Below are 53,669 nucleotides of genomic sequence, written 5' to 3'. Positions count from 1 at the left end.
CGCGTCGAGGTTGGTCCCATGGGGCAGGACACCCGCTACGTCGTCACCAATCTCGAGGGCGGTCGCGGCAAGCATCTTTACGAGAAGCTCTATTCCGCTCGCGGCCAGGCCGAGAACCACATCAAGGCGTGGAAGGCCCACCTCGCAGCAGACCGGACGTCGTGCTCGAAGGCGAACGCCAACCAGATGCGCCTGATGCTGCACGGCTGCGCCTACTGGACTTGGTGGAAGCTCCGCGCGGCTTGCCCAAAACGTTCACCATGGCGCCGCGCCCAGTTCGACACGCTGCGGCTGCATCTCGTCAAGCTGGCCGCCACCATCGTCGAAAAGAAGACCCGGATCATCGTGACCCTGCCGGCATCGTGTCCCCGAAAGGGACTTCTCCTCCTTCTCTTCGACGCCCTCGCCCCACCGAAAACAGCCTGACGCATGCGCCCCGACAAACCCAGAAACATCAACCCGTATCGCCCAAGACCCAAGTCACCGGCCGGCATGCCAACCGGACGCAAACACCGGGTGCGCGCAAGAAAACCGAGACCGGGGAAACCATCCCACGGAGCACAAGTCCGCAGCTTCATGAATTATGCGGGTTAAGTCTTTGATCTAGAATGAAATGGCGGAGAGACAGGGATTCGAACCCTGGGACCCCGTGAAGGGTCAACGGTTTTCGAAACCGTCCCGTTCGACCACTCCGGCACCTCTCCGCACAGGATCGTCGTGGCGGCTCCTTATGCAAATGTTCATGGTGCCGCAAGAGGACGCCGCGGATTTTTGCCGAGTTCGCCGCCAGGTCACCGAGACTCCGTAATATAAAGTAAAGCTTAAAGATCCTCCAGCCGTGGTGGCGAGCGATCAATGTCGGGTTCAAATTCTCTATGACTGCAGGCCGATCACGTTGACAGCGGGCGTGAGTTTGCTCTCATCGCCCTAGGTCCGTCAACGCGCGATGGAGAGTGATCTATCCGAGTGTCTGAGGTTCCAGTGTCTTTTCAAAGGCCGCGCTTGCCAAGCAGGTGGCTGGGAAGCTGCTTGTGATGTTGCCGGTGAGGAGAATGCGCTGCAAGAAGCGATTCTCAACCGTACACGCGTTCACTGGCAGATACGCACACGCTGCTTCAGGTGGATGACTTTCACGGGGATCCCGTTGTGACCAGGAAGGCGTCGGCCGGCGCGACACGGTGACGTCGATAATGAGTCGGGATGAGGTCCCTTTATCTCGTCAGAGCCGACTTGCTACAACTGACGCCTCCATCGTGAACATAAGCCTGTCGCAGGTTGACGCCGCTTGCTCCGCGTGGAATAGCAAACCAAGGCTGCAGGGAGACTTGCGGCCTAATTATTTTTTGGCATGCCCGAAGGGGCCGCAGTCCGAGGTTTCGCTCCATGTGGGGGCGGCGCGAACACCCCGAAAGGGGGGCCGTAGGGCGCGACAGATAGGAGGGGACGGAATGTTTGCCGTTCTGAAGACCGGTGGGAAGCAGTACCGGGTCGCCGAAGGCGATGTGCTTCGCGTTGAGAAGCTCGCCGCCGAAGCCGGTGAAAAGGTTCAGTTCAATGAAGTTCTGATGATCGGGGGCGACGAAGTCACCGTCGGCACGCCGACGATCGACGGCGCGGCCGTTCAGGCGGATGTGATCGACCAGATCAAGGGCGAGAAGCTTATTCACTACGTCAAGCGTCGTCGGAAGCACTCGTCGCAGCGCACGAAAGGGCACCGTCAGCAACTTACGCTGCTGCGTGTGACCGACATCATGCCGTCGGGCGGCACATCCACCGGTGTCAAGGTCGCGGTCGGCGCTGCCGCCGTTGCCGCGGCCGTCGGTGCTGTTGCAGCGGGTGCCGCCGCGGTCGCTGGATCGCGTGCGAAGCGTGATAACGACGCAGCTTCGAAACCGGCAAAGGACGCCGTCTCCGAGACCGCATCGAAGGAAGAGAAGATCGAGGACGCAGCGCTGGCCGGCACGAAGCCGTCCAACCTGCTCGACAGCGCGCGCAATGGCCAGCCCGACGACCTGAAGAAGATCTCCGGCGTTGGCCCCAAGCTCGAAGGGCTGTTGCACGAGAACGGCGTGTTCCACTTCGATCAGATCTCGGAATGGGGACCGGAGGAAGTCGCTTACATGGACGACCGGCTTTCCTTCAAGGGCCGTATCGAACGTGACGGCTGGATCGATCAGGCGAAGACTTTCGCCGCAGAACAGGAGTAATACGACATGGCACATAAAAAAGCCGGTGGTTCCTCCCGCAACGGCCGCGACTCAGCGGGCCGCCGCTTGGGCGTAAAGTTGTTCGGTGGCCAGCAGGCCGCTCCGGGCAACATCATCGTGCGGCAGCGCGGCACCAAGTGGTGGCCGGGTGAAGGCGTTGGCATGGGGCGTGATCACACGATCTTTGCCACCTCCGAAGGCGCCGTCACGTTCCGCAAGGGACTGAAGGGGCGGACCTTCATCAGCGTTCTGCCTGTGGCGGAAGCCGCAGAGTAAGCTGAACCTCGCATTGCAAATCGAAGGGGGATCGGCGATTGTTGGTCCCCCTTCGTGCTTTTGCGAATTATCCCGCGCCGACAGGATCCCGGATAAAGAGAACCCGGCGAGGGACACCAATCTCCGTAGGGGGGAGGCCCTATGACACCTCAACGCGCACCTATCCGGCTGGACATCGTTCAGACGGTTGACCAGCCCGTTATCGAGACGGATCGCCTTACGCTGCGCCCATTGCGGCGGTCCGACATGGGATTGATCGAACTCTACGCCGGCGACCGTCGCGTCGCAGAACAGACGCCCTCGATTCCGCATCCCCTGCCACCCGGCGCGATCGACGCCTTTGTGACGCGCGTGCTGGCGGGGCAGGGCGACGACCGGATTTGGGCGCTCGACGCGACAAAGTCGGGTATGGACGAACTTGTTGGCGCGGTCAGCCTCAAGGCACTTGATCGCGGCCAAGCGGAAGTGTCGTACTGGGTCGCGCCGTTCACCTGGAATACCGGCCTCGCGTCAGAAGCGGTGACGGAGTTGGTGACGGGAAATCCGCTGAAGTCCACTCAGGTCTTCGGCTCCATCTTTCAGGACAATCCCGCTTCGGCGCGGGTGCTGACCAATGCGGGCTTCGATTACATCGGCGACGCCGAATCCTTCTGCGTCGCCCGCGGTGCTGTCGTGCCCACCTGGACGTATATCAGGCAAATGAACCAGAGCGCCGCTTGAGCCGGCGTTCGATGCAAGCTATCGCGACGCCCTGACACTCCGGGAGATCATCCGATGAAGTTCCTCGACCTCGCCAAGGTCTACATACGCTCTGGCGGCGGCGGGTCGGGTGCGGTCAGCTTCCGACGCGAGAAATATATCGAGTTCGGCGGCCCTGACGGCGGCAATGGTGGCCGGGGCGGGGACGTCATCGCCGAAGCGGTCGATGGGCTGAATACGCTCATCGACTTCCGCTACCAGCAGCACTTCTTCGCCAAGTCGGGGCAGGGTGGCATGGGCCGTCAACGCACCGGTCGCGACGGGGACGACATCATCCTGCGCGTCCCGGTCGGGACCGAGATCCTCGATGAAGAGCAGGAAACCGTCATTGCCGACATGACCGAACCGGGTCAGCGGATCATCTTGGCCCAAGGCGGCAACGGCGGCTTCGGTAACCAACATTTCAAGTCGTCGACCAATCAGGCGCCGCGTCGGGCCAATCCGGGACAGCCGGGCGTGGAGCGGACGATCTGGCTTCGCCTGAAATTGATCGCCGATGTCGGGCTCCTGGGGCTTCCCAATGCAGGAAAGTCGACCTTTCTCGCGGCGACGTCCAATGCGCGTCCGAAAATCGCGGATTATCCGTTCACCACGTTGGTCCCCAATCTCGGCGTGGTGGGAGTGGACGGGACGGAATTCGTCGTCGCGGACATCCCCGGCCTGATCGAGGGGGCGCATGAAGGACGCGGGATTGGCGACAGGTTTCTCGGCCATGTGGAGCGGTCGGGTGCGTTGCTGCATCTGGTCGACGGCACGGCCGCGGACGTAGTTGCGGATTGGCAGACTATCGTCACCGAACTCGAAATGTATGACAAAACGCTTGCGGAGAAGCCGCGCCTGACGGTCCTCAACAAGATCGACGCCATTCCCGATGATGAACTGACGAAGAAGCGCACTGACCTCTCGGAGGCCGTTGGCGCCGAGGTGATGGCCATGTCCGGCGTCTCCGGCACCGGCGTGACGGAAGTGCTGCGGCGTCTGCGCGAAATGGTCGATCGCAAGGAGCCGGGTGAGTCCGGGCCAGCGGAGGAGGATGAGGGGGCGCCGTGGTCGCCGATCTGACGGCCGCGCGTCGGATCGTTATCAAGATCGGCTCGGCTCTTCTTGTGGATCCAAGCACCGGGCTTCGCTCTGAATGGCTGGCCGGCTTGGCCGCGGATGTGGCCGATTTGCGGAAGCAGGACCGCGAGGTCATCCTCGTCTCGTCCGGATCGATCGCGCTCGGCCGCGCAGCGCTCGGTCTGGTGCCCCCGCTATCGCTGGAGCAATCTCAGGCCGCTGCGGCTGTGGGGCAGATACGCTTGGCGGGTGCCTATGACGATGCACTGGCGCCGCTCGGTGTCACCTCGGCGCAGGTTCTCCTGACCCTCGACGATAGCGAGGACCGACGTCGATATCTCAACATGCGTGCTACGTTCGAGACGCTTCTGGGTCTCGGTTGCGTGCCTATCGTCAACGAGAATGATACCATAGCAACGGATGAAATCCGTTATGGCGATAACGACCGGCTGGCCGCGCAGGTCGCCGCGATGGCAGGGGCGGAAGTCTGCGTGCTGCTGTCCGATGTGGATGGCCTTTACACTGCCAATCCCGGCCTCGATCCGGCGGCCATACATTTGCCGGTCGTGGACGAGATTACGCCGGAAATTACCGCGATGGCGGGTGAGGGCATTTCTGGTCTGTCCAAGGGCGGCATGGTGACCAAGCTGATGGCGGCGCATATTGCGACGGAGTCCGGCTGCGCGCTGATCATTTCGCGCGGCGTCGACCGGCCGCTCAAGTCCTTGGCCGAGGGCGGGCGCGCCACGACCTTTACCGCCAAGGGCGACCCCCGAACGGCACGCAAGCGCTGGATCGCGTCGATGAAGCCGCGCGGCACGGTGGCGGTCGATCCGGGCGCGGCGAGTGCGCTGGCGCAGGGCAAGTCGCTGCTGCCCGCTGGCGTGACTTTTGTCGGCGGTGCATTTGGCCGAGGCGATCCTGTCACGATCGAGGGGCCGGATGGACGCGCCATGGGGCAGGGGCTCATCCGCTACGATGCCGAAGAAGCGCGTGCTATCCGCGGCTTGCGCTCGGGGGACATCGCCGCGCGGCTTGGCTATCCCGGACGCGCCGCCCTGATCCACCGCGACGACATGGCGATCCAGCGGGTCTGATGCTGAAGGATCCGTCACGTCTCCTGTACAACATGCAGGTTCGGGTGGGACCGGTGCGAAGCCGAAGCAAAGCACTTTTAAGGGATCTCGAAAGGCTTCCAGCCTTCGCTGGCGTGCCCGACCAAGGCGTCTCCGGGAACGCCCGATCCCAGTATCGACGCGAACGCACGGAGCCCCCTCAAACAGTTCTCCGACCTTTCTCCCAATATGGAATCCGCGGTTTCCGACAAAAGATCGAGCCGTCCTGCCGACGCAAAAACACCGCAGGTTGTGCAATGGTTGCAGCTTCGGCTACCCGACTTGGATACGCTCTCAAGTTGGCGTCAAGCAATACCGATATTATGATCAGCCTCAGACGGGCGAACGCGCGACCCGGACGAAAACAGCAGTTTACAGGACTTCCTTCATGACTTACCGCCCCAACCTCGTGCGCCGCACGCCATTTCCCGATAGCGTCAGCCGCGCCGTCGTGACGCCGTTACAGCCCTCGGTCGTCTATTCGTCGCCCGACCCGGATGCGCTCGACGATCAGTACGAGGGCCGGGCGAAAGGCTACACCTACGGACGCGAGGGCCATCCAAACGCGGACGTATTGGCGCAGATGATTGACCGTCTGGAGGGCGGGGAGGGCGGTATTGTCACCGGCTCGGGCATGTCGGCTGTGACGGCAACGCTGCTGGGCCTTCTGTCCGCGGGCGATCATATCGTCGGCGGCAACCAACTCTACGGCCGCAGCCTGCGGATGCTGACGCGCGACCTGCCCCGGTGGGGCATCACCGCCACACTTGCCGATCCGACCGATGTAGCCGCGATGGAGGCCGCAATCACTCCCGATACCAGGCTTCTTCTGGTGGAGGTCGTGTCGAACCCGACCCTCCGCATCGCCGATATGGCGGGGATCGAGCGGCTTGCGCGGGAGCGGGGCCTCATCCTCGTGGTCGATAACACGTTCACGACGCCCTACGGCTATCCCGCGTTCGTAAAAGGCGCGGACGTCGTCATTCATTCCGTCACCAAACTGCTGGCCGGCCATTCCGACGTCACGCTGGGCTACATTCTTGCGCGCGACCCGGCGCAGCGGACGGCAATCTACGACACGTTCGTCACTCTCGGCCTGACACCGTCGCCGTGGGATTGCTGGATGGCGGAGCGGGGGCTCTACAGCTTCGACATGCGTTTCGAGCGGGCGCAGACGAATGCGGCGGCGCTTGCCGAGGCTGTGGCGGACCACCCGGCAATTGCGGCGGTGATCTATCCCGGCCGGGCAGACCATCCGGATCATGCGCGGGCCCGGACGCTGCTCGGCGGACAATTCGGCAACATGCTCAGCTTTCGGCTGCATGGCGGGCGAGAGGCGGCGAATGCCCTGACCCGGGCCGCCCCGCAAATCGCCTTCGCGCCGACGCTGGGGGATATCGGTACGACCCTGTCGCACCCGGCATCGAGCAGTCACCGTGGGCTGACGGAGGAGGGGCGTGCGGAACTCGGGATCACCGAAGGCTTCTTCCGCGTTTCTGTCGGATGCGAACCGATCGACTTGCTCCGGAGCGACATCATCCGAGCGCTCGACGCGGTGGCGAAAGGCTAGCTGGCTGCGAGGTAGGGGCCGCGGCCCGTCTCGATGATTTCGAAGGCGAGATCCGGCGCTGCCTCGCGCACTTCCTGCCGGACAAGCTCGCGGTCGGGCAGGGTGGGCGCGTATGCAACGTAGTGGCCGGTAAATCCGAGAAGAGCCAACCGCTGCGCCACATCCACCGCGTCGAAGGCTGCCGACACGACGGGCGAGACAACAGCGATGACATCGCTCAGGCGGACGTTTTCTAAATCCTCGAACGGCGCGGTGACAATCTCCGCGCCGAGCGCTCCGAAAAGGCGCGAGGTCACGGAGCCTGCCTGCTCCGGTGTCATTCCGACGGCGAGGATGGCCGCACCTTTCGGACGCGCGTTTTCGCGTTCCGCCCCTTTCGAACGGGGCAGGTGCGACGATGCGGGTCGTCGACTGGTCATGAGCGCGTCCCTGTGGCTAGTGTCCCGTTCTAAACCGGGAAACTTGGCCCCCGGACGACTGCGTGATTGGAGATTTCCGATGACAAAACTCCGCCGGGGGGGCGCTTTGTTCCGAGGCACGACGAGTTTATCCCGGTCGCTATGCAAGGAGAGGATCTTCCCCGGATGATCTGCTCCGACCGATGATTCCCGGGATTCTGGACGCGTTGCTGGAGCCTGCCTTGCTGCTCGATCCTGCGGGGCGGGTGGCGATGGCGAATACCGCGGCGCGGGATCGGCTCGGGGTGTGGATGATGGGGCGTTCCTACATCAGTGTCCTGCGGCAGCCGGCTCTTCTGGCGCCGGTGGAGGATGCATACGCCCACGGAACGGAAGGCACCGCGCGCTTCACCCAGTCCTCGGGCGAGGTCGACACGCTCTACTCCGTCCGCGTCTCACCGATCCGTGCAGAGGGGGAGAGGCAGCGCCACGTCCTGCTGGTTTTCCGCGACGTGTCGGAACTGAATGCCGCGCCGACGATGCGGCGCGATTTTGTCGCCAATGTCAGCCATGAGCTCAAGACGCCCCTTACCGCTGTCATGGGGTTCGTGGAGACGCTTCAGGGTCCAGCGCGGGAGGATCCGAAAGGCCGCGACCGTTTTCTGGCCCTCATGGCGCAGGAGTTGAGCCGGATGAACAGGCTCGTCTCCGACCTTTTGTCGCTGAGCCGATTGGAAGGCCAGTCGCGGCGGCGCCCGACGGGGCGGGTCGACCTGGCGGAGCTGATCACCGACCTGATCGCCGCTTTGGAGCCCGGCGCGGCGGATAACGATGTGGATATCGAGTTCGACAGCCCGCCCACGGCAATGGCGCCGGGAGATCGCGATCAACTCACGCAGGTCGTCACGAATCTGGTCGAGAATGCGGTGAAATACGGCGCGCGTCCCGGCATCGTTACCGTCACGCTCCGTCGCGTGACGCGCGAGCCGGTCATCCGGGGTCCGGCCTGGCGCATTGCGGTCACCGATCGCGGCGCCGGCATTCCGCCAGAGCATATTCCGCGCCTGACGGAGCGGTTCTACCGCGTCGATACCGGCCGCTCGCGTGAGCAGGGCGGCACCGGGCTTGGCCTCGCAATCGTCAAACACATTATCAATCGCCATCGCGGACGCCTGCAGATCACCAGCGAATTGGGTAAAGGGACGACGGTCACCGTCACGCTGCCTGCGGAGGTGAATGCCTGACGTGAGGTCTCCGTGAGTGTTACAAAACGGTTACCAAACTGTCACAGAACACCAACACGGAATCCCTATTCAGCGCTTAAACCGGGGCCAAGGCGCATCCGGCCAAGCTTGTTCATGGACTAGGAGTGATCGTTGGCCTTCAATACAGGTATCGCCCCGACCACCGCTTCCTTACGAGGCGGCTTCTTCGCGGAAGCGCTCGATCATTCTATAGTCGCAGTACGTCACAATTCCCCGAACCCGATGCGAGCAAAATCCGCCGTCCGCCACCTCGCGCATGGCGGCATAGGGTCGTGATCGACTGGACGCCGAGGGCCGACCCTGTTTTTGTATCGCAGGCCTCCGGGGCGGTTATCGTCCCATGAATGTTCCTGCTTGTGACGCATCGTGCGGTGCAACTTCTGCGCCGCCTGATCGAACGCCGCTGGTAAGGAGGGTGGGGCCATGAATGATATGAGACTGACGGAGAGAGCGGTGGAAAGCCAGACGACCAAGATCACGGCGCGCGGCGTACAGGTCTATTATGCCGATACGCACGCCATCAAGGATGTTGACGTCGACATCTTGGACAAGACCGTCACGGCCTTCATCGGGCCCTCGGGCTGCGGCAAATCCACGTTTTTGCGCTGCATCAATCGGATGAACGACTCGATTCCGATTGCGCGGGTCGAGGGGGACATCCTGATCGACGGGCAAGACATCTACGATCGCCGTGTCGATCCGGTGCAGCTTCGCGCAAAGGTCGGCATGGTGTTCCAGAAGCCCAATCCGTTCCCGAAATCGATCTACGACAACGTGGCCTACGGGCCGAAGATTCACGGGCTTGCGCAGGACAAGGCGGACCTCGACGGCATCGTGGAGAACGCCCTGCGCCGCGCTGCTTTGTGGGAGGAGGCGAAGGATCGGCTGCAATCGCCGGGGACCGGATTGTCCGGCGGTCAGCAGCAGCGTCTTTGCATCGCACGCGCCGTCGCCACTTCGCCGGAGGTTCTCCTGATGGACGAGCCTTGCTCCGCGCTCGACCCGATCGCCACCGCCCAAGTGGAGGAACTGATCGACGATCTGCGCCAGAACTACTCCGTCGTGATCGTCACCCACTCGATGCAGCAGGCCGCACGTGTGAGCCAGAAGACGGCCTTCTTCCACCTCGGAAATCTCGTGGAATATGGCGAGACGGGCAAGATCTTCACATCGCCCGAGGACCCGCGCACCGAAAGCTATATCTCCGGCCGGATCGGCTGAGGAGGGGACAGATGATCAACAGCACGCATATCGCAAGCGCCTTCGACCGCGACCTCGAAGCCATTCAGGCGATGATCATGAAAATGGGCGGAATGGTCGAAGAGGCCATCGAAAACGCCACAGAGGCCCTGACCGAAGGAGATACTGAACTCGCGGCGTCGACGCGGCTGGCGGATAAGGAAATTGACGCTCTCGAAGAGAAGGTGAACGAGGAGGCTGCCCGCGTCATCGCCCTGCGGCAACCAATCGCCACAGATCTGCGTACCGTCCTGACCATCTTCCGCATCGCGGCGGCGCTGGAGCGCGTTGGAGATTACGCGAAGAACATCGCGAAACGCACGGAAATCATTTACGATCTCAGTCCGATCGAGGGCGCCACGCTGTCGCTTAAGCGAATGTCGCGCGCGGTTCAGATCATGCTGAAGGACGTACTCGACGCCTATATCCAGCGGGATGCGGATCTTGCGCTCGATGTCCGTGCGCGGGACGCCGAAGTGGACCAGATGTACAACGCGCTCTTCCGCGAGTTCCTGACCCACATGATGGAAGACCCGCGCAACATAACCGCCTGCATGCACCTGCATTTCATGGCAAAGAACATCGAACGGATGGGCGATCTCGTGACCGGCATCTCGGAGCAGGTGATCTATCTCGTGACCGGCGAGATGCCCGACGAGGACCGTAAGAAGGCGGATTACACGAGCACGGCCAGAGGCGGAGTGGTATCTTAAGATGTCCGTGCAACCCTCTGTTCTCGTTGTAGAAGACGAAGCTCCGCAGCGAGAGGTTCTGGTCTACAACCTGGAGGCCGAGGGCTACGGTGTCCTCCAGGCCGATAGCGGCGACGCGGCCATGTCGCTGGTGCGCGAGGATCATCCTGACCTCATCCTCCTCGACTGGATGCTGCCCGAGGTGTCCGGGATCGAGGTTTGCCGTCGCCTGAAGACCGCGTCGGAAACGCGCGGAATTCCGGTCATCATGATCTCGGCCCGGTCCGAGGAAGTCGACCGCGTGCGCGGCTTGGAAACAGGGGCCGACGACTACATCGTCAAGCCTTATTCCGTGGTCGAACTCATGGCGCGCATTCGAACGCAGCTTCGTCGTGTGCGTCCGTCCAGCGTCGGCGAGCGGCTGGAATACGATGACGTCGCCGTAGACACGGCCCAACATCGCGTGTTTCGCGCGGGAAACGAACTGCATCTCGGTCCGACGGAATTCCGACTGCTGACAACATTCATGGAGCGGCCGGGCCGTGTATGGTCGCGCGACCAACTTCTCGACCGGGTCTGGGGACGCGACATCTATGTCGACAGCCGAACGGTTGATGTCCATGTCGGACGGCTTCGTAAAGCATTACGCGGCGCCACCGGTACGGCGGACCCAATTCGCACGGTGCGGGGTGCGGGCTACGCACTCGGATGATCGAATCCAAAAGCGTGATAATTGGAATTATGTAATTTATAGATCGCTCTGGTCGTGCTTCAGCGCGCCATAAGTCGAAATATCTTCCGTGCTGTCGCAGCGTATGGCGGTGCCAGCATCTTGAGCCACGGCCCCTGTGACGGCGTGAATATCGCGCGTTCGTGGCTGAACTCTCTGAAACCTCGCTGCCCGTGATACGCGCCGTACCCGCTTTCTCCGATGCCACCGAACGGCAGATCGTGTGCCGCGAGGTGCAGAACGGTTCCGTTGACCATTCCGCCACCTGACCGGAAGCGCTTCAGAAATGCCAAGGCTGCGGCGCTGTCGCGATCGAAAACATAGGCTGCCAGCGGCGACCGTCCGCGCTCCGCCGCGATGACCTCGCTCGGGTCGCCATATGTCAGGATCGGCAGGATCGGCGCGAAAATCTCCTCCTCAAGAAGCACGCTTCCCGGCGGCGGATCGATTACCACCCTTGGCGCGTGTGCGACATCTGCCTTGGCGGGCAAGACGCGAGTGCGAGCGGTTGCCTCATCGAGCATCGCGGTCATTCGGTCGGACGCACGGCTATCTATCATGCCACTGTAGTCATTCGGGAAGAATCCCTTCGCATGAGATAGAAGCGCATCCGCCCAAGCGTCTTCCGTCCCTTTTTTCACCCAAAGATGGTTCGGCGCGACACAAGTCTGACCGGCGTTGAGCCACGCGCCCCACGCGATCATGCGCGCGTGATGCTTCGGCGACGCACCCGGCAGCGCAACCGCAGGCGAACGGCCGCCGAGCTCCAGCGTCACAGGCGTCAGAGTCTCCGCCGCCGCAAGGGCCACGCGTCGGCCGGTCGCCGTCGATCCCGTGAAGAAGAGATGCCCAAGCGCCAAACGCGTCACCGCCTCGGCAACGTCAGGCCCGCCGGTCAGGACAGCCACCTCGTCACCGGGAAACACGCCGCCGATGAGGTTGACGAGCGCTTCGGCGCTGTGCGGCGACCGCTCCGACGGTTTCAGCAGGACGCGGTTTCCCGCCGCGACGGCCGCGATCAGCGGCACCAGCGCCAGTTGCAACGGATAGTTCCACGGCGAGAGAACCCCGACGACGCCCTTGGGCTCAACCCAGACTTCCGTCCGTCCAGGCACCGGACGCAGAACACGCTTCCGCCGCGGCCGCGCCCATTTCGGCAAGTTGCGGATCGTGTGCCGGATCGTCTCCTGCGTGAACGCGAGTTCGGCGGTTAGCGTCTCCGCCTCCGCGCGCGGGTTGAAGTCCGCGGAAACCGCCGCGACCAGCTCCTCCTGTTTCTCCCCGATCGCCCGCGACAACGCCTTAAGGCGGTCGATCCGCGCCACCACCGAGGGAACGGCATCCAGCGAAAACGCCTCCGACAGACGCTCATACGCGGCGCGAACGTCTTCTACGCCGCTCAATTGACGTCATAGGTGCGGCCACGCCATTCGGCGCGCTGCCCCTTCCTTGCACCGATCAGAGCGGCCCACTGGATCCAAAGTGTGACGGCGACCCCGACGGGATGGAGAATGACCGACAGCGGATGCTGCCGGACCTTCACCGCAAGCAGCGTCCGCGCGAGGAAGACGAGCCCTGTGGCCCAAAGCGCCGCGCGCGCCGCATCCGGTGCCCCCAAAAGCAGCGCGACAAGCGCAACAACCGGCGGCAGGATATGCCCACCGAACAGAAGGACCGTCCAGACCGGCAGTGCGACAGGCTTCGCCATCCCCTCTGTCGCGTTCTTGCTGAAGCCCGTCCAGATGTCCGGCCAATTGTCGTACATCCGGCAGGAGGCGAGCGGCGTGGCGTCTAGGATATCGGTTCTCCCCCCCGTCCGGCGCACATTGCGCGGCAGGTTCAGACCGTCGTGCATCCTGTTGCGGAAGGCCTCATGGCCCCCGGCGACGCGGTAAGCCGCGGCATCGACCATCATCAACTGCCCGCACCCCGCGGCAAGCCCCGGCTCGTTCGACAGCCGCGCCATCGGGAACGGCAGATATCCGAGAAGCAGCACCAGGATTTGCGGAATCACGATCATCTCCGACAGCGTCCGCGTGATCTGTCGCGGGAAGCCCGACACGAGCGACAGGTCGCGGATGCTCATATACACCTGCATGCGCGCCGCCGCGTCGGGTGCGAGCCGGACATCGGCATCAAGGAACAGCAAGGATGGATGTCGCGCCTCATTCGCAAGCTGGTGACAGGCATGCTGTTTGCCGTTCCAACCGGCCGGCAGCGGTTTGCCCCGGATCAACCGCACCCGAGGATCGCTGGCGGCCCGCGCGGCCACAATCTCGTCCGTCCCGTCGGTCGACCCGTCGTCGAGCACGACGACTTCCATCTCCACGTCCTGCTGCGCAAGAACGCAATCGAGCGCAGCCGCGATATTCGAAGCTTCGTCCCGGGCCGGGATCAGGATCGAGACGCGCGCGCCCTGCCCGCCATTCACACGCGGCGGCGCGCGAAAGACGACCAGATTGACAAACGTGACCACCGCATAGAGCCCCCCAAGGGCGAGGCAGGCAGCGGACAGGTAAAGCAGCATCGTGAACCTCGTCGTGCGATCAGTTGGTCGTATCGGTCGTGTCGTCGGACAAGTGGTCGGATTGATAGCGGTGTCCGCCAATCCATGCACGCCCCCGCGACCACATGCCGTAGATGCCGCCGACACCACTCCTTCCGCCGATGACGCGGTAAAATGCGGCGGGGTCGCGCGCGATGGCGGCGGCGGCAAGCCGGTCCTGCGTTTCGGTCAGCGCGTCCTCGAGCGCGGCCTGCCACGCCTTCGCATTCCCGCCGATCCGGACGGGTGTGCCGAAAGCGGCCAGCGCCTCGGGGCGCTTTTCGGACCAGAACGGATATTCCATGGCCAGCGGCAAGGCGACCGCTCCCTCCAGGCGCGCCATGAGGTGCGAGAGCCCGGGCCGCATCGCGACGGGACGCGCGCGGGGATCGGCGAACCGACCTTGTGCGGTCATCCAGACCATCCGCTTCGGATCGGACAGAATGTGCGTCCCGACCCGGAGGAACCGTGCGGCCCCTGCCCTCGTCTCCGCATCGACGCCGAAGATCCCGATCCGCTTCATGAAGCCGTAACGCTCCAGAGCCTCCGCCTCCATCGGGCCGTAGCCCTCGCGGTCAGCGAAAAATGTCCGCTGCAACACGATGTAGAAGACCGGATCCCACCAGCCGGGATGGTTGGAGTAAACCACCACCGGCGCGTCCTCAGGCAGATCCGGCAGGCCGGGTTTAAGGAGGCGCACCGCGCGGAACCCGCGCATCATCTGGCGCCGCATGACGCCCGTAAAGAAGCGGCACATCCGGTCCGAGCGCAGCGCGACCGGATCGTCCGCAATGTCCCCCTGTGGCACCGCGCTACTCGGCGGCAACGTTCGACGTGGCGTCCTGGTGCAGGCTGTCTGCGGCGATCCAACCCGACATCAGCGCCATCGGCATGCCCGGCCCCGGATGCGCACTGCCACCGGCGAGATAGAGGTCCCGCACCTGCCGCGAACGGTTGCCGGGCTTGAACGCCCCGTTCATGCGGCCATGACTGACCAACCCGTAGATCGCCCCGTCGAGGACCTTGTAACGGTCGTGAATATCCTGTGGCGTGAGTGTCCGCTCGAACACGATCCGCTCCTCGATATCGCCCATCCCGGCGGCACGGCCCAACTTGTCGAGGATCGTCCGCCGGTATTCCGGCAGCATCTTCGACCAATCGTGCCCCGGCCGCAGATGCGGCGTGTGGACGAGGACGTAAAGCGCCTCGCCTCCCTCGGGCGCGACACCCGCTTCGGTCCGCGCGGGCGCGGCGATATAGGCGGTCGGATCGGGTGCGGGCCGGCCCTCGTCGTAGATCGCGCGGAACTCCTCCTTCGGGTCGCGCGAGAAGACGAAGTTGTGATGGGCAAGATGATCGTAAGCCCGGTCGAGCCCGAGATACAGCACCACGCCCGAACAGGCCGCCTCCCGCTTGGCATGACCGAAATCGCGCCAGGCCTTGCCGCCGATCAACTCTCTGTAGGTGCGCACCGAATCCATGTTGGAGACGACCTTGTCGAACACCATGCGCTCGCCGTCGGCGATCACCGCCATGGCACGCCCATTCTCGACCTCGATGGAGGATACATCGACGCCGGTCCGGTAATCGACGCCCAGCTCCTCGCCCAGACGGGTCAGGGCGGTCGGCACGGCGCGGGTGCCGCCGATCGGATACCAGACCCCCTCGCCCATCTGCATCTGCGCGATCCCGCACAGCACTGCCGGAGAGGCCAGCGGCGAAGAGCCGACATACTGGATGAAATGCTCCAGCATCTGCACGACGCGCGGGTCGCGGATGTCCTTCTTGATCTGACCGGCCACGGTGCGATGCATCCGCAGCGCCATAACATCCGACAGCGTCGCAAGGCTCATGTTCTGCTTGAGGTTCATCGTGTCGCGCAGATCCTCGACCGAGCGCCAGAAGAAGAACCTGTCCGACACATCCGACAGCCGGTTGGCCACCGCCATGAAACGCTCGAACCCCGCGGCGTCTTCGGGCGACAGCGCGCCGATGGCCCTGGCCGCTGCGCCCTTGTCGCCCTTCAGGTCCAGAACCGTGCCGTCGTCGTAGAAACATCGCCATTGCGGGTCGAGACGGCGCAGGTCGAGATAGTCGGCCATATCGCGCCCGGCTTCGGAGAACACACGCTCCAGCACGCGCGGCATGGTCAGGATCGTGGGCCCCATGTCGAAGCGGAACCCCTCCTCGTTCAACTCGGCCGCCTTGCCGCCGAGCCAGTCGTTCTTCTCCAGAACCGTGACCTTGTGGCCGCGGGCCGCCAGTGTCGCCGCCGCCGCGAGGCCGCCGAGGCCGCTTCCGATGATGCCGACGCTGCTCATTCCGCCGCCTCCTTGTAGGTTGCGGGCGTCGCGCCCGTTTCGGGATATTCCAGACCGATATCGTTGGCCGCAAGCCGCGACGCGATCCGTGCGCTCTCGAAGATGGTGGGCAAGCCGCTGCCCGGGTGGGTGCCGCCGCCGGTCAGATAGACGCCGTCCACGTCCTCGAACCGGTTCCGCGGCCGGAAATGCAGCATCTGACCCAGATTATGCGCCAGATTGAACGTCGCGCCGCGGAAGATGCCCATCTGTGCCTTCCAGTCGGCGGGCGTGATCATCCGCTCCGTCCGGATGCGCGGCCGGATGTCATGTCCCGACAGGCGCGAAAGCCGGTCGAGGACCTTCTCGCGGTAGATCGGCGCAAGCGTCTCCCAATCCACCCCGCCCTCAAGGTTCCCCGTCGGCACCAGGACATAAAGCGTCGAATGACCTTCGGGCGCGAGGGTCGGATCGGTGACAGAGGCGTTCTGCACGTAGATCGTCGGCTTCTCCGGCGCGAGGCCCGCGTCGATTTCGCGGATGTTCTCGAGGTAATCATCCGACAAAAAGATCGTGTGATGCTGCATGTCGTCGTACCGGCCTTCGATGCCGAGATAGAGCATGAAGGTCGAGCAGGAGAACTTCTTGCGGTCGATCCGGGCATCCGTCCACCGCCGGCGCAGCCGGTTCGGGATGAGCTTCGGAACGGTCGAGGAGAAGTCCCCGTTCACCACCACCGCATCCGCCGCGAGTGTCTCGCGCGGGGTGCGGACGGCGCGCGCCTTGCGGCCTTCGAACACGATCTCCTCAGCGGGCTCGGACAGGCGGATATCGACGCCCATCTCGGTCGCCACCCGCGCCATCGCGCGCGGGATCGCGTTACAGCCGCCGATCGGGTGAAACACGCCGTAGCCATATTCCACATGCGCCAGAATCGTAAACAGAGACGGGCACTTGAACGGAGACATGCCGAGGTATTTCGACTGGAAGCTGAAGGCGAGGCGCAGATCAGGATGCTTGAACCACCGCTTGAGATCCGCATCCACCGTCGACCATGGCCGCAGCTTCGGCAGGGCGCGCAGCATGTCCGTCCGCATCAGATCCGACAGGCCGAGGAACGGACGCTGCAGGATGGGAACGAACCGGTCGAACTTGGCGAGGTTCTCGTTGAGGTAGTGCTCGACCTTGGGGACATCCTCGGGCGAAATCCGCGCCACCTCGGCCTTGAGCCGCTCCACGTCGGCGGTGGCGTCGAACGTATTGCCGTCGTCGAATTGCAGCCGGTACATCGGGTCGAGCCGCTTCAGGTCCACCTCGGCGTCGAGGTCGTAGCCGCAGGTTGCGAAGATGTCGCGCAGCACCTGCGGATAGAGATAGAAGGTCGGCCCGTAATCGAAGGTAAAGCCGTCCTGCGTGAACCCGGCGGTGCGCCCGCCGACGCGGTCCGACTGCTCCAGAACCGTCACCCTGGCTCCCGAGGCTCGCAGCAGCATCGCCGTGGCCAGGCCGCCCGGCCCCGCGCCGATCACGACGGCATGTCGCGCCGTCCCACCCGTGATGGCGTTCATTGGTAGTACCTCATCGTCAAAGTCAGCATTCCGTCACCCGTCACGCGTATCGCCGCATCCGAAAAACGCGGCGGTCCCATCCACATCCGTGCGTCCCGCGAAAATCCCAGTCCTTCCGCCGGACGAAACCGGCGGCGGTCGAGATCGCCATTGCCGTTCTCGTCGTGAAAAGCCTGCACCGCGTAAACGCCATCGGGCACGTCTTCAATAACCACCGCGCCCCGGCTCGCCGGTGCGGCGCCGACATACGGGCAGGACGGCTGCGTGAACGTCTCGCGCGGACAGATCGCCACGCGCACCATACCGTCCCCCGACCTGAGGTTCGCGATCTCGACCCGCACGTCCCCACCGAAGGCCGGCGTCGCAAGCAACAAGGCCGCTGCCGGCACCAACCATTTGCGAAAACCCATGCTATCCTCTTTGATGGCCATGACGGCGAGCTAGCTCCTGCGCCGGGCTTGTCACCTATGAGGACACCACAAATGGCAATTGTCGAGGCGACGAAAGACGGTAGGGCTCGGGTGATGCGATCGGCCGCAGCTGCGCGGAACCCCGCCGCCCGCCTCGTCGATGCCGCGCGGGGCGAAAACTTCCCGGTCGCATCGCGCCTTATCCCGAAGCGCCTGCGCGGTCGCGTCGTGGCCTTCTATAACTATGCCCGCGCCGCCGATGACGCCGCCGACGACCCGTGGAAGACACCGGAGCAACGCCTTGAACGCCTTGCGGACCTCGAACGCGGCCTTCTCGAAGGCACCGCGGCGAACCCGGGCGCGACATTGCGCCGCGCATTGGCCGACGGATCCGCGCCGGCTGATGCCGCCGCACTCGCCGCTTCGCGCGATCTGCTGGTGGCGTTCCGGCGGGATGCCGGTGGAATCGCCTGTGCCGATTGGGACGATCTGCAAACCTACTGCACCTTCTCTGCCCGGCCGGTGGGGCGCTTCCTGCTGGCCATCCACGAGGAGGCGGCCGACACCCACGCCCCCTCCGACGCGCTCTGCGACGCGCTTCAGGTCCTCAACCACCTGCAGGATATCGCCGCCGACCGGCGCGATCTCGGGCGGCGCTACTTACCGGGTGAATGGATGGCGGGGGCCGGGGCCTCCGACGACGATCTGACGCGCGATGCCCTGACGCCCGGACTCCGGCAGGTCGTAGACCGGACGCTCGATGCCTGCGACGAATTGCTGTCGCGCGCCGCACCCCTGCCCGGCCGCATCGCCGCGCGCGGATTGCGGGGGCAGGCGACGGCGACGCTGGCGCTCGCCAATCGTCTGTCGCGGCGGCTTCGGGCGGGCGATCCGCTCGCAGACCGCATCGCGCCCTCCCGCACCGATTTCCTTCGTGCCGGGCTGGCCGGATTGTGGGCCGCACGATGAGCTTCGCCGCCGCATCCGACGAGGCATCCGACGTCATCGAGGTGCGGCGCATCGTCGCCTCCGCCGGGTCCAGCTTCGCCGCCGGAATGCGCGTCCTGCCCGCCGCGCGCCGCCGCGCGATCCATGCGATCTACGCGCTCTGCCGGGCGGTCGACGATATCGCCGACGGCGACGCCCCCGGTGCCGAAAGCGCCGAGGCGCGCGCGGCGCAGCTTGCGCGTTGGCGTACGGAGATCGACAATGTCTATCGCGGCGCCCCGCAGACGGCCATCGGCGCGGAAATCGCCCGCGCCCGCAAATGGCTGGACCTGCCGAAGGCGGAGTTCCTCCTGATCCTCGACGGGATGCGAATGGATGCCGAGAACATCGTCGCACCCAATGCGGAGCAGCTCGCCGCCTATATCCGCTGCGTCTCGGGCGCGGTCGGCGTCCTGTCCATGCGCTGCTTCGGCGCGTGGCAAGGCAAGCCGTCGGAGCGGTTCGCGCTCGAACTCGCGCGTGGCTTGCAGACAGTGAACATCCTTCGCGACGTCGAGGAGGATGCCCGCATGGGGCGGCTTTACCTTCCGTCGCATGTGCTGGAGGAAACCGGCCTTCCGGCGGATCCGGCCCGCGTGACGGGGCATCCCGCACTGCCCGCCGCGCGCGCCGCCTTCGCGCGCGAGGCCCGCGCCGCCTTTCGTGCCGCCGCGGTCGAGATCCCGGCCCATCGCCGCACGCCGCTCCTGCCCGCGCTGATGATGATGGGCCCCTACGAACGCCTGCTTGCGCGCTGGGAGGCGGATTGGTCCCGCCCGCCACCGCGCCGGTCCAAGCTGGGCAAGCTCGTCGACGGCATGGTCATGGTCGCCCGGCCGATACGATGAGCCGGGCCTACGTCATCGGCGCCGGCCTTGCGGGGCTGGTCGCGGCCGAGCGGCTGTCCGCATCCGGCCGCGACGTCGTCCTGTTCGAAGCGTCGCCAAAGGCCGGCGGTCGCTGCCGCTCCTATCGCGACGACCGGCTGGGCCGGGTGATCGATAACGGCAATCACCTCGTCCTGTCGGCAAATCGCGCCGTGCTCGACTGGGCGACGCGGATCGGCGGGCGCGAGGCGCTGGAGATCGGCGAGGCGGCGTACCCGTTCCTCGACCTCGCCAGCGGCGAGCGCTGGACCGTCCGCCCCGGCCGCGGCCCGTTCGGCGCCCTCACCGCCGCGGCCCGTCCGCCCGGCGTCTCCGCTCCGGTTCTGATGCGCGATCTGGCCGGATTGCTGACCACCTCCCGAACCCGAACCGTCGCACAGGCCATCCGGCGCGGCCCTGCCTGGCACACCTTCTGGGACCCGATGACCCGCGCCGTTCTGAACGAGGACCCGGAGCACGGCAGCGCTGCCCTCCTGCGTGCCGCCCTGCTGCGCAGTTTCGCGCGGGGCAGCAAGGCCGCGCGTCCGGTTTTTGCCCCGAACGGGCTGGGCCCCGCGCTGATCGACCCGGCCCTCGACCTTCTCGCGGGTCGCGGTGTGGACATCCGCCTGCGCTCTCCTGTTTCGGGATTGGAGGGAGGAGACAGCCTGCGGGCGCTCGTGGTCGGCGGCGATCGACACGTCCTCGGTGCCGGCGATGTCGCAATCCTCGCCTTGCCGCCGCGACAGGCCGCGAGCCTTCTGCCCGGCGCGCGCTTTCCCGAACCCGGACGCGCCATTCTCAACGCGCATTTCCGCATCGGTGACACGCCCCTGCCCCCGCTTCTCGCGCTGATCGGGGGCGATGCGCACTGGTTGTTCCGTCGGGGCGACGTGGTCTCCGTGACCGTCTCGGCAGAGGAGGCCGCGCCGCTGGCCGATGCCCCGCGGGAGGCGGCGCTCGCGCGCCTGTGGTCCGACGTCGCCGCATCCATCGCGGCTCATGGCGGAACGCCACCCTCGGAGATGCCGCCCGCGCGCCTGCTGCGTGAGCGTGCCGCGACCTTCGATCAGAGCCCCGCGGGCGCCGCCGCTCGCCACGCGCCCCGCACGCGGTGGCGCAACCTCCTACTCGCCGGCGACCACGTCGCGACCGGCCTGCCCGCGACCCTTGAAGGTGCCGTCAGATCCGGCCTGCGCGCCGCCGACCTGGCGCTCCGGGCGCGCTAACGGCCCCACCCAGGCCCCATAGAGAACCCGGTTCGCCACAACGAAATCCAGAAGCAGCCCTCCCCCCGACGGAACCCGCCGCCCCGTGGCCGCGGCGACATGGCCGACAACGGCCCCCAGAACCGCGCCGGCGAGATTGGCGACGATGTCCCACATCGTGTCGACGAGCCCGGTCGTCTGCGTGTTCGTGCCGATCGTCTGATCCAGCCCGAATTCCATGACCTCCCAGATCGCGCCGACCGTCATGGAAAAGCTGAAAGCCAGCGTCGCGAGTATCCAGACCGGCGATCGTGCCGGACCGCCCGCGGTCGGCAACAGCGCAAGCCCCATCCCGACGATCGACAGGATCCAAGCGCTGACCGCATGAAGCGCGAGGTCCCACCAAACGAACGTCTCGTAGAACTGCAAATGCTCGCCCAGAAGCAGCGCGCTAAGCGCGAAACCCACGACACCGACGATCAGACGGCGCGGGAAGGTGATGTTCGACACCGCCTCGAAGAGCAACATCGACGCGCCGAACGCGACGCTGCCCGCCGTGATGGCGACCATTGGCACCGATCCGGCCGCCAATGCCCCCACGAGGCCGCATGCCACGAGCAACAGGATCGCACCCCGAAGTTTCGTCACACCTGGCCTCCGAATTCCGTCAGTTGTCTCGTCGTCCCGCACATAAACCCATCCCGAACAACGCCCACAAGCATCACGCGAGGTCGGCCAGCCGCCGAAGATGCGCGGTGATGGCGTCCCGCTCCTGCGGCGTCACGCCGTGCCAAAGTTTTGCATCGTAGCGCTCCGCCTCCCGCGCAAGGTCGTCGTAGGCCCGCATCCCGGCAGGGGTCAGCGACAGCGTCTCGCGCCGGCGATCCCTCTCGTCCGCCTCCCGGCTGAGCATCCTGAGCCGCTCGAGGTTGGCGACGGCCCGGCTGACCTTCGTCTTGTGCAGCCGCGACCGCCCGCGCACCTCCGAAGCCGTCATGGCCCCGTAGCGACCCAAGTGGAACAGCACTCGCCAATCGGTCCGCAACATCCCGTAGCGTTCGCGGTAGACCCGCTGGAACCCCACCGAAACCTCCTCCGCAGCCATCGTCAGCAGATAGGGGAGAAAATCGCGCATTTCGAGATTGGACATCTTCACCCCCTTGTTGGTTACATTTGCAACCTTATACCTGTCCCCAAGGGAGGATGCCATGAACAGCGCGACCGAGACCAAAACACGTTCCGCCGCCGACACGCTCAGCTACATGCCCGGCTTCGGCAACGATTTCGAGACCGAGGCCCTGCCCGGCGCCCTGCCGCAGGGCATGAACTCGCCCCAGCGTTGCAATTACGGCCTCTACGGAGAGCAGCTCTCGGGCACCGCCTTCACTGCGCCGCAGGGCGAGAACGAGCGGACGTGGTGCTATCGCATCCGCCCGTCGGTCAAGCATTCCGGCCGCTACCGCAAGATCGATCTGCCCTATTGGAAATCGGCGCCGCTGGTCGACCCCGACGTCATCTCTCTGGGCCAGTATCGCTGGGACCCGGTGCCGCATTCCGGGGACGCGACGACTTGGCTGACGGGGATGCGCACGATGACGACGGCGGGCGACGTGGCCACGCAGGTCGGCATGGCCGCGCATGTCTATCTCGTCACGCAGTCGATGGAAGACGAATACTTCTTTTCCGCCGACAGCGAACTTCTCGTCGTTCCGCAGGAGGGGCGGCTGCGTTTCGCGACCGAACTCGGCATCATCGACCTCGCGCCGCAGGAGATCGCCATTCTGCCCCGCGGCCTCGTCTACCGGGTGGAGGTGCTCGAAGGCCCGGCCCGGGGGTTCGTGTGCGAGAATTACGGCCAGAAATTCGCCCTGCCCGATCGCGGCCCCATCGGCGCGAACTGCATGGCCAACCGGCGTGATTTCAAGGCGCCCGTCGCCGCTTACGAGGATCGGGAGGTGCCGTCGCAACTCACCGTCAAGTGGGGCGGCCATTTCCATACCTGTGACATCCCCCAGAGCCCGCTCGACGTCGTCGCCTGGCACGGAAACTATGCGCCGGTAAAATACGACCTGAACGCGTACTGTCCGGTCGGCGCGATCCTGTTCGACCACCCCGATCCGTCGATCTTCACCGTGCTGACCGCGCCGTCGGGTGTGACGGGCACGGCCAATATCGACTTCGTGCTGTTCCGCGACCGCTGGATGGTGGCCGAGGATACGTTCCGTCCGCCATGGTACCACAAGAACGTGATGTCGGAACTGATGGGCAACATCTACGGCCAGTATGACGCCAAGCCGCAGGGCTTTGTGCCGGGTGGCGTTTCGCTGCACAACATGATGCTGCCGCACGGTCCCGACCGGGAGGCGTTCGAGGGCGCGTCGAATGCCGACCTCAAGCCGGTCAAGCTGGAGGACACGATGTCCTTCATGTTCGAAACCCGCTTCCCGCAGCACCTGACGCCTTTCGCCGCGAAAGAGGCGCCGTTGCAGGACGACTACGTCGATTGCTGGGCTGACTTGCCGAAGCTCTTCGACGGGACGCCGGGCCTCAAGTGATCCTCGCAAGCTATCCCGACGGGCGCGACGGTGCGGCCTGCATCGTGGCGCCCGACCGCGCGACGGCCCGCCTGCTCGGGCGGTCCTTCGCAGAGGTGATCGAGGGTCTGGTGACGACCGAGGGCGACGTGCGGCCGTTCGACCCGCAGGCCTGCACCGCGCCGTTGCCCCGCGCGCGGCAATTCCTCGACGGATCCGCCTACGTCAACCACGTGGAGCTCGTACGCCGCGCGCGCGGCGCGCGGATGCCCGAAAGCTTCTGGACCGATCCGCTGATGTACCAGGGATGCGCCGACCCCTTCCTCGGGCCGACGGCGCCGATAAAGGGGGATCCGGATTGGGGGATCGACCTGGAGGCCGAGGTCGCGATCGTCACGGGTGACGTGCCCATGGGTGCGGATGTGGATACGGCACGGGCTGCAATTCGCTGGGTGATGCTGCTCAACGATGTGTCGCTGCGCAACCTGATCCCGCCCGAGCTGGCCAAGGGCTTCGGTTTCGTCCAGTCCAAGCCGCCATCGGCCCTCGCCCCCCTGGCCCGGTCGGTGGACGATGTGCCCGGCTGGGACGGCGACCGCCTGCAGGCGCGGATGTGCATCGACCTCAACGGGCAGCCCTTCGGCCGGCTCGACGCGGGTGCGGACATGACGTTCGGTTTTCCGCAACTGATCGCCCATGCCGCAAAGACACGGCCCCTGCCCGCCGGCACGGTGATCGGCTCCGGCACCGTGTCGAACAAACTCGATGGCGGCGCGGGCCGCACCATCGTATCTGGCGGCGCGGGCTATGGCTGCATCGCCGAGCAGCGTATGGTCGAGACCATCGAGACCGGGGCGCCGGTCACCCCGTTCCTCAGGTCCGGCGACCATGTCGAAATCTGGATGGAAGATTCCGACGGCCGCGACCTATTCGGACGCATATCGCAGAAAGTAGAGACCTTATGAGCAAGCAATTCGCCTCCGCCGGAGATACGGCCGACAAACAGACCTCCTTCACCGAGATCGGCGACGGTCTGTGGGCCTTCACCGCCGAGGGGGACCCGAATTCGGGCATCATCATCGGCGACGATTCCGTCATGGTGATCGAGGCGCAGGCTACCCCGCGCCTCGCGCGCAAGGTCATCGCGCATGTCCGCGAAGTGACGGACAAACCGATCAGCCATCTCGTCCTGACGCATTACCACGCCGTCCGCGTCCTCGGCGCCTCCGCCTACGGCGCGCCCACGATCATCATGTCAGACGCCGCCCGCGGGATGGTGATGGAGCGCGGGCAGGAAGACTGGGAGAGCGAGTTCGACCGTTTTCCCCGCCTGTTCCAGGGACACGAGGAGATCCCCGGCCTGACCTGGCCCACGACGACCTTCACGGGCCGCATGTCGGTGCATCTCGGCAAGCGCCGCGTCGACCTGATGCAGCCGGGCCGCGCCCATACGGCCGGCGACATCGTCGCCCATGTTCCCGATGCGGGCGTGATGTTCACGGGCGACATCGTGGAATACCGCTCCGCATGCTATTGTGGCGACGGCCATTTCGCCGACTGGCCCCGTACGCTCGAGACGATCCGCGCCTTCGATCTCGATGCGATCGCACCCGGCCGTGGCGACGCGCTGATGGGGCGCGACATGGTCGGCAAGGCGCTCGACTCCACCGCTGACTTCATCCGCTCGACCTACGATCCGGTCGCCCGCGTCGCGCTTCGCGGCGGCGATCTGGCCGAGGCGATGGCCGCCTGCCGCGCGGTCTGCGACCCGAAGTTCTCGGATTATGCGATCTACGAGCATTGCCTGCCCTTCAATGTCGCCCGCGCCCATGACGAAGCGCGCGGGCTCGATCATCCGCGTATCTGGACCGCCGCCCGCGACAAGGAAATGTGGACCGCCCTGCAGGAGAGCTGACATGCCCGACGGCGATCGTTACCCGCTGGCCCACCGGCTCTATCCCTATGCGCGGTCCGCGGACCAGGATCGGGATGCGGGCGGTCCGGCGCATCACCCGGTGATCGTCGTCGGCGGCGGGCCGGTCGGCCTCGCCCTCGCGCTCGATCTCGGGCTGCGAGGCACGCCGACGCTGGTGCTCGACGACGCGGAGGGCATCGGCGAGGGGTCGCGGGCGCTGTGCTTCTCCAAGCGGACGCTGGAAATCGCCGACCGGCTGGGGTGCGGTGCGCCGATGGTGGAAAAGGGCGTGAAATGGCAGGTCGGCAAGGTGTTTCACGATACCGATCTTCTCTACGAATTCGACCTGCTGCCGGAGGCGGGACACAAGGCCCCCGCCTTCGTCAACCTGCCGCAACCCGATGCCGAGCGGTTCCTCGTGGAGCGGATCCGGACCGCGATATCAGACGGCGCCCCGATCGAGATCCGCGGCCGCAATCGCGTAACTGCGTTGGAGACGAGCCAACCCGCGCGTTTGCAGGTTGAGACGCCGGACGGACCTTATGCGCTGACCGCGGATTACGTCGTGGCCTGCGACGGCGCACGATCGCCCGTCCGCAAGATGCTCGACCTCGACTTCGAAGGGCGTGTCTTCGAAGACAACTTTCTGATCGCCGACGTTCGGATGAAGGCCGAATTCCCGACCGAACGCTGGTTCTGGTTCGCGCCGCATTTCAAGTCGGGTGACTCCGCCCTGCTGCACAAGCAGCCCGACGATGTCTGGCGCATCGACTTTCAACTGGGTTGGGACATCGACCGCAAGGCCGAGTTGTCCGAGGACCGCGTGCGCGCCCGGGTCGATGCCATGCTGGGCGAGGGAGTCGATTACGACCTTGTCTGGACCTCGATCTACACGTTTCAGTGTCGGCGGATGCGCAAGTTCCGGCACGGTCCGGTGCTGTTTGCCGGCGACGCGGCGCATCAGGTCTCGCCGTTCGGGGCGCGGGGTGCGAATTCGGGTATTCAGGATGCCGACAATCTCGGCTGGAAGCTCGACCTCGTGGTGCGCGGCGCGGCGCCCGACAGCCTTCTGGACACCTATGCGGAGGAGCGGGAGGCAGCGGCGGACGAGAATATCCTCGCCTCGACCCGGTCTACGGATTTCATCACGCCCAAGTCGAAGGCCAGTCGGATGTTCCGCGATGCGACGCTTGCGCTGGCCGCGCGGCACCCCTTCGCGCGGGCGATGGTCAATAGCGGGCGCCTGTCGATGCCGTCGATCTACGACAGCTACCTGTCCATGCCAGACGCGCTCCCCGATGGGCCCCCAGCCACGCGACCTGGCGCGCCCTGCCCCGACGCGCCACTCGGCGACGGGTTTCTGCTGGAGAAACTGGGATCGAAGTTCACGCTTCTCGCGATCGGCTGCGCGGCGCCGGAAACCGGTCTCGCCGTCGTAGCCTGCGAGCCGACGCCTGAGCTGACCGCCCGCTATCTCGGTGCGGCGCCCTCTGCGCTTTATCTCATCCGGCCGGACCAGCATGTTGCGGCGCGGTGGCCAATGGCGGATGCAGCAACGGTCGCGGCCGCGCATTCACATGCCTGCGGAGCGACGACATGACCAGACTGATCCTGACACCGAACCTGCCTGACCCGGATGCCGCCTATGCCCGTCTTCTCGCGGCGCATGAGGAGCTGGACGAGGCGGAAAGCGCAGCGTTCAACGCCCGGCTCGTGCTGATCCTGATGAACCATCTGGGCGATCCGGAACTGCTTGATGAAGCGCTAAAGGCCGCGAAAACGTAGCGCTCGGCGTGTCGCCTCGTCGAATTACCCATGGGTAATTTCTGCAAAGCCTTGGTCGGGCTGCAGAAAATTCCCCGGGTACCCTTACCGAGCATGAAAGAGGGCGGCGTCGATTGCTCGGCGCCGCCCCGTATCTGAAGCCGAAACGATCAGCCCCGTGCGGTCTTCGCGACCTCGGCGGCGAAATCTTCCTTCACCTTCTCGATGCCTTCGCCGACCTCGAGCCGGACATAGCCAGTGATCTCGACGCCCGCATCGGCGGCGGCCTGACCGACGGTCTTGTCGGGATCGATGACGAATTGCTGATTCACCAGCGTAACCTCTGCCATGTACTTCTTCATACGGCCTTCGATCATCTTCTCGATGACCTGCTCGGGCTTGCCGCTCTCGCGCGCAATGTCGATCTGGACCTGACGCTCCTTCTCGACGAGCGACGCGTCGAGCTCGGACTCGTTGAGCGCGGCGGGATTGGTCGCAGCGATGTGCATCGCAACCTGCTTGCCGAACGCGTCGTTAGAGCCGGACAGCCCCACCAGAACCCCGATCTTGCCCATGTCCGGCGCGGCGGCGTTGTGGACATAGGTGACGATCGATTCGCTCGACAGCTTTTCCATCCGGCGCACGGACATATTCTCGCCGATGGTGGCGATCTTATCGGTGATGATCGCGCCGATGGTCTTGCCGCCGATTTCGGTATCGGTCAGCGCACCGAGATCCGGCACCTTGAGCGCGGTGTCGGCTATGTCCTTCACCATCTTCTGGAAATCGGCGTTCTTGGCGACGAAGTCGGTCTCGGAGTTCACCTCGACCACAACGCCGGTGCCATCATCGACGGCAACCGCCACGAGGCCTTCGGCGGCGGTGCGGCCGGATTTCTTGGCGGCCTTGGCGAGACCCTTGGTGCGCAGCCAGTCGATCGCCGCCTCCATGTCGCCATCGGTCTCGGTCAGCGCCTTCTTGGCGTCCATCATGCCCGCGCCGGTCGTCTCGCGGAGTTCTTTCACCTGTGCAGCGGTGATCGCCATCCTATACTCTCCTTCAATGGGTTACGGGACGCCGTTTATATAACGCCGCCCCGCGAAAGTTCCGTAACGGGTGGGTCAGGCCTCGGCCTTGGCCTCTTCCGCGCCAGCCTCGGCAGCAGGCTCTTCGGCCGCACCGGCGTCGATATCCTCGTCCACGCCCTGCTCCATCTCGCCGATGTCGACGCCAGCGGCGCCGAGCTGCGCGCTCATTCCGTCAAGGGCGGCGCGGCTGACGAGGTCGCAGTAGAGCGCAATCGCGCGGGCCGCATCGTCATTGCCGGGAATGACATAATCGACGCCATCGGGGGAGCAGTTCGTGTCGACGATCGCGACGACCGGGATGCCGAGCTTCTTGGCTTCGGCAATCGCCAGATCTTCCTTGTTAACGTCGATGACGAACAGAAGCTCCGGCAGGCCGCCCATCTCGCGTATGCCGCCCAGCGAAGCCTGAAGCTTCTGCTGGTCCCGCTCCATGTTCAGGCGCTCTTTCTTGGTAAGGCCTTCGCCGCCCTGCTCCATCGCCTCGTCGATGCTCTTGAGACGCTGGATCGAGTTCGAGACCGTCTTCCAGTTGGTGAGCGTGCCGCCCAGCCAGCGGTGGTTCATGTAGTATTGCGCGCAACGCTCGGCCGCATCGGCGATCGGCTTCTGGGCCTGACGCTTGGTGCCCACGAAAAGGACACGGCCGCCGCGGGCAACGGTGTCGCGGACAACGGTGAGGGCCTGCTCCAGCAGGGGGACCGTCTGGGTGAGGTCCATGATGTGGATGCCGTTCTTGGCGCCGTAGATATAGGGCGCCATGCGGGGGTTCCACCGCTGGGTCTGGTGTCCGAAGTGGACGCCGGATTCGAGAAGTTGACGCAAGGAGAAATCAGGCAAAGCCATGTATTCAATACCTTTCCGGTTTGATCCTCGGCGGGGGATCAGAGCGTTGGCTCAACCGGTGGACCGTCCGGGGATGTCTCCCCCAGGGGCCCGCCCCCGCCTGTGAAGTGGACGCGTTCTAGTGCGGCGAGCGCGGCGCCGCAAGAGCGAAAACGTGCGCGGGCCGGGCGATCCTTCCGAGGCACATGGCTCCGACGGGATGTACCGCTCGCCGCCATTGTGCTCACCAACATCAGGGAATGATGCGGTTATATTTCGCGCCTTCGAGCGATGCGCCCGCCAAGAGGCCGGCCTGACCGAAGACGACCGCGATGACCGGCGTCAAAAGGGCCGTCGTGTCGGTGGTTATCGATTTGCCGCGATTTTGATAAGCGTATTCCAGCTCCGCACCCGCGGTCCAACCGGGCGACGTGCGGAAGTTCTGAAGCGCAGCCGGCGTCATGAAGAACAGCGCGTGGCTGTATTGCTGGCCACCGATCTGCAGGCCGACCGAAGCGGCGGTCGTGGAGTAGTAATCCACCGTCACGTCGTTGATCCGCAGCGCACCGCGCCCGTAGGCACCGCCAAGGCCCAGTCCCGCCTCGGTCACGACCGGCATCATCAGGATGCCCACCGACTTCTCCGCCAGCGTCCGCGTCTCGGGAAGGGTGTTGTACATGAAATTGAAGGCGGTATCGACGCGGCCGTCGATACGCTGGGCGCCGGCACTGCCGATGCCGTTGCCGCAGGCCGCGAGGGCCAGTGGCGCGGAGGCCGCCGCAAGAAAGCTGCGACGCGTGAATGCGGTCATGATGTCTGTCCTGTCCAAGGCTGCTCAACCGTGTCGGGATCTGACGTCCCGATCGTGGCGGCGACGATAGCGGACGGGTCTGCGCCTGTCACCTCGGAAAAAGCCGCGCCGGTGCCGTGGCCCGCCTGGCGCTTGGTCAGAAGAAAGAGCGGCCAGCGCTCACGTCGGCTCCCACGGATCGTCGGACCGGTCGCGCTCCGGGTCGGCATCCTTCGGCGCGGCGGCACGGCGGGCCTCCTCCGGCGCCAGTTCCGGATAGGTGGCGGCAAAGCGTGCGGATTGACGCTCCGTCCAGCGCAGGTCGAGCGTGTATCCCTCCTCCGTCGGAGTCTCGTCTTGAACCGCGCCCTCCTCATGAAGCCACGCGCGGGCGGCGCCGGCGGCGAAGGGGATCCTGATGCGGACCTCGCGGAGCGTCTCGGTCAGGTCGGCGGCAATCCGGTCGAGCAGCGGGTCAAGTCCCTGCCCCGTCAGCGCAGAGCCGAGATAGACATCCTCCTGCCGCGCGGCGAGGTTCTCGGCCGTTTGCCGCGCCTCAAGTGTCAAGGCGTCGGCCTTGTTCCACATCTCCAGCCGCGGCACGTCGTCGGGAACGCCGAGCGCTTCAAGGATTTCCTCGACATCCTGTGCCTGAGCCTCGGTCTCGGGATGGGAGATGTCGCGGACATGCAAAATTAGATCGGCATCCAGCACTTCCTCCAGCGTGGCGCGGAAAGCGGCGACGAGCTGCGTCGGCAGATCCGAGATGAAGCCCACCGTGTCCGACAGGATCACGTTGAGGTTATGCGGCAGCTCGACCGCGCGCATCGTCGGGTCGAGCGTGGCGAACAGCATGTTCTTGGCCATGACGTCCGCCCCGGTCAGCCGGTTGAACAGCGTCGATTTGCCTGCGTTGGTGTAACCGACGAACGCCACGATCGGATACGGCACCTTGGCACGCGCGGCGCGGTGGAGTTCGCGCGTGCGGACGACCTTTTCGAGCTGCTTGCGGATGCGGACGATCTGCTCGTCGATGGCGCGGCGGTCGGCCTCGATCTGGGTCTCGCCCGGTCCACCGACGAAGCCGAGGCCGCCGCGCTGCCGCTCCAAGTGGGTCCAAGCCCGCACGAGACGCGTGCGTTGATAGCTTAGCGCGGCGAGTTCGACCTGAAGAACCCCCTCGCGGGTGGCGGCCCGGTCGGCGAAGATTTCGAGGATGAGCGACGTGCGGTCGAGCAGCTTGACCTTCCAGGCGCGCTCGAGGTTGCGCTGCTGAACCGGGGTGACGGTGCCGTCGATGAGGACGAGTTCGATCTCGTCTCTCTCGATCTGCGCGCGCAGCTCCTCCACCTTGCCGGATCCGAAAAGCATGCCCGGATGCGGCTTGGGCAGGCGGACGACCTCGCTTCCCACGACCTCCAGTCCCGGCAGCGCATGGGCGAGGGAGACGGCTTCCTCCAGCGCAAGCTTCGGGTCGCGGCCGGACCGGTCGCCGCCGCGCATGTCGGGATGCAGGACGAGGGAGCGGGTCGCGCGCGCCTCGGTCGAATGCCCCGTCTCAGGCGTCTCAGGCGGCGTCAGAGCCATCCCCTTCGTCGCCGCCGCTGTAGAGATTGATCGGCTGGGCCGGCATCACCGTGGAAATCGCGTGCTTGTAGACAAGCTGGGACTGACCGTCGCGGCGCAGCAGCACGCAGAAATTGTCGAACCAGGTGATCACGCCCTGAAGTTTGACGCCGTTGATCAGAAAGATCGTGACCGGCACCTTCGTCTTGCGGACATGATTGAGAAAGGCGTCCTGAAGGTTCTGCTTGTCCGATGCCATGGTCGCGGTCCCGTCCCGGTGCGCCCCTTGCCCGGAGCGTCGATTAAAGGTCATTGCGTTCGTTATGAGGGCCCGTTCCCCAAGTTTCCACCCCTGAAACAAATCCCGGTGACGCGGTGCGGCAACAGGTGTTGCACTCCTGCCGACGCGGCGTCAGTCGCGCCAGAAATCCGGATTCAGGAGTGCGATCAGCGCCAGCGATTCCAGTCGCCCCACGACCATAACCGCGGCCGCCACCAGCTTGGCCGCGTCGGGGACGACGTAGACTGCGGCGCGTCCCCCGATCGCGATGTCCGCCAGCGGTCCGGTCGTCGTCAGCGACGCGACCGCGAGCGTCAGCGCCTCGGCGAAGCCAAGCCCGGCCAGCGCGAGCGCCAGCGTCGCGACCGCGAGCGACGTGGCGAAGAGCATGAAGAATACCCACGCGGCATTGATCCCGCCCCGAGGAAACCGCACGCCGCCGCGGCGTTTGTTGGCGACAGAACTGGGATGCACGAGGATCGCCATTTCGCGCCGGCCATGGGTGTAGAGCGCGTAGATGCGCAGAAGCTTCGCCCCTCCCGCCGTGGTCGCGACGCCGCCGCCGAAGACCGCGAGCCCCAGGAGCAGGACCGAAGGCGTGGTGAAGCCTGACCAGTTCTGCGCGTCGTCCCAGTAGGTGCTCTCGAATCCGGTGGTGGTGAGGAAGGACAGGACCGTGAAGGCCGACCCCCAGAGCGCGCCGAGCGCGGCGCGGGTATCGGTCAGCCGATCCTCGTCAAAGGCGCCGATCCAGTGACGCACGAAAAGGAAGACCGTCACCGAGCCGATGATCATGCCGGCCACCCACAGCTCCCGGTCCTGAGCCAGGAGGCGGAACCGCTCCCTGCCGATCTCGGGCGAAAAGGTCCGGCGGCTGAGGGCGAAGACGAGGAACAGCGCGATCAGGATCTCGCCCGGGACGCCCGCGCCGGCCTCCACGAAATCCGTGTCGTTGGTGATCCCGGAGGTGGAGAGCGTGGACATGGCGTGGATTACTGCGGTCGTCGCCGGCTGCCCCGCGCCGACGAGCATCATCCACAAGGCGAGCGTGAGGCCGAAATAGATCGGCACCAGCAGCGTTGCGGCACGCGCGACGCGGGCCTGCGGCGTGGTCACCTCGCTGCGCCCGGGCGGGCCGTCGCCCTGGGGCCCCACATCACCGGACACTTCGAACCCGCCGAGGCGGAGAGGCGCGAGGATTGCGGCGGCGGCGATCCAGATCAGCAGCCCGCCCTGCCACGCGACCATGGCGCGCCACAGATGGACGCTGTCGGGGAGGAGGCGCGGGTCAAACAGGCTGCCGCCCGTGGTGGTCATTGCGGCGACCATCTCGACGTAGAGGTCCAGAAAGCTCGCGTCGCGCACGATCTCTCCTAACGGGACGGCCGCGATGACGGGCAGAAGCGTGAAGACCCCCAGCAGCGCCAGAAGATTGCTCCGCGTCGGATTGTCGGTCTCGTATCGTGCGGTTGCGAGGCCGATCGCAGCGGTCAGTGCAAGAAAGATCGTGCCCGCATAAAAAAACGCCCGCGCCGTCACGTGAAAATCGAGCGCGGAGGCATGGAACGCCGGAATGTACATCGTGGCCGACAGGATGCCCGCCAGCGCCACGATCAGCGGCACACGCGCGAGCATCCGGGTCATCCGAAGAAGTCCACCTGCACCTGCAGAAGCCGCTCGACCTCCGGAACGTCGGCCGCCAGGGCGAAGATCACGACGACGTCGCCCTCCTCGATGCGGGTGCCGCCGTCGGGGCGAATCACCCGGCCGTCGGCCTTGCGGATCGATCCGACCAGCGCGCCTTCGGGGAAGTCGATGTCGCGGATCGCCTGCCGGGTCATGGGAGAGGTGGACAGAACCTGCGCCTCGATCACCTCCGCCTCGGAGTCGCCAACGGAATAGACGTTGCGAACCCGGCCGTGGCGGACATGGCGCAGGATCGACGACACCGTCGTCTGCCGCGGATTGACATAGGCGTCGATGTCGAGCGGCTCCAGCAGCGGCACGAGGGTCGGGTCGTTGATCAGCGCGATCGTCTTTGAGCAACCCGCCGCCTTGGCCCGCACGGCAGCCAGCAAATTGGTCTTGTCGTCGTCGGTCACGGTCAGGACGGAATCGGCGCGTTCGACATTGGCTTCGCGCAGAAGCTCGATGTCGAGGCCGTCGCCGGAGAGGACGATGGTGCGCAACAAGGCTTCGGCCGCGCGTTCGGCGGCGCGGCGATCACGTTCGATCATCTTGGCGCGGATCCGCTCCGGCGCCGAATCGAGCGCCTGTGCCACGGCGAGACCGATATTGCCGCCGCCGATGATCACGACACGCTCCTGCCGCCGAACCTGCTTGCCGAAGATCTCCTGCGTACGGGTCAGGTCGTCGGCGTGACACAGGACGTAGATCTGGTCCCCCGACTTGAGCTGATCGCCCGCGTCGGGCACGAAAAGCCGTCGGCCACCGGCGCGACGTACGCCGACCACCACGGCGCGGAGGGTCGAGAACAGTTCCGACAATTGCCGCAGCGGCGTGTCGAGAACCGGACAATCGGGGTCGAGATGCAGGCCGATGAACTGGGCCCCGCCGTCGATGAACTCCTCGATATCGAAGGCCTCCGGCGCGCGCAGACGTCGCAAAGCGGCCTCGGCCACCTCGCGCTCCGGCGAGATGACGACATCGATCGGCAGGTGGTCGCGGCGGTAGAGACCCGAGCGGACGGCGGACAGGTAGCTCTGCGCCCGAAGGCGCGCGATCTTGCGCGGCACCGTGAAGATCGAATGGGCGATCTGGCAGGTCACCATGTTGACCTCGTCCGAATGCGTCGCCGCGATCAGCATGTCCGCATCCTCCGCGCCCGCCTTCTCGAGGATATCGGGATAGGAGGCGAAGCCGGTGATGCCCTGGACGTCCAGCGTATCGCTCGCGCGGGCCACGAGGTCGGGGTTGTTGTCGACGACGGTCACGTCGTTGCGCTCGCCCGAGAGATGGCGCGCGATCTGCCATCCGACCTGTCCGGCTCCGCAGATGATCACTTTCATGCCCGCTCCCCCGTGGCGGACCGCTACGGGCCCAGCATCAGGGCGTCGGGATAGGCGCGCGGATGCGGGCGGTCAATCGGGCGGTCATCGGATAACATGCGGGTGCGCATTGTCCGGCACGTCGGCGATGCTATGACAGAAGGCATGAAACTCCTGCTCGCCCTGCCCCCGATCGCCCTCCTCGTTGCCTGCGCCGCCGGAAGCGAGGCCGTCTGGCTGCGGCCCGGCACGCCAGCGCTCGCCGCGGAACGCGACTACCTGCAATGCGCGGCCGAGGCGCAGGACGCCTTTCCCGTGACCACGCGGATCGCGACCGCGCCGCGCATCACCCTGAGCGGCGGCTACTGCCGCGACCGTATCTGTACCGGCGTCAGCAACATTCCCGACATTTACGATTACGATCAGAACGAGCCATTGCGCGAGCGGGCGATCGACGTCTGCATGCGCACGAAGGGCTATGACCGGACCGTCCTGCCCGCCTGCGACGGCGGAGAGACGGTGTTGCAGAGCCAGCCCTTCGACACGCGCGGCGTTTGCGTCACACGGAGCGGACGGATCGCGGCGAACTAGTCGTCCACCCGCGCGACCCGCGCACCGCCCCGCGCGGTCGTGACGACGCCCAGCGACTTGAGCTTTCGGTGCAGGGCCGACCGCTCCATCCCCACGAACGCCGCGGTGCGGGAGATGTTGCCGCCGAAACGGTTGATCTGCGTCATCAGATATTGCCGCTCGAAAAGCTCCCGCGCCTCGCGCAGCGGAAGCGAGGCGAGCGAGCCCGACAGCGTCATGTCGCCCTGATCGCCACCACCGTCACCGGGAGCCGGCAATTCGGACGGTTCGATCGGACCGGTCCCGTCGCCCAGGATCAGGACCCGCTCGATCACGTTGCGCAACTGGCGGATATTTCCCGGCCAGCGCATCGTTTGCAGCAGGGCCTTCGTCTCGTCGGACAGGACCCGCAGCGGCAGACCCTGCGCCTTGTTCAGGGCGGCGATGAAATGGTCGGCGAGCACGGGGATGTCGTCGCGCCGCTCCTCCAGCGAGGGGACGTCGATCGGGACCACGTTGAGGCGGTGATAGAGTTCCTCGCGGAAACGCCCGCTGCGGACCTCGTGCATCAGGTCGCGGTTGGTCGAGGAAATGACGCGCAGGTCCACGCGCACCTTTTCGGTGCCACCGACACGCGTGAAAGCCTGCTCCACCAGAACGCGCAGAATCTTGGACTGCGTGCCCTGCGGCATGTCCGCCACCTCGTCGAGATAGAGCACGCCCTCATGCGCCTGCTCCAGAAGGCCCGGCTCGACACCCTTCTCGGGGCTTTCGCGACCGAACAGCACGATTTCCATCCGCTCCGGCTCGATCGAGGCCGAGGAGACGGTGACGAAGGGCCCGGACGCGCGGTTGGACTTGCCGTGGATGTAGCGGGCGGCGACTTCCTTTCCGGACCCGGCCGCGCCAGTCAGCATCACGCGACCGTTGGAATTCATCACCTTCTTGAGCTGACCCAGCAGGCCCTTGTAGGCGATCGACTGCCCGATCATCTCGGCGGAGGAGGCATCCTTGCGGCGCAACTCGCTGTTTTCGGATCGCAGGCGCGACGTCTCCATCGCGCGGGTGACGACGACCATCAGCTGATCGAGGTTGAACGGCTTCTCGATATAGTCGTAGGCGCCCTGCTTGATCGCGGCGACGGCGATTTCGATGTTGCCGTGACCCGAGATGATGATGATCGGGATATCGGGGTGGGTGCGCCGAACCGATTTGAGGATGTCGATCCCGTCCATGTCGCTGTCCTTCAGCCAGATATCGAGGATCATGCAGGCGGGTGCCTCCTCCTCGATGGCCGCCAGGCAAGCCTCGGCGGTTCCGGCGGTGCGACACGAATAGCCTTCGTCCGTCAGGATATCGGAGATGAGGGACCGGATGTCGTCCTCGTCGTCGGTGATCAGGATGTCTGCCATGGTCAGTGCTCCTCCTCGATGCGGGGGAGGCGGATCACGGCCTCCGCCCCCCGGTGTCCGTCGGGGCCCGGTTCGGCATCGCGCAGGTCGAGCGTGCCTCCGTGCTCCTCGATGATCTTCTTGACGATGGGAAGGCCGAGGCCCGTCCCCTTGTCGCGGGTCGTCACGTAGGGTTCGAACAGACGCGCCCGATCCTGCGGCAAGCCGACTCCGGTATCGGCAATGCGAATTTCCACATGATGATCAAGCGTCTCCAGCGTGACCTTCACACGCTTCTCGAACGGCGCATCCAGCTTCTCCTCGCGCGTCTCGATCGCTTCGCCGGCATTCTTGACGAGGTTCGTGAAGGCCTGGCCCATCATCGTGTGATCGAATTCCGCCGGCAGCGGCCCGTCCGGAATGGTGGCGACGAGTTCGATCGGGTCGAGCGCGGCGCGCTGAAGCGTCACCGTCTCGCGCAGAAGGGCGGCCAGATCGCCGCGCCTGCGCTCCGGCTCCGGCATCCGGGCGAAGCGGGAGAACTCGTCGACGATGCGCCCCAGATCGCCAGTCTGCCGGACGATGACATCAGTCAGTTCCCCCAGCTTCGCGGCGCTTTCGGGTGACAATTCCTTGCCGAAGCGGCGGTTGACGCGCTGAGCCGACAGGCGGATCGGGGTCAGGGGGTTCTTGATCTCGTGCGCGATGCGACGCGCGACGTCGCCCCAGGCGGCCATCCGCTGCGCACTGACGAGGTCGGTGACGTCGTCGAAGGCGACTACGTAGCCCTCCGGCGCCTCATCGGCACCGGGCCGCGTGGCGATGCGGACGAGAAGGCTCTCGAGCTTGCCGCCGCGGGTGAGGCGGATCTCCTCCTGCATCGTATCGGCATGGGTCTCCTGCAGCCGGGAGAGGACGGTCGCGAATTCCGGAACGACGCGCCCGAGATCGACGCCGTAGCGCTCCTCGTCGAGAACCAGAAGCCGCTGGGCCGAGCGGTTCATGAAGTCGATGCGCCCGTCGGGGTCGAGGCCGATCACCCCGGCCGTCACCGACCCGAGGACCGAGTCGAAGAGCCGCCGCCGCCGTTCGGTCTGCATGTTGGTCTCGACGAGGGCGTCGCGCTGTCCCTTCAACTGCCGGGTCATCTGGTTGAAGATCCGCCCGAGCATGGCAATCTCGTCGTCTCCGTCCTCCTCGGTAACGCGCACGGAGAGGTCGCCCTGCCCCACCCGCTGCGCCGCGCCGGCGAGCCTGCCGACGGGACGCGACAGCCGCTCGGCGAACCATAGGCCTGCCCAGGTCGCCGCAAGGATTAGGATCAGCGCAAAGCCGAGATAGAGGAGAGCGAATTCGAACAGGATGCGCCCGCGATCCCGCTCAAGCTGTTGATAAAGCTGCGCTGTCGCCCGCGTCTCGTCGAGGAGTTGCAGGATGTCCCCATCCACGGCTCGCGTGACATAAAGGTAGCGGTCGGGATAGGCATCGAGTTTAAGAAGAACGCGAAACTCATTGATTTCCTTGTCCTCGATCAGGATGACCGATCCGTTCTCCGCCTGATCGAGGCGTTCTGGCGGAATTGGCTCGAAATCGAAGAGGTAGGAGCGCTCGCCCCGCGCCCGAATTTCACCGGCGCCGTCCACGACGAAGGCTTCCTCCAAGCCGCGCTGGATCTGCGCCTGTCCGTCGGCGAGAACCTCGCGCAGATTGCCGTCATCCATGAAGAACGCGGCACGCTTGGCGACGTCGAGATAGCTGCCGAGCGCGCGGGCATCCTCCGTGAGCCCGTCGCGGACCTCCTGCGCATAGGCCTGCGCCGCCTCCACCGAATTGCCAAGCGCGTTGCGGACCCGGTCCGAGAACCAACCCTCCAGCCCGATATTTATCGTGACCGTCGCGAATACGGCGGTCAGGATGGTGGGCACCAGCGCGATTCCGGTGAACACCCCGGTCAGCCGCAGGTGAAGCTGTGACCCGGCGGAGCGGGCGCGGCGGGCGGCGATCATTCGTGTCAGGCGCCGGACGACAAGCGCAGCAACCGCAAGGATGTAGACCGCATCGAACAGCAAGACGCCGCGCAACCACGTCAGGTCGCCGCTCGGACCCCGGACGCTGAGCGCGAGGAAGGTAAGCACGACGAGTGCGGGACCCAGCACCACGAGAACGACCGCGATGCCGGACTGAATCTGTCGCCGCCGCTCCCACAGGAACATGCGCGACCGACCGGCTCTGCCGGTTCCGGTAATTTGCGAAGCTCGCACGCCTGCCCCTGCTTCAATGTCCCACCGCGCGTCTGGCCCGCCGGGTTGTTCCCGATCTGCAACGCTGTGGCTTCTTTACATCAACTTGCGCCGGCGTGTCACGTGAATTTCCAGATCCAGAACCTTCTTTCGCAGCGTATTGCGATTGATGCCCAACAGGTCGGCGCAACGTGCCTGATTTCCGCCGGTGGCATCGAGCGCGATTTCGATCAGCGGGGCCTCCACCTCTCGAAGAACCCTTTGGTAAAGACCCGGCGGGGGGAGCTGCCCCGCCTGCAGGTCGAAGTAGCGGCGCAGGTGACCCTCGACCGCCTCGCTCAGGTTGTCTCCGGCCGCCGCGGCCCGCGGACCGGAAGGCACATTCGTCAGAACGGCCTCAACTTCCGACTTGGCGATAACCTCCGCCGGACTGGTCGCGACGAGACGGCGAACGATATTTTCAAGCTGTCGCACGTTGCCCGGCCAGGGATGTGCCCGGATAAGGGTCATCGCCTCGTCGGAGAAGCGGCGCATCGATCCGCCTTCGCGTTCGGCACGCGCGAGGAAGTGCGTGGAGAGCAAGGGAATATCGTCCACCCGTTCGCGCAAGGCAGGTACGTCGAGTTGCGCTCCCGCGATCCGGTAATAGAGGTCCGACCGGAAGCCATCGGGACCCTTGGCGTCGAGAAGGGGCGCGAGATCGCGCTGCGATGTGGCCATGATGCGGGGGCCGCCCTCGGCCAGCGTGTCGAGCATCCGCACGACGCGGCTCTGGGCCTCAGGCTCAAGATCGCCCACCTCGTCGAACAGGATCGAGCCGCCTCGGGCCTTTGCCACGAGTTCCGCCGTTGCGTCGTAGCCGGTCAGGTCCGCCCCCGTCGCCGTCACGAAGGGCAGCGTACGCCGATCTGAGAAGTCGTGAATCGCGCGTGCGATCAAGGATTTTCCGGTACCGCTTTCACCCGTCACCAGGACGGGAAGATCGGTGTTCATCACCCGCGCCACGAGCCGGTAGAGCGCCTGCATCCGCGCTGTGCGCCCGACCAGAGGGAGCTCGTCGGCGGGACCGGCCTCCGTGCGTTCCGCCGCGGGTGTCGCGTTCCGCTTCTGCTCGAGGGCACGGGACGCGCGCTTCATCAGGTCGGGCAGGTCGAACGGCTTCGGGAGATAGTCGAACGCTTCCGCCTCGGCCGCCTGTATGGCCGTCATGATGGTGTTCTGCGCCGAGATAACGATGACGGGCAGGCCGGGCCGGGCCTCCGCGATCTTCGGCAGGGTTTCCAGCCCGTTGCCGTCGGGCATGATGACGTCGGAGATGACGAGGTCGCCCTTCCCCTCCTCCACCCACCGCATCAACGTCACCAGCGACGCCGTCGCATGCACCTTGCAACCGGCGCGGGTGAGCGCCTGGGTCAGTACGGTTCGGATCGTGCGGTCGTCGTCCGCAACGAGGATCGTTCCATCCATATCGTTACCTTTCCGGCGTTTGCGCGTCGTTCTTCGTGTGGTTTGGGGCGAGGGGCAGGGAAATGCGGAACGTCGTGCGACCGGGCTCGCTTTCGACGGAGATCCAGCCGTCGTGGTCGCCGACGATCTTCGACACCAAGGCGAGCCCGAGGCCCGTTCCGTTTTCGCGGCCCGAGACGAACGGGTCGAAGAGGCTGGCGGCGATCTCGTTGGGAATGCCGGGGCCGTCATCGCTGATCTCGATCTGGAGCGGAACGGTCCCGCCGGTGCCGTCCGGGCGGCGAACGCGCAACGCCAGCTCGTAGAAGGTGCGGATCGTGATTCGCCCCCCCTGCGCGCCGACTTGGGCGGCGTTCTTCAGCAGGTTCAGGATTACCTGCTGCAACTGATCTGGATCGCCCCAGACATTTGGCAGGGACGGATCGTAGTCCTCGACGATCATCATATGCGCGGCAAAGCCGACCATCGCGGATCGGCGCGCGCGGTCGAGGATATCGTGAACGTTGACGGCGCGGCGTTCCGGCGGGCGCAGGTTCCCGAACTGCTCCACCTGTTCCAGCAGCTTCACGATGCGCCGGCTTTCGGCGACGATCAGGTCCGTCAGTTCAAGGTCGTCGTCCGAAAGGTTCATGCTGAGAAGTTGCGCCGCGCCGGTAATGCCGGCGAGCGGGTTCTTGATTTCGTGGGCCAGCATTTCGGCCATCCCGATCGCAGAGCGGGCCGCATTGCGCGATTTGCGGGCGCGGTCGAGACGGCCGGCGATGTCGCGGGGCGAAATGAGGACGAGGACACCGTCTTCCATCGGCGCCGCATGCAATTCGCAGCCGATCGCCGGCGCCCGCCCGATCGACAGGCGCGCATCATGCAGGGTCATGGGAGCCAAGGTGCGTCGGACCCGCGCAGTCACGGTGGAGAGATCGCCGTCGATCTCCGTCAGCTCGGTCAGGACCGCACCGGTCAGGGATCTGGCGGAGCGGTTGAACAGCCCTTCGGCGGGGCCGTTCACTTCCTCGATCCGGTCATTGGCATCGAGCACGAGGGCCGCCATCGGTAGAGCCTGCCAGACCCGGCCTTGCGTCATGCGGCCCGCCTCGCCGGCGCCGCCAGCGTTTCGGAAAGCAGGTCGGCAACGGCCTCGGGCGGAGCGGTCAAGATAGCACGGCGGCGTTCCGGAGAGGTCGCGGCTTCGTCCATGTACCAGCCGAGATGCTTACGCGCGACACGGCCGCCGAGGGCCGTCCCGTAGAAGTTCAGGATTGCGCCGTAATGCCGGATGACGAGCGTGGCGAAGTCTGCGCCACGCGGCACACATGGCCCCGCGCCATGACCCAGCCCCGCGGCAATTTCGGCCAGCGCCCACGGCCGTCCTTGCGCACCGCGCCCGACCATGACACCCGCCGCACCCGATACCGCGAGGGCGGCACGCGCCTGCTCCGGATCGGTAATGTCGCCATTGGCCAGGACGGGAATTGAGACCGCTTCGACCACGTGCCGGATAGCTTCCCAGTCGGCGTGCCCCTTGTAGAACTGGCACCGTGTCCGACCGTGGATCGTCAGCATCCGGATACCCGCCGCCTCGGCACGGACGGCGAGCGCGGCAGTGTCGCGGCTGTCGTCGTCCCACCCCAGACGCGTTTTCAGCGTCACCGGAACCGTCACGGCGCCGACCACCGCATCGATCAGGCGCAGCGCATGATCGTGATCGCGCAGCAGGGCGGAGCCGGAGAAGCCGCCGGTCACCTTCTTTGCGGGGCAGCCCATGTTGATGTCGATGATCGCGGCGCCCTGCCCTTCGAGCATCCGCGCGGCCTCGGCCATCCAATGTGCGTCGCGCCCGGCAATCTGGACCGCGGTGCCCGAACGTGCGGCGCCGATTTCCGCGCGATCACGGACCGACGGCTTGGCCTCGACCATCTCGCGCGACGCGACCATCTCCGAGACCACCAGCCCCGCGCCAAATTCTTGCACGATCTGACGCGTCGGCAAATCGGTGATGCCCGCCATGGGCGCGAGAGCCACGGGGCTCGTGAGGCCAAGCTCCGTCAGGCGTGGGTCGAGGGGAAAGGCAGAGAGATCAGTCACGTGATGGATTTCCGGGCAGTTCGGGTCATGGTTAAGCGATCTGGGCGGGATACGGCAGGGACGGCAGAGGATTGCAGCATCGTCAGGCTCCAAATGCCCAAAAATTGTGCAGCTTGCCAGCCCCGTGCCTCGCCGGTTGTCAGTATCAGAGCCTGAGGCTAGGCACGGCGCAATCCCGTGGAGATCCGCAATGGAACCCAGCCAGCTTACCGCCCTGATCGTTGCCGCCGGCAGAGGCACGCGCGCGGGCGGTGAAATCCCGAAGCAATACCGCAACCTTCGTGGCGTTCCGATGATCTCGCTGACGATCGCCGCTTTCGCGGATCGGGTCGCCGACATGGTCGTGGCCGTTCATCCCGACGACGAGGATCTGGCGCGCGCCGCGGCTCCGGATGCCCATCTGGTCGCGGGAGGTGCGACGCGCAGCGCCTCCGTCAGGGCCGGTCTGGCCGCCGTCACGACGCCGTTCGTGCTGATCCACGACGCCGCGCGGCCTGGTGTGACGGGTGCCGTCATCGACCGCGTGACTGGTGCGTTACGCAACCATGACGGTGCGGCGCCCGCTTTGCCCGTCGTTGACGCGCTGTGGGAGGGCGAGACCACCGTAACCGGAACCCGCGACCGCAGCGGTCTATGGCGTGCACAGACGCCGCAGGGGTTTCGGGCCGACGCGATCCGCGCGGCCCACGAGGCGCATCCCGGCGAGGCCGCCGACGATGTGGAAGTTGCCCGTGCGGCGGGGCTGGACGTCGCGATCGTCGCGGGCGACGAACGCAACATGAAGATCACCGGTCCGGACGACTTCGCCCGGTTCGAAAGGGGACTCGGGATGGATGTGCGGGTTGGAAACGGGTTCGACGTCCACCGGTTCGGGGACGGCGACCACGTGATGCTGTGCGGTGTGGCGGTTCCGCATTCGCATGGGCTTGACGGGCATTCCGATGCGGATGTCGGGCTGCACACTTTGACCGATGCGATCTACGGCGCATTGGCCGAGGGCGATATCGGGCGACATTTCCCGCCCTCCGACCCGCAGTGGAAGGGGACCGACTCATCCGTCTTCCTCGCCCACGCGGTCGGTCTTGCGAGGGAGAAGGGTTTCGAGCTCTCGAACCTCGACGCGACCCTGATCTGTGAATTCCCGAAAGTCGGTCCTCACGCCGACGCGATGCGCGCCCGCGTTGCCGAAATAGTCGGGATCGGCATCGACCGCGTTTCCATCAAGGCCACGACGACGGAGCGGCTCGGGTTTCCCGGCCGTGGCGAAGGCATCGCCTGCACGGCGACCGCAACGCTGGTCTCGGCATGAACCGACTGGCCCATGCCGTCGCGACCTGCGGCTATGTCGGATTGCTGCGGCCCGGACCGGGCACGTGGGGCTCATTGGCGGCCCTGCCGCTCGGGTGGGTGGTGATGCAGGGCGGCCCGATCCTGTTCACAGCGTTGACCGTACTACTCGTTCCCTTGGCCGCGTGGGCCACACGGGAGGTGACGCGCGGATCGGACGACCACGACCCGGGCGAAGTGGTGATCGACGAGGTGCTGGGCCAGTGGATCGCCCTCATGCCGATTGCGTGGGGCGCGGCCATGGCGGGGGCGCCGGTGACCGCGCTCTGGCCCGGATGGGTCGCGGCGTTCCTTCTGTTCCGCCTGTTCGATATCTGGAAGCCGGGTCCGGTCGGTGCGGTGGATCGGCGCGACGATGTTTGGGGCGTGGTTCTGGACGACGCGGTGGCGGGGGCGATGGCGGCTATCGGTGTGGTCGTGCTGGCGGGGCTGGCACATCTATGAACCGGGCAAGTGATCTTCTGGAAATCTGCATCGAACAGCGCCTGACGGTCGCCACGGCGGAGAGTTGTACCGGCGGGTCGCTGGCCGCCGCCCTGACCGCCCTGCCTGGCGCATCGGCGATGTTCCAGTGGGGCGCCGTCACCTATGCCAATGCGGCGAAGCGCGAGATGTTGGGCGTTTCGCAGATGACGTTGATCGCGCACGGCGCCGTCTCCGAAGAAGTTGCGCAGGAGATGGCGGCGGGTGCGCGGGAGCGGTCCGGCGCGGACCTTGCCGTTGCGATCACCGGCATCGCGGGGCCCGGCGGCTCCGACCACAAACCCGAGGGACGGGTCTGCTTCGGTCTGGCCGATGCGCGCGGCGTGCGAACAGAGACTGTCGAATTCGGGGCCCTTGGCCGCGATGCGGTGCGAGCCGCCGCGCGCGATCATGCGCTCGAGTTGCTGCTGGCGGCGGCTCAGCCGTAGAGCTGCTTCGCGCGCTTCTCGAAGGCCGCCACGACCCGCTGCATCGCCTCGTTGAACACGCGGTTCGCAACCGAGCCGATGAGGCGGTTGCGAAACTCGAAATCGACCCAAAAATGCACCTTGCAGCACGGGTTTGCCGCGTTTGGAATTTCCTCGAACCGCCATTCCGACTCCATGTGTCGGAACGGCCCGTCGAGATACTCCGTCTCGATCCGTTTTTCTTTTGGGTGCAGGGTGACCTTCGAGCCGAAGCTTTCGCGGAACACTTTGAACGAGATGACGAGGTCGGCTAACATGACCTCACCGTCGGCCGTATCTTCGCGCGAACGGATGCGCGCGGCGGCGGTCCATGGCAGGAACTCGGGATAGTTCCCGACATCTGCGACGAGGTCATACATCTGTTGCGCCGTGTACGGCAACTCGCGGGTTTCGGAATGGCGGGGCATCGGGCCTCTTCATGTCCAAGGATTAATCGTGATAACGCGTGTGATGGACGAAGGGTCCTGAGGGAGCAAGATGGCTCAGAAATACGCGATCGATCAGATGATCTCGGCCAAGGCGATTGCCGCCCGGATCGAGGCGCTGGCCCGGGAGATCGAGCAGCGTTTTGCCGGGACTGACAAGCTGGTCGTGGTCGGCCTGCTCCGCGGCTCTTTCGTGTTCATCGCCGACCTCGTGCGGGAACTGAACCTTCCGGTCGAGGTCGATTTCCTTGAGGCCAGCAGTTACGGCGACGCGATGGTGTCGAGCCGCGAAGTCCGGATACTGAAGGATTTGCGTGGAGAGATCGCGGGTCGCGACGTTCTGGTGGTCGAGGACATCGTCGATACGGGTCACACGTTGCACCACGTCACGGCGTTTCTGAGGTCGCGCAGCCCGGCACGGTTGGAGACGATCGCGCTCCTCGACAAGCCGTCGCGGCGGGAAGTTGACGTGCGCGCGACCTGGACGGGGTTCGAGATCCCTGATGCCTTCGTCGTGGGCTACGGCATCGACTACGCGCAGAGGAACCGCAATCTCCCCTATATCGGCACGGTCCGTTTCCTCGACGAGGCGGCGGAGGCCTAGCTCATCCGGCGGGACAGCGTAGAGCGGTTGATCGGGAGGAGAACCCTCGGTCGCGGCGGCCTGAGCACTCCAACACCTTTGTCTAAACGATGAAGGGGTCCGGATCTCCAAGGACGGGGATCCGGACGTCCCGTCCTGCGAATGCGGCTGGAGGAGCCCGACGTATCATCTGTAGAGGAGCGACACTCCGTTCCTGAATATGTGCACCTTTTCCGGCGCACCGGTCAGCTGCATCTCACGTCCGCGAATGTCGGTGTGTATTCCGTGCAGCTTGGCGATGACGGCGCGGGAATCGCTCTCGGCCTTGGGGGTTTCGAAATAGAGCTGCGTCACCTCGCCCAGTGCCTCGACGATTTCCACCTTGCCTGAATATGCGAAATCGGAGCCATCGGTCGGAACCATGTCCTCGGGGCGGATGCCGACGTTGACCTGCGCACCCTGATCTTCCGGCTTGCTAGGCACGGTCGACGTGATGGTGCCGCCGCCCTGGTCGAGCTTCAGCGTCGTTGTCGCACCGGTTCCGACGATCTCTCCGGGCAGCAGGTTCATTGCGGGCGAGCCGATGAACTGGGCCACGAACTCTCCATTCGGACGCTCGTAGAGATCGAGCGGCGTGCCGACCTGTGCGATCCCCTTGTTGGCGAGAACGACGATCCGGGTGGCCAGCGTCATCGCCTCCACCTGGTCGTGGGTGACGTAGATCATCGTGGATTCGGGCATCTGCTCCTTGAGCTGCGCGATCTCGATCCGGGTCGCGACACGGAGGGCGGCATCGAGGTTCGAAAGCGGTTCGTCGAACAGGTAAACCTTCGGGTCGCGAACGATCGACCGGCCGATCGCGACGCGCTGACGCTGACCGCCGGAAAGGGCCTTGGGCAGCCGGTCGAGATAGGGGGTCAGCTGCAGCTTGTTGGCCGCGGCCTCGACCGCCGCGTTCATTTCCTCCTTGGATTTCTTGGCGATCTTGAGCGCGAACTGCATGTTTTCGCGCACGGTCATGTGCGGGTAGAGCGCGTAGGACTGGAACACCATGGCAATGCCCCGTTCGGACGGGGGCACGTCATTGACTACCGTTCCGTCGATTTCCAGCGTCCCGCCGGAGATCTTCTCGAGGCCCGCGATCATTCGCAGGAGGGTGGATTTGCCGCAACCCGAGGGCCCGACGAAGACAATCAGCTCGCCCGTCTCGATGTCGAGGTTGATGTCCTTGAGGACCTCAACCTGCCCTCCATAGACCTTCTGTACGTCCGTCAGCTTCAGATTGGCCATGCTCTTCCTCCCTCGATGTTATGTCACGCCGCGCGCAATATCGCGTACTCCCAAGGGCCTAGCGTCATGCCGCCCGCCCCCGGCATCGTCGCGCCAATCCCCTCCACGAGGTTCCACGACCCCTCCGGCAGGGTCAGAGCGACCTCGCTCTCGCCGAGATTGAAGGCGCAGAAGATGCGCTCCCCATCTGCGACGCGCGTGAATGTCAGAAGATTGCCGCGGGCCTCGATCCCGTCCTGTTCGCCGCGGCGCAGGGCCAGCGACGTGGTGCGCATCGAGATTACCGCCCGATAGTGATGCAGGATCGCGTCGTCCCGATCCTCCTGCAAGGCGACCGAGTGGCCGAGATGATCGGAGGAGACCGGCAGCCAGGGCCGGACATCGCTGAAGCCGCCGTTGCGGTTCGACGGCTCCCAGACCATCGGCGTGCGACAGCCGTCGCGGCCTTTGAACTCGGGCCAGAACTGGATGCCGTAGGGGTCCTGCAAATCCTCGAACGCGACGTCTGCCTCCGGAAGCCCAAGCTCCTCGCCCTGATAAAGACAGACCGAGCCGCGCAGACAGCAGATCAGCGTCGCGTAGGCCCGCGCGCCCGCATGACTTAGACCCCACCGTGTGACATGACGTGTTACGTCATGGTTCGAGAAAGCCCAGCAGGCCCAGCCGTCGGGCGCCTCGCGGTCGAGGCGGTGGAACACGTCGACGATCCGTGCAGCCGTCAGCGGCTCGGCCGCGAGGAAATCGAAGGCGTAGCACATCTGCACGCCCTGCCCGTCGCGGGTATACTCACCCAGCAGTTCCATCCCGCGCTGCGCGTCGCCGACCTCGCCCACGGCGCAAGCGCCATATTCGTCGAGCAATTCGCGGAAGCGGCGCAGGAAGAGCAGGTTCTCCGGCTGGTTCTTGGAGAACATGTGGTCCTGGTGGTTGTAAGGGTTCACCGAGGGCGCAATCGTGGCATTGCGGTGCTCCGGCGGAAGGGCCGGATTATCGCGGAGGTCCGCGTCGGCGAAGTAGAAGTTTATCGTATCGAGGCGGAAGCCGTCCACGCCCAGATCCAGCCAGAACCGCGTTACGTCGAGCAGCGCGTCCTGCACCTCCAGATTGTGGAAGTTGAGGTCGGGCTGCGAAATGAGAAAGTTGTGCAGATAATATTGGAGCCGCCGGGCGTCCCATTGCCAAGCCGTACCGCCGAAGATCGACAGCCAGTTGTTGGGCGGTGTTCCATCCGGCTTCGGGTCGGCCCAGACGTACCAATCGGACTTTCCGTTGGACAGGCTCGAGCGGCTTTCGACGAACCAGGGATGCTGGTCCGAGGAATGCGAGAGGACGAGATCGATCATCACGCGCACACCATGCCGGTGCGCAGTCGCGACGAGGTGTGCGAAATCCTCCAGAGTGCCGAACATCGGGTCGACGTCGCAATAATCGCTGACGTCGTAGCCGAAATCCTTCATCGGCGACGTGAAGAACGGACTGATCCAGATGGCATCCACGCCCAGAGACGCGACGTAGGGGATCCGCTCGGTGATACCGGGAAGATCGCCGATTCCGTCGCCGGTCGTGTCTTGAAAAGAGCGGGGATAGATTTGATAGATGATCCCTCCCCGCCACCAGTCGGGATTGGTGGCGGCCAGAGGCGCTTCGGCGGTCGCTGTCATGCTGCGGTGTCCAGTCTCAGGCTATTTCACGGAGCCAGCCAATAGGCCGCGGACGAGGTATCGCTGCATCGTGAAGAACACCACAAGGGGCACGGCGATCGAAACGAAGGCGGCTGCGGCAAGTATGCCCCAGTCCCCGCCCCGCGAGCCCAGAAGGTCGTCGGCGATCTTGACCGTCATCACCCAGCTGTCGCTGCTGGCGGGCAGGAAAACCTTTGCGATGAGCAGGTCGTTCCACGTCCAGAGAAACTGGAAGATCGCGAAAGAGGCCAGCGCCGGAAAGCTGAGCGGGAGGACGATGCGGGTGAAGACCTGAAAGTCCGTGGCACCGTCGACCTTCGCGCTTTCGATGATGTCGCGCGGCAGACCGACCATGTAGTTTCGCAAAAGGTAAATCGCCAATGGCAGGCCGAAGCCGGTATGGGCGAACCATATGCCATAGAAACTCTGCCCGATGCCGATCTGGTTGTGGAATTGCAGCATCGGGACCAGCGCAAGCTGCAACGGCACGACGAGCAGGCCCACGACGATCGCGATGATCGTGCCGCGAAACGGAAAATCCATCCAGGCCAGCGCATAGGCGGCGAAGGCGGCGATCAGTATCGGAATGATCGTCGCCGGGATCGTTACCGTCAGCGTATTGATGAAGGCGACATCCATGCCCGCCGATTCGAGAATCGTCTCGTAATTGACCAAGGAGAAGTTGGGCGGCACCTCGGCAGCGATGTAGACAGTCGGATTGCGCGAAGGTTCATCCGGATAGAAGTAGGTGAAATCTCCGGTCTCGGCGATCTGAAGCGTCCGCCCGCGCACGAGTTCGCCCGTCTCACCCGGCGCGAAGGCCGTCGGTTCCGCGCGCGAGCCGCCGAATGCGACGATCTCTCCGCTGCCTTCTTCGCCGAATACGTTTCCGGTCAGCACCCAGCCTTCGGGGGTCTCGACGAACTCACCCTCGGTCTGGACGGCGATGTTCTCCTGCGTCGGAAAGGGCGACTTCCACCAGCCCGATTCGGTAATCGCATCGCGGTCCCTGAAGGAACTCACGAACAGGCCGACCGTCGGGATCAGCCAGAGAACCACAAGGAATATGACCGAGAGGTTCGTGACCAGCGAGAGCGAGGTCTTGGAGCCTGCGATGCCGTCGTCGTCCTTCGCCATGTCAGCGCACCTCCTTACGGGCCTGCACGATGTTCCAGACCATCACCGGCAGGACGATGATCATGATGACAAAGGCGACGGCCGTCGCGCGCCCGTCGTCGCGGAACATGTATTCCATCATGTAACTTGGCAGGATCTGCGTCCCGAAATTGCCGCCGGTCATCGTGTAGACGATGTCGAAGACTTTCAGCACAAGGATTGTGATCGTCGTCCAGACGACGACGATCGTGCCCATGATCTGCGGTATCTTGATCTTGAAGAAGATCTGCGCCGGCGATGCGCCGTCGATGATCGCGGCCTCGACCGTCTCCTCCGGAATGCCGCGGAGCGCGGCCGACAGGATTACCATGGCGAAGCCAGTCTGGACCCAGACCAGAATGACCATCAAAAAGAAGTTGTTCCAGAACCCGACCTGCAGCGGATCGAGAGGCGACATGTCGAGCGTGCCGCGCATCGCGTTGATGATGCCAATCTCCGGATCGACCGCGTAGACGAATTTCCAGATCAGCGAGGCGCCGACAAAGGAGATGGCCATCGGCATGAAGATGAGGGATTTCGCAATGTTCCCCCAGGACAAACGGTCAGTCAGCTGCGCCACCAAAAGTCCAAGAAAGGTCGCCATGGCGGGCACAACCAGAACCCACAGGAAATTATTGAAGAGCGCCGTCCGGAATTCACCGTCGCCGAACAGGAGCCCGTAATTCCCGAGCCCCACGAATTCCGTTCCGGCCCGGTTGAAGAGCGACCGCCAGAAGCTGCCGAATACCGGGTAGACGAGGTAAAGTGACAAAGCCGCTAAAGCGGGAAGAAGAAATAGCCAAGGCCGCACCGCATTGGCGCGGTTGATGTTGCGCCCGGCCTCCGGCCCCCTTGCGGGAAAGACGAAGCGGTCGAGCACGAAATTCGAACTCCAGAAATAGCCGATGCAACCGGTCACGCCGATAACGATCGTCAATATGCCCTGTATCAGCGGTGACATGGCCCCTCCCCCCAAGATGGCAATGCAGGTTCAGCAGCTTTGACCGGCATCGAAGCGATGGTCAAAGCAATTCGGCCCGCCCCTTTCGGAGCGGGCCGTCGCCGATCAATTCAGCGATTCCCAACGTTCCTGGATACGTTCGGCCACATCTTCGGCCGAGGCGCCGGTTACGTAGTCGACCATCCCTGTCCAGAACGCGCCGGCGCCGATTTCACCCGGCATGAGATCGGAAGCATCGAACCGGAACGTCGTCGCTTCGAGAAGGATGTCGCCTTGGGCGCGCAGGCTTGCATCCGCGTAGACGTTCGGATTGACGCCCGCATGCGCGGTCAGGAAACCGCCCTGTGCCATCCACAGCTCATGCGCGATCGGCAGCTTCAGGTACTCGATCATCGCGGTGGCCGCCTCGGACGGATCGGTGATCGAGAACAGCGTTCCCGCCCCGAGGACCGGGTTGCCGAGATCACGCTCCTCGTAGGCAGGGAAATAAAAGAAGTCGACGTCGACCCCGACTTCGCTTCCTGCCGGGAAGAAGGCCGGAATGAATGACGCCTGACGGTGCATGTAGCATTGCGGCGGGATTTCGAAGAGGCCGGTCGGGCTGTCGCGGAAGTCGGTCGAGGCAACCGCCTGAGCGCCGCCGTTGACGTAATCGTCGTTCTTCGCAAAGTAGCCGAATTCCTCGATCGCATTCACGACCTCGGGCGCATCGAACGGGATCTCGTTGTTGACCCACTGGTCGTAGATCTCGGGCGGCTGCGTGCGGAGCATCATGTCCTCGACCCAGTCCGTCGCGGGCCAGCCTGTCGCGGCACCCGAGCCGAGACCGATGCACCAGGGCGTGCCGCCGTCCTCGACGATCTGGTCGGTCAGCGCCTTGAGCTCTTCCATCGACTCCGGGATATCATATCCCATTTCGTCGAATGCGGCGGGCGAATACCAAACGAACGATTTGACGTCGACGCGGTAGAACAGGCCGTAGAGGTCCTCCTCACCGTCCGGCCCTTCGAACGTCGCGAGATCGACCCACGACTGACCCGCTGCGTAATTGTCGGCGACCCATTCGGCCGTGCCCTCCGGCAGCGGCGTCAGAAGCCCCTGGCTCGCCATATCGGCGGCTAGTCCGGGTTGCGGGAACACGGCAATGTTCGGCGCCGACCCGGCCCGGGAGGAAATGACGATGTCCTGCTCGAAGCTGTCGGAGCCGGAATAATTGACCGTCGCGCCGGTAGCTTCTTCGAAATAGTCGAACATGATGTCCGCCTTGACCTTCTCGTCGCCGGTCCAAGGGCCGGTGATGTCGAGAGTCTGGCCGCTCAGGTCGGTTGAACCGGCAAATTCCTGGAAGCTGTCCCAGGTGAATTCGCCCTCCCCCGGCATGAATGTGAGGTGGGCCTCGGCTCCGGCCATGTTCGCGGTGAGCACCGCAATGGCGGTGCCCGTCAGCAGCTTGTTCATCTATCCTCCCCCGGGCTTGCACCCTGTGTTCTCTAGGTCACGGCCTGAGTTCAAACCGCTTTCGTGGAAAAACGATGCCTGCTTGCCTGGCTCGTTGTCAACGCGGCGAAGTCCGGTCACGAGAACTTTGGCGGCAACATTGGAACTGGAAGCGGTCCCTCACAGCGCTCTTGGAATTATGGGGCGTAGCGGTCGCGGACATTGGTTGTGAACTTGCAAAAAAGAGGAACCTTCGGCGACGAGCGCGTAGTTCGGCTCTGTTGCAAAAGCTGGGTGATGACCAAGCTTCGCCTTTCCCCGGGAAACCTGTTCCACATCCTGTGTGAAGGGGATGCCAAGCGCGGTAGTGGCGTTCAGGACGGCAATGCGGAGCTGGAACTCGGCAATCTGACGGTCGACGTTCTGTACCATGCCCTGCCCGACTTTGCATTGCTCAGCAATGTCCCGAGAGGAGGGCGCTGGGGCCGACAGTTTAACCCGGATAATTCACGAGAAGGCGGCGGAGGTTGCGTAACCGTCTGAAAATCTGTATTTTTTGGTTATCGACGCCAAAGATTCAGATTTCAGCAGGACGACCTCCGCCATGACCCAGTCTACGTGCTCCACGCCCCGCCTGTCACCCCTTAACGGTAAGCCGATCCTGCTCGGGTTTGACGGCGCCGACATGAGCTCCGACGCCGGCCTGACCCTGCTGCGCGAGATCGAGCGCAGGGCGGGTCTGGCGCAGCGGCTCGCAGATTGCCTGCACGATCCGCGTGACCCGGCGAAAGTTCAGCATAGTCTGAGCGACATCATCCGGTTCCGGATCATGATGATCGCGGCGGGATATGAAGACGGCAACGACGCGGCAGCCCTTCGGCACGATCCCAGCTTCAGGATCGCGCTGGAGCGTGGCCCGGAAACAGGGCCGGCCTTGTGTTCGCAGCCAACGATCTCTCGCATGGAAAACCTGCCCGACGCCCGCGCCCTGATCCGCATGGGCCGCGAGATGGTCCGGTTCTACTGCCACTCGTTTGCGCGCCCCCCAAGCCGGATCGTGCTCGATATCGATGATACCTTTGACGCGGTGCATGGCCACCAGCAGCTGCGCCTGTTCAATGCGTTCTA

At 65.0% G+C, this 53,669-nt stretch carries 52 protein-coding genes, 1 tRNA gene and 1 pseudogene; 25 read left to right on the top strand and 29 right to left on the bottom strand.

Annotated features, from left to right (window positions below):
- On the top strand, positions 1-426 hold a 426-nt coding region (locus JSE7799_RS16040; protein ID WP_144431761.1), incomplete at its 5' end, for a transposase.
- Positions 427-614: 188 nt separating this feature from the next.
- On the opposite strand, the gene JSE7799_RS16035 is transcribed toward JSE7799_RS16040, so the two are convergent.
- Positions 615-704 (bottom strand) — tRNA-Ser (locus JSE7799_RS16035).
- Positions 705-1,448: 744 nt separating this feature from the next.
- Between JSE7799_RS16035 and JSE7799_RS16030 the strand changes: the two genes are divergently transcribed.
- From JSE7799_RS16030 to JSE7799_RS16005, 6 genes are all read left to right on the top strand, one after another.
- Positions 1,449-2,207, top strand: a complete 759-nt coding sequence (locus JSE7799_RS16030; protein WP_055664514.1) for a 50S ribosomal protein L21 — start codon at positions 1,449-1,451, stop codon at positions 2,205-2,207.
- 6 nt (positions 2,208-2,213) lie between these two features.
- The gene (gene rpmA / locus JSE7799_RS16025) at positions 2,214-2,483 is read left to right on the top strand and encodes a 50S ribosomal protein L27 (RefSeq protein WP_055664513.1); all 270 of its coding nucleotides are present in this window, start codon (positions 2,214-2,216) and stop codon (positions 2,481-2,483) included.
- A 141-nt stretch (positions 2,484-2,624) separates the two neighbouring features.
- On the top strand, positions 2,625-3,203 hold the full coding sequence (locus JSE7799_RS16020) for a GNAT family N-acetyltransferase (protein WP_083480641.1): 579 nt from the start codon (positions 2,625-2,627) through the stop codon (positions 3,201-3,203).
- Positions 3,204-3,257: 54 nt separating this feature from the next.
- The gene (obgE, locus tag JSE7799_RS16015; protein WP_055664512.1) at positions 3,258-4,304 is read left to right on the top strand and encodes a GTPase ObgE; all 1,047 of its coding nucleotides are present in this window, start codon (positions 3,258-3,260) and stop codon (positions 4,302-4,304) included.
- Complete coding sequence (proB, locus tag JSE7799_RS16010; RefSeq protein WP_055664511.1) at positions 4,289-5,398, top strand: glutamate 5-kinase; 1,110 nt, start codon at positions 4,289-4,291, stop codon at positions 5,396-5,398. Before obgE ends, proB begins: the two co-directional genes overlap by 16 nt.
- Before the next feature lie 406 nt (positions 5,399-5,804).
- Positions 5,805-6,986: a trans-sulfuration enzyme family protein gene (locus JSE7799_RS16005; RefSeq protein ID WP_055664510.1), complete on the top strand. Its 1,182-nt coding sequence runs from the start codon at positions 5,805-5,807 to the stop codon at positions 6,984-6,986.
- Here the strand turns inward: JSE7799_RS16005 and JSE7799_RS16000 are convergent.
- Positions 6,983-7,405 carry a hypothetical protein gene (locus tag JSE7799_RS16000; protein ID WP_055664509.1) on the bottom strand — a complete coding sequence of 141 codons (423 nt, stop codon included), beginning with the start codon at positions 7,403-7,405 and terminating at the stop codon, positions 6,983-6,985. The two genes, JSE7799_RS16005 and JSE7799_RS16000, sit on opposite strands and share 4 nt — an antisense overlap.
- A 182-nt stretch (positions 7,406-7,587) precedes the next feature.
- Here JSE7799_RS16000 and JSE7799_RS15995 point away from each other — a divergent pair, with 182 nt between their 5' ends.
- From JSE7799_RS15995 to phoB, 4 genes are all read left to right on the top strand, one after another.
- Positions 7,588-8,628 (top strand): sensor histidine kinase, encoded by a 1,041-nt coding sequence (locus JSE7799_RS15995; RefSeq protein ID WP_055664508.1) that lies wholly within the window; start codon positions 7,588-7,590, stop codon positions 8,626-8,628.
- A gap of 444 nt (positions 8,629-9,072) precedes the next feature.
- Positions 9,073-9,870 carry a phosphate ABC transporter ATP-binding protein PstB gene (gene pstB, locus JSE7799_RS15990; protein WP_055664507.1) on the top strand — a complete coding sequence of 266 codons (798 nt, stop codon included), beginning with the start codon at positions 9,073-9,075 and terminating at the stop codon, positions 9,868-9,870.
- Between the two features lie 11 nt (positions 9,871-9,881).
- Entirely contained in the window at positions 9,882-10,601 is a 720-nt protein-coding gene (gene phoU, locus JSE7799_RS15985) for a phosphate signaling complex protein PhoU (protein WP_055664506.1), read from the top strand.
- 1 nt (position 10,602) lies between these two features.
- On the top strand, positions 10,603-11,292 hold the full coding sequence (phoB, locus tag JSE7799_RS15980) for a phosphate regulon transcriptional regulator PhoB (protein WP_055664505.1): 690 nt from the start codon (positions 10,603-10,605) through the stop codon (positions 11,290-11,292).
- A 59-nt stretch (positions 11,293-11,351) separates the two neighbouring features.
- Here phoB and JSE7799_RS15975 read toward each other — a convergent pair whose 3' ends face one another.
- From JSE7799_RS15975 to JSE7799_RS15950, 6 genes are read right to left on the bottom strand one after another with little or no spacing between them, the layout of a single operon-like run.
- Positions 11,352-12,713, bottom strand: a complete 1,362-nt coding sequence (locus tag JSE7799_RS15975) for an aldehyde dehydrogenase family protein (protein WP_055664504.1) — start codon at positions 12,711-12,713, stop codon at positions 11,352-11,354.
- Complete coding sequence (locus tag JSE7799_RS15970) at positions 12,710-13,837, bottom strand: glycosyltransferase family 2 protein (RefSeq protein WP_055664503.1); 1,128 nt, start codon at positions 13,835-13,837, stop codon at positions 12,710-12,712. Before JSE7799_RS15970 ends, JSE7799_RS15975 begins: the two co-directional genes overlap by 4 nt.
- Before the next feature lie 19 nt (positions 13,838-13,856).
- The gene (locus JSE7799_RS15965; RefSeq protein WP_245624916.1) at positions 13,857-14,663 is read right to left on the bottom strand and encodes a lysophospholipid acyltransferase family protein; all 807 of its coding nucleotides are present in this window, start codon (positions 14,661-14,663) and stop codon (positions 13,857-13,859) included.
- A 4-nt stretch (positions 14,664-14,667) separates the two neighbouring features.
- On the bottom strand, positions 14,668-16,176 hold the full coding sequence (locus JSE7799_RS15960; RefSeq protein ID WP_055664502.1) for a phytoene desaturase family protein: 1,509 nt from the start codon (positions 16,174-16,176) through the stop codon (positions 14,668-14,670).
- A complete protein-coding gene (crtI, locus tag JSE7799_RS15955; protein WP_055664501.1) occupies positions 16,173-17,723 on the bottom strand; it encodes a phytoene desaturase family protein in 1,551 nt (516 codons plus the stop codon). Before crtI ends, JSE7799_RS15960 begins: the two co-directional genes overlap by 4 nt.
- The gene (locus JSE7799_RS15950) at positions 17,720-18,154 is read right to left on the bottom strand and encodes a DUF2141 domain-containing protein (protein ID WP_055664500.1); all 435 of its coding nucleotides are present in this window, start codon (positions 18,152-18,154) and stop codon (positions 17,720-17,722) included. The genes crtI and JSE7799_RS15950 overlap by 4 nt, the downstream gene beginning before the upstream one ends.
- A gap of 93 nt (positions 18,155-18,247) precedes the next feature.
- On the opposite strand from JSE7799_RS15950, the gene JSE7799_RS15945 reads away from it, so the two are divergent.
- The 3 genes from JSE7799_RS15945 to hpnE are packed head-to-tail and all read left to right on the top strand — an operon-like array spanning position 18,248 to position 21,215.
- On the top strand, positions 18,248-19,102 hold the full coding sequence (locus tag JSE7799_RS15945) for a squalene/phytoene synthase family protein (RefSeq protein ID WP_055664499.1): 855 nt from the start codon (positions 18,248-18,250) through the stop codon (positions 19,100-19,102).
- A complete protein-coding gene (locus JSE7799_RS15940; protein ID WP_055664498.1) occupies positions 19,099-19,968 on the top strand; it encodes a squalene/phytoene synthase family protein in 870 nt (289 codons plus the stop codon). Before JSE7799_RS15945 ends, JSE7799_RS15940 begins: the two co-directional genes overlap by 4 nt.
- Positions 19,965-21,215, top strand: coding sequence for a hydroxysqualene dehydroxylase HpnE (hpnE, locus tag JSE7799_RS15935; protein WP_055664497.1), 1,251 nt, complete (start codon positions 19,965-19,967; stop codon positions 21,213-21,215). The genes JSE7799_RS15940 and hpnE overlap by 4 nt, the downstream gene beginning before the upstream one ends.
- Here the strand turns inward: hpnE and JSE7799_RS15930 are convergent.
- Positions 21,114-21,842 (bottom strand): DUF2238 domain-containing protein, encoded by a 729-nt coding sequence (locus tag JSE7799_RS15930; protein WP_144431759.1) that lies wholly within the window; start codon positions 21,840-21,842, stop codon positions 21,114-21,116. The genes hpnE and JSE7799_RS15930 overlap by 102 nt on opposite strands.
- Before the next feature lie 73 nt (positions 21,843-21,915).
- Positions 21,916-22,344, bottom strand: coding sequence for a MarR family winged helix-turn-helix transcriptional regulator (locus JSE7799_RS15925; protein WP_055664517.1), 429 nt, complete (start codon positions 22,342-22,344; stop codon positions 21,916-21,918).
- A gap of 58 nt (positions 22,345-22,402) precedes the next feature.
- On the opposite strand from JSE7799_RS15925, the gene hmgA reads away from it, so the two are divergent.
- The 5 genes from hmgA to JSE7799_RS15900 are packed head-to-tail and all read left to right on the top strand — an operon-like array spanning position 22,403 to position 27,428.
- Positions 22,403-23,749 carry a homogentisate 1,2-dioxygenase gene (gene hmgA / locus JSE7799_RS15920; protein WP_055664495.1) on the top strand — a complete coding sequence of 449 codons (1,347 nt, stop codon included), beginning with the start codon at positions 22,403-22,405 and terminating at the stop codon, positions 23,747-23,749.
- The gene (locus tag JSE7799_RS15915) at positions 23,746-24,693 is read left to right on the top strand and encodes a fumarylacetoacetate hydrolase family protein (protein ID WP_055664494.1); all 948 of its coding nucleotides are present in this window, start codon (positions 23,746-23,748) and stop codon (positions 24,691-24,693) included. Before hmgA ends, JSE7799_RS15915 begins: the two co-directional genes overlap by 4 nt.
- Positions 24,690-25,643, top strand: a complete 954-nt coding sequence (locus tag JSE7799_RS15910) for an MBL fold metallo-hydrolase (protein ID WP_055664493.1) — start codon at positions 24,690-24,692, stop codon at positions 25,641-25,643. The genes JSE7799_RS15915 and JSE7799_RS15910 overlap by 4 nt, the downstream gene beginning before the upstream one ends.
- A 1-nt stretch (position 25,644) precedes the next feature.
- Positions 25,645-27,243 (top strand): FAD-dependent monooxygenase, encoded by a 1,599-nt coding sequence (locus tag JSE7799_RS15905; protein WP_055664492.1) that lies wholly within the window; start codon positions 25,645-25,647, stop codon positions 27,241-27,243.
- Positions 27,240-27,428: a DUF2783 domain-containing protein gene (locus JSE7799_RS15900; RefSeq protein WP_055664491.1), complete on the top strand. Its 189-nt coding sequence runs from the start codon at positions 27,240-27,242 to the stop codon at positions 27,426-27,428. The genes JSE7799_RS15905 and JSE7799_RS15900 overlap by 4 nt, the downstream gene beginning before the upstream one ends.
- A 149-nt stretch (positions 27,429-27,577) precedes the next feature.
- Here JSE7799_RS15900 and tsf read toward each other — a convergent pair whose 3' ends face one another.
- From tsf to trkA, 7 genes are all read right to left on the bottom strand, one after another.
- Entirely contained in the window at positions 27,578-28,453 is an 876-nt protein-coding gene (gene tsf, locus JSE7799_RS15895) for a translation elongation factor Ts (RefSeq protein ID WP_055664490.1), read from the bottom strand.
- A gap of 75 nt (positions 28,454-28,528) precedes the next feature.
- The gene (rpsB, locus tag JSE7799_RS15890) at positions 28,529-29,338 is read right to left on the bottom strand and encodes a 30S ribosomal protein S2 (RefSeq protein ID WP_055664489.1); all 810 of its coding nucleotides are present in this window, start codon (positions 29,336-29,338) and stop codon (positions 28,529-28,531) included.
- 232 nt (positions 29,339-29,570) lie between these two features.
- The gene (locus tag JSE7799_RS15885) at positions 29,571-30,128 is read right to left on the bottom strand and encodes a lipid-binding SYLF domain-containing protein (RefSeq protein ID WP_055664488.1); all 558 of its coding nucleotides are present in this window, start codon (positions 30,126-30,128) and stop codon (positions 29,571-29,573) included.
- Positions 30,129-30,287: 159 nt separating this feature from the next.
- Positions 30,288-31,694: a GTPase HflX gene (gene hflX / locus JSE7799_RS15880; RefSeq protein WP_083480639.1), complete on the bottom strand. Its 1,407-nt coding sequence runs from the start codon at positions 31,692-31,694 to the stop codon at positions 30,288-30,290.
- A complete protein-coding gene (hfq, locus tag JSE7799_RS15875) occupies positions 31,675-31,932 on the bottom strand; it encodes an RNA chaperone Hfq (RefSeq protein ID WP_055664487.1) in 258 nt (85 codons plus the stop codon). Before hfq ends, hflX begins: the two co-directional genes overlap by 20 nt.
- A 153-nt stretch (positions 31,933-32,085) precedes the next feature.
- A complete protein-coding gene (locus tag JSE7799_RS15870) occupies positions 32,086-33,597 on the bottom strand; it encodes a potassium transporter TrkG (protein WP_245624915.1) in 1,512 nt (503 codons plus the stop codon).
- Positions 33,594-34,982: a Trk system potassium transporter TrkA gene (gene trkA, locus JSE7799_RS15865; RefSeq protein ID WP_055664486.1), complete on the bottom strand. Its 1,389-nt coding sequence runs from the start codon at positions 34,980-34,982 to the stop codon at positions 33,594-33,596. The genes JSE7799_RS15870 and trkA overlap by 4 nt, the downstream gene beginning before the upstream one ends.
- A gap of 144 nt (positions 34,983-35,126) precedes the next feature.
- Here trkA and JSE7799_RS15860 point away from each other — a divergent pair, with 144 nt between their 5' ends.
- A complete protein-coding gene (locus JSE7799_RS15860; protein WP_144431758.1) occupies positions 35,127-35,552 on the top strand; it encodes a hypothetical protein in 426 nt (141 codons plus the stop codon).
- On the opposite strand, the gene ntrX is transcribed toward JSE7799_RS15860, so the two are convergent.
- The 5 genes from ntrX to dusB form a co-directional block, all read right to left on the bottom strand.
- A complete protein-coding gene (gene ntrX, locus JSE7799_RS15855; RefSeq protein WP_055664484.1) occupies positions 35,549-36,943 on the bottom strand; it encodes a nitrogen assimilation response regulator NtrX in 1,395 nt (464 codons plus the stop codon). The two genes, JSE7799_RS15860 and ntrX, sit on opposite strands and share 4 nt — an antisense overlap.
- A 2-nt stretch (positions 36,944-36,945) precedes the next feature.
- On the bottom strand, positions 36,946-39,135 hold the full coding sequence (locus tag JSE7799_RS15850; RefSeq protein ID WP_055664483.1) for a sensor histidine kinase NtrY-like: 2,190 nt from the start codon (positions 39,133-39,135) through the stop codon (positions 36,946-36,948).
- A 123-nt stretch (positions 39,136-39,258) separates the two neighbouring features.
- The gene (locus JSE7799_RS15845; RefSeq protein ID WP_055664482.1) at positions 39,259-40,629 is read right to left on the bottom strand and encodes a response regulator; all 1,371 of its coding nucleotides are present in this window, start codon (positions 40,627-40,629) and stop codon (positions 39,259-39,261) included.
- A gap of 4 nt (positions 40,630-40,633) precedes the next feature.
- Positions 40,634-41,710, bottom strand: a complete 1,077-nt coding sequence (locus JSE7799_RS15840) for a two-component system sensor histidine kinase NtrB (protein ID WP_055664481.1) — start codon at positions 41,708-41,710, stop codon at positions 40,634-40,636.
- Positions 41,707-42,711 carry a tRNA dihydrouridine synthase DusB gene (gene dusB / locus JSE7799_RS15835; RefSeq protein ID WP_055664480.1) on the bottom strand — a complete coding sequence of 335 codons (1,005 nt, stop codon included), beginning with the start codon at positions 42,709-42,711 and terminating at the stop codon, positions 41,707-41,709. Before dusB ends, JSE7799_RS15840 begins: the two co-directional genes overlap by 4 nt.
- Positions 42,712-42,901: 190 nt before the next feature.
- On the opposite strand from dusB, the gene JSE7799_RS15830 reads away from it, so the two are divergent.
- From JSE7799_RS15830 to JSE7799_RS15820, 3 genes are read left to right on the top strand one after another with little or no spacing between them, the layout of a single operon-like run.
- Entirely contained in the window at positions 42,902-44,020 is a 1,119-nt protein-coding gene (locus tag JSE7799_RS15830) for a bifunctional 2-C-methyl-D-erythritol 4-phosphate cytidylyltransferase/2-C-methyl-D-erythritol 2,4-cyclodiphosphate synthase (RefSeq protein ID WP_055664479.1), read from the top strand.
- On the top strand, positions 44,017-44,502 hold the full coding sequence (locus JSE7799_RS15825; RefSeq protein ID WP_055664478.1) for a phosphatidylglycerophosphatase A family protein: 486 nt from the start codon (positions 44,017-44,019) through the stop codon (positions 44,500-44,502). The genes JSE7799_RS15830 and JSE7799_RS15825 overlap by 4 nt, the downstream gene beginning before the upstream one ends.
- Positions 44,499-44,969, top strand: coding sequence for a CinA family protein (locus tag JSE7799_RS15820; RefSeq protein ID WP_055664477.1), 471 nt, complete (start codon positions 44,499-44,501; stop codon positions 44,967-44,969). Before JSE7799_RS15825 ends, JSE7799_RS15820 begins: the two co-directional genes overlap by 4 nt.
- Here the strand turns inward: JSE7799_RS15820 and JSE7799_RS15815 are convergent.
- The gene (locus tag JSE7799_RS15815) at positions 44,960-45,415 is read right to left on the bottom strand and encodes a type II toxin-antitoxin system RatA family toxin (protein ID WP_055664476.1); all 456 of its coding nucleotides are present in this window, start codon (positions 45,413-45,415) and stop codon (positions 44,960-44,962) included. The two genes, JSE7799_RS15820 and JSE7799_RS15815, sit on opposite strands and share 10 nt — an antisense overlap.
- Before the next feature lie 70 nt (positions 45,416-45,485).
- Here JSE7799_RS15815 and hpt point away from each other — a divergent pair, with 70 nt between their 5' ends.
- Positions 45,486-46,037, top strand: a complete 552-nt coding sequence (gene hpt / locus JSE7799_RS15810) for a hypoxanthine phosphoribosyltransferase (RefSeq protein WP_055664475.1) — start codon at positions 45,486-45,488, stop codon at positions 46,035-46,037.
- Between the two features lie 165 nt (positions 46,038-46,202).
- Here hpt and JSE7799_RS15805 read toward each other — a convergent pair whose 3' ends face one another.
- From JSE7799_RS15805 to JSE7799_RS21885, 6 genes and pseudogenes are all read right to left on the bottom strand, one after another.
- Entirely contained in the window at positions 46,203-47,306 is a 1,104-nt protein-coding gene (locus JSE7799_RS15805) for an ABC transporter ATP-binding protein (RefSeq protein WP_055664474.1), read from the bottom strand.
- Between the two features lie 23 nt (positions 47,307-47,329).
- Positions 47,330-48,967, bottom strand: coding sequence for an alpha-glucosidase (locus JSE7799_RS15800; protein ID WP_055664473.1), 1,638 nt, complete (start codon positions 48,965-48,967; stop codon positions 47,330-47,332).
- Between the two features lie 21 nt (positions 48,968-48,988).
- Positions 48,989-50,125 carry a carbohydrate ABC transporter permease gene (locus JSE7799_RS15795; RefSeq protein ID WP_055664472.1) on the bottom strand — a complete coding sequence of 379 codons (1,137 nt, stop codon included), beginning with the start codon at positions 50,123-50,125 and terminating at the stop codon, positions 48,989-48,991.
- Position 50,126: 1 nt separating this feature from the next.
- Positions 50,127-51,104, bottom strand: a complete 978-nt coding sequence (locus JSE7799_RS15790) for a carbohydrate ABC transporter permease (protein ID WP_055664471.1) — start codon at positions 51,102-51,104, stop codon at positions 50,127-50,129.
- A 105-nt stretch (positions 51,105-51,209) separates the two neighbouring features.
- Positions 51,210-52,562: an ABC transporter substrate-binding protein gene (locus tag JSE7799_RS15785; protein ID WP_055664470.1), complete on the bottom strand. Its 1,353-nt coding sequence runs from the start codon at positions 52,560-52,562 to the stop codon at positions 51,210-51,212.
- 312 nt (positions 52,563-52,874) lie between these two features.
- Positions 52,875-52,973 (bottom strand): annotated as a pseudogene (locus JSE7799_RS21885) (IS5/IS1182 family transposase); the annotation flags it as partial.
- A gap of 172 nt (positions 52,974-53,145) precedes the next feature.
- On the opposite strand from JSE7799_RS21885, the gene JSE7799_RS15780 reads away from it, so the two are divergent.
- A partial coding sequence (locus JSE7799_RS15780) for a transposase (protein ID WP_186201978.1) occupies positions 53,146-53,669 on the top strand: 524 nt, incomplete at its 3' end.

The organism is Jannaschia seosinensis (assembly GCF_001408515.1).
GTDB lineage: Bacteria > Pseudomonadota > Alphaproteobacteria > Rhodobacterales > Rhodobacteraceae > Jannaschia > Jannaschia seosinensis.
Note: the sequence above shows the minus strand (reverse complement) of the source record. Positions and strands in the feature narration are given on the sequence as shown.

Coding starts and splice junctions, on each gene's coding strand:
- JSE7799_RS16030 (WP_055664514.1), top strand. CDS start 1,449: ATGTTTGCCGTTCTGAAGACCGGTGGGAAGCAGTACCGGGTCGCCGAA.
- rpmA (WP_055664513.1), top strand. CDS start 2,214: ATGGCACATAAAAAAGCCGGTGGTTCCTCCCGCAACGGCCGCGACTCA.
- JSE7799_RS16020 (WP_083480641.1), top strand. CDS start 2,625: ATGACACCTCAACGCGCACCTATCCGGCTGGACATCGTTCAGACGGTT.
- obgE (WP_055664512.1), top strand. CDS start 3,258: ATGAAGTTCCTCGACCTCGCCAAGGTCTACATACGCTCTGGCGGCGGC.
- JSE7799_RS16005 (WP_055664510.1), top strand. CDS start 5,805: ATGACTTACCGCCCCAACCTCGTGCGCCGCACGCCATTTCCCGATAGC.
- JSE7799_RS16000 (WP_055664509.1), bottom strand. CDS start 7,405: ATGACCAGTCGACGACCCGCATCGTCGCACCTGCCCCGTTCGAAAGGG.
- JSE7799_RS15995 (WP_055664508.1), top strand. CDS start 7,588: ATGATTCCCGGGATTCTGGACGCGTTGCTGGAGCCTGCCTTGCTGCTC.
- pstB (WP_055664507.1), top strand. CDS start 9,073: ATGAATGATATGAGACTGACGGAGAGAGCGGTGGAAAGCCAGACGACC.
- phoU (WP_055664506.1), top strand. CDS start 9,882: ATGATCAACAGCACGCATATCGCAAGCGCCTTCGACCGCGACCTCGAA.
- phoB (WP_055664505.1), top strand. CDS start 10,603: ATGTCCGTGCAACCCTCTGTTCTCGTTGTAGAAGACGAAGCTCCGCAG.
- JSE7799_RS15970 (WP_055664503.1), bottom strand. CDS start 13,837: ATGCTGCTTTACCTGTCCGCTGCCTGCCTCGCCCTTGGGGGGCTCTAT.
- JSE7799_RS15960 (WP_055664502.1), bottom strand. CDS start 16,176: ATGAGCAGCGTCGGCATCATCGGAAGCGGCCTCGGCGGCCTCGCGGCG.
- crtI (WP_055664501.1), bottom strand. CDS start 17,723: ATGAACGCCATCACGGGTGGGACGGCGCGACATGCCGTCGTGATCGGC.
- JSE7799_RS15950 (WP_055664500.1), bottom strand. CDS start 18,154: ATGGCCATCAAAGAGGATAGCATGGGTTTTCGCAAATGGTTGGTGCCG.
- JSE7799_RS15945 (WP_055664499.1), top strand. CDS start 18,248: ATGCGATCGGCCGCAGCTGCGCGGAACCCCGCCGCCCGCCTCGTCGAT.
- JSE7799_RS15940 (WP_055664498.1), top strand. CDS start 19,099: ATGAGCTTCGCCGCCGCATCCGACGAGGCATCCGACGTCATCGAGGTG.
- hpnE (WP_055664497.1), top strand. CDS start 19,965: ATGAGCCGGGCCTACGTCATCGGCGCCGGCCTTGCGGGGCTGGTCGCG.
- JSE7799_RS15925 (WP_055664517.1), bottom strand. CDS start 22,344: ATGTCCAATCTCGAAATGCGCGATTTTCTCCCCTATCTGCTGACGATG.
- hmgA (WP_055664495.1), top strand. CDS start 22,403: ATGAACAGCGCGACCGAGACCAAAACACGTTCCGCCGCCGACACGCTC.
- JSE7799_RS15910 (WP_055664493.1), top strand. CDS start 24,690: ATGAGCAAGCAATTCGCCTCCGCCGGAGATACGGCCGACAAACAGACC.
- JSE7799_RS15905 (WP_055664492.1), top strand. CDS start 25,645: ATGCCCGACGGCGATCGTTACCCGCTGGCCCACCGGCTCTATCCCTAT.
- JSE7799_RS15900 (WP_055664491.1), top strand. CDS start 27,240: ATGACCAGACTGATCCTGACACCGAACCTGCCTGACCCGGATGCCGCC.
- tsf (WP_055664490.1), bottom strand. CDS start 28,453: ATGGCGATCACCGCTGCACAGGTGAAAGAACTCCGCGAGACGACCGGC.
- rpsB (WP_055664489.1), bottom strand. CDS start 29,338: ATGGCTTTGCCTGATTTCTCCTTGCGTCAACTTCTCGAATCCGGCGTC.
- JSE7799_RS15885 (WP_055664488.1), bottom strand. CDS start 30,128: ATGACCGCATTCACGCGTCGCAGCTTTCTTGCGGCGGCCTCCGCGCCA.
- hflX (WP_083480639.1), bottom strand. CDS start 31,694: ATGGCTCTGACGCCGCCTGAGACGCCTGAGACGGGGCATTCGACCGAG.
- hfq (WP_055664487.1), bottom strand. CDS start 31,932: ATGGCATCGGACAAGCAGAACCTTCAGGACGCCTTTCTCAATCATGTC.
- JSE7799_RS15870 (WP_245624915.1), bottom strand. CDS start 33,597: ATGACCCGGATGCTCGCGCGTGTGCCGCTGATCGTGGCGCTGGCGGGC.
- trkA (WP_055664486.1), bottom strand. CDS start 34,982: ATGAAAGTGATCATCTGCGGAGCCGGACAGGTCGGATGGCAGATCGCG.
- JSE7799_RS15860 (WP_144431758.1), top strand. CDS start 35,127: ATGAAACTCCTGCTCGCCCTGCCCCCGATCGCCCTCCTCGTTGCCTGC.
- ntrX (WP_055664484.1), bottom strand. CDS start 36,943: ATGGCAGACATCCTGATCACCGACGACGAGGACGACATCCGGTCCCTC.
- JSE7799_RS15850 (WP_055664483.1), bottom strand. CDS start 39,135: ATGTTCCTGTGGGAGCGGCGGCGACAGATTCAGTCCGGCATCGCGGTC.
- JSE7799_RS15845 (WP_055664482.1), bottom strand. CDS start 40,629: ATGGATGGAACGATCCTCGTTGCGGACGACGACCGCACGATCCGAACC.
- JSE7799_RS15840 (WP_055664481.1), bottom strand. CDS start 41,710: ATGACGCAAGGCCGGGTCTGGCAGGCTCTACCGATGGCGGCCCTCGTG.
- JSE7799_RS15830 (WP_055664479.1), top strand. CDS start 42,902: ATGGAACCCAGCCAGCTTACCGCCCTGATCGTTGCCGCCGGCAGAGGC.
- JSE7799_RS15825 (WP_055664478.1), top strand. CDS start 44,017: ATGAACCGACTGGCCCATGCCGTCGCGACCTGCGGCTATGTCGGATTG.
- JSE7799_RS15820 (WP_055664477.1), top strand. CDS start 44,499: ATGAACCGGGCAAGTGATCTTCTGGAAATCTGCATCGAACAGCGCCTG.
- JSE7799_RS15815 (WP_055664476.1), bottom strand. CDS start 45,415: ATGCCCCGCCATTCCGAAACCCGCGAGTTGCCGTACACGGCGCAACAG.
- hpt (WP_055664475.1), top strand. CDS start 45,486: ATGGCTCAGAAATACGCGATCGATCAGATGATCTCGGCCAAGGCGATT.
- JSE7799_RS15805 (WP_055664474.1), bottom strand. CDS start 47,306: ATGGCCAATCTGAAGCTGACGGACGTACAGAAGGTCTATGGAGGGCAG.
- JSE7799_RS15800 (WP_055664473.1), bottom strand. CDS start 48,967: ATGACAGCGACCGCCGAAGCGCCTCTGGCCGCCACCAATCCCGACTGG.
- JSE7799_RS15795 (WP_055664472.1), bottom strand. CDS start 50,125: ATGGCGAAGGACGACGACGGCATCGCAGGCTCCAAGACCTCGCTCTCG.
- JSE7799_RS15790 (WP_055664471.1), bottom strand. CDS start 51,104: ATGTCACCGCTGATACAGGGCATATTGACGATCGTTATCGGCGTGACC.
- JSE7799_RS15785 (WP_055664470.1), bottom strand. CDS start 52,562: ATGAACAAGCTGCTGACGGGCACCGCCATTGCGGTGCTCACCGCGAAC.